The organism is Blautia pseudococcoides (assembly GCF_001689125.2).
GTDB lineage: Bacteria > Bacillota > Clostridia > Lachnospirales > Lachnospiraceae > Blautia > Blautia pseudococcoides.
This window is the reverse complement of sequence record NZ_CP015405.2, coordinates 4415515-4473185: the sequence shown is the minus strand read 5'-3', so window position 1 is coordinate 4473185 and position 57671 is coordinate 4415515. Positions and strand designations below refer to the sequence as shown.

The window sequence follows — 57671 nt, the reverse complement described above, 5'->3', positions numbered from 1 at the left end:
TTATAAATGAAATTGGGGCAGATATTCTTTGTTGGCTTCCAGAAGCTCAGGCACCAGCTTCTCCACATATTCCCATTGGCGGACAAGGGGATGTGCCAGGAGTGCCAGCTTCATCTTTCTCACGTCGCCCTCCACTGCCGCTTCCACGGCAAGCTGCTCATAGTTCTTGACCGCTGCCACCAGGCCCCAGCACATGGATGGAACTTCTGTCACATGCAGCGGCTGCATCCCGGTCTTGTTTACAAGGCACCCCACTTCCACCACTGCGCTGTCAGGCAGGAAGGAGACAGCACCTTTGTTCGGTACATTTACCACCATCTTAGTATCCACATTATTATAGACTGCATTCACGAAGCCCATAGCCACCTCAGAATAACCGCCGCCCCCTCGTTTTGCCAGGGCTTTTGGCTTCTCGCAGTTTGTCTCGTCCGCATATGCGGCGTATACATCCTTTTCCAGTTCCTGCACATACTCCCCGCGGGTCTTTGGGGCGGCTTTAAACATGGCAACCTTTTCATTGGTGTGGTAATACCACTGCAGATATGGGCTTGGGATCACGCCCAGCAGTTTGATCAGCTCCAAATCCACATCGTCATTCTGTGCCGCTATTTTTTCAAACTCCGCCTCTGTGACAGGGCGTCCGTCAATGGTGATATTGCTGATGAAATTCATATGGTTCAGCCCCATGTAATCATACTGTACCTGTTCATAGGGGATGCCCAGGGCCCGCTTTGCCCACATTTTGGGGAAAATGCCGCCGGAACAAAATCCTGCGATATTGGCGTTGGTGTAACGGGTGACAGCCTCTGTCACAAGACCGGTTGGGTTAGTATAATTAATGAGCCAGCCGTTTGGAGACAGCTCCTCCATTTTTTCTGCGATTTCCAGCATAACCGGTATTGTCCGGAACGCTTTCATCATTCCCCCCGCTCCTGTAGTTTCCTGGCCTACCAAATTGTACCGGAGAGGGATCTTCTCATCCTTTACTCTTTGTTTGTTGCCCCCCACTCTGATCTGGGTATCCACAAAATCCGCACCGTACAACGCCTTGTCCAGACTGGTTGTTGCACGGATCTCCACATCCAGTCCCAGCTTTTTTGCAAATCTTTGGCAGAATCCCTCCATAATGCCCAGACGTTTTTCATCAATATCATAGAGCATAATCTCTTTTACCGGAAGCTGTTCCTTTCTCATTCCCATTTCGTCCAGCAGTTCCGGGGTATAGGAGCTTCCCGCTCCCACAATTGTAAATTTCATTCCCTCCATATGATTGACCTCCTTTATTGTTTGTGTAGCGCTCCACATTTCCCGATAGAAAAAACACATCCTTCATATGTGCCTGTTTCTGTTGTGTATCGTTACACATTTATCTGAAAGAACAAACAAGGAATATTCCTTGTTGTCCTAATCATTCATTCTGTTGTCTCACGGATGACCAGTTCCGGTTTTATGATGATCTTCTGTCTCGGTGTCTCCGGGTTCTGTATCTGTCCAAGGAGCACCTGCACTGCTTTTGCGCCCACTTCATACAAGGGCTGGCGGATCGTTGTCAGCTTCTTCAGTCTCTTCTCCACACCCCAGGGCTTGTCATCATCAAACCCTACGATCTTAATCTCTTCCGGTATGCGGATCCCTGCCTCCTCAAGCGCTATCATGCCTCCAAAGGCTGTATTGTCCGCACCAAAGTATATGGCATCCGGCAGTTCCTCCCTGCCGTGCCCCATAAGCCAGGTCTTCACAGCCTCATATCCCTGGTCAACACCAAACTCCTGGCACTCCACAACGGATATGTATTGTGCCAGGCCCTGCTGCTCCATGGCTGCCAGATATCCCTGCCATCTGCGCAGTGCCGCTTTTGTCCCTTTAGCGCCTGTGACATGCATAATGCGCCTGCATCCCTTTTTCACTAAATGGTCAACAGCCAGCTTGGAGCCATAAGTATTGTCCACCAGGACATTGTTTACATTGGCATCCTCCACCTCATTCTCCACTACCACAAAAGGAAATTCCATCTCCGCGCGTTTGCGGATCAGATCCGCATCATCCAGATCACTACCATAGATGATAGCCCCGTCTGTGGCCCCGTTGCTGAAAAAATCTATATAGTTTTCCTTTTCTCCTCTGTCATTTCTCCCACTGCAAAAGATAACCCGGAAATGGTTTTCTTTCACGGTATCTTCCACCCCTCTGATCACATCAAAGAAATACTGTTCTGTCAATGAGTCCAATATAACCCCCACAACATTTGTCCTCTGCAGTACCAGGGACCTGGCCAGTGTATTTGGCTTGTAGTGAAGCTCTTTCATGGCCTCCCGAATGCGGCTCCTTGACTCCGGGCTTACACCTGACTGGTTGTTAAGGACCCTGGATACCAGTGTCTTTGACACACCTGCTCTCTTTGCCACATCATATATTGTCACCATATTGTATCTCCTCTTTTCATGTACAATCCTATCATGTGTATCGTTCCACGTCAATATCTTTTTGTGCATTATATCTAATTCCTACCTATTACACAAAAATATATCTTGATTTTCTGTAATATTTACTGAAAATAAAGACTTTAATCTGCTGCCAATAAAAGAACCTCACCTGGAAAATCGAGTAAATAAATGCCCCGGGAAATGTGCCATGATGCAGCACATACCCGCGGCATTTTCTCTTTATCTTCCGCTCAACAAATCTCGGCACCCGCCGGCATATCCTTATCCGGTGTCATAAGTGCCAGTTCTCCGTCCGGCCCCTCTGCACACAAGATCATTCCTTCAGATAAGATTCCTGCCAGTTTTGCAGGCTTTAGATTCACCAGGACCATTACTTTTTTGCCCACCATATCTTCCGGCTTGTAGTTTGCCTTGATACCGGAGACGATCTGTTTCACCTGACTTCCGATCTTCACCTGGGAGCAAAGAAGTTTTTTTGATTTTTTCACTTCCCCGCAGGCAATGATCTCACCCACCTGGAACTGCATTTTCATAAAATCATCAAATGTCACTTCCGGTTTTGCCTTTATATCCACAACCGGCTCTTCTTCCTTATTCTCTTCTTCCGGTGCGTTTGCTGCCGCCTCGGCTGCACGCATAGCTTCCACTTTTTCTATGATCACTTTCACATCAAGACGTGCAAAGAGAATTTCCGGCCTCTCTGTCACTTTGCTGCCTGACGGATATAAACCAAAGTGATCCAGTTCCTCATAGGATCTCTTTGCCGCGTTTAACTGGGACAGAATTTTCTCTGTCGTCTCCGGCATAAAGGATTCCAGCAGGGATGCGCCCATACAGATGCCTTCAACCAGATTATAAAGCACCTCTGCCAGACGGTCTTTCCTGCTCTCGTCCTTCGCAAGGGCCCAGGGCATTGTCTCATCTATATATTTGTTGCAGCGTTTGAACAGGGAGAATATTTCTGTGATGGCGTCCGCCACACGAAGTTCTTCCATTTTGTCCTCTGCTTTTTTCTTTGTTCCAAGTACAACCGCCTTCAGATCCTGGTCAACCGGCTCGGCCACACCTGTACTGGTCACAATGCCGTCAAAATATTTGTTGGACATGGAGATCGTACGGTTTACCAGGTTTCCAAGGGTGTTGGCCAACTCGGAATTCAGGCGCTCCACCATCAGTTCCCAGGTAATGACACCATCATTCTCAAAGGGCATTTCATGCAGCACGAAGTAACGCACAGCATCTACCCCAAAAAAGTCTACAAGCTGGTCTGCATAGATAACATTTCCTTTGGATTTGCTCATCTTGCCGTCCCCCTGTAAGAGCCAGGGATGTCCGAATACCTGTTTCGGAAGGGGCAGGTCAAGAGCCATCAGGAAAATGGGCCAGTAAATAGTATGGAAACGGATAATGTCTTTACCGATCAAGTGCAGATCAGCAGGCCAGTCCTTCTTAAACTGCTCTGTACTCTCCCCGTCACAGTTGTATCCGATTCCGGTGATGTAGTTTGTCAGGGCATCCAGCCACACATACACCACGTGTTTCGGGTCAAATTCAACCGGGATCCCCCATTTGAATGAAGTCCTGGACACACACAGGTCCTGCAGTCCCGGAAGCAGGAAGTTGTTCATCATCTCATTTTTTCTGGAAACAGGCTGGATAAATTCCGGATGTTCATTGATATGGTCAATCAGGCGCTGGGCATATTTGCTCATCTTGAAGAAATATGCCTCCTCTTTGGCCGGAGTTACCGGACGTCCGCAGTCCGGACATTTGCCGTCCACAAGCTGGGACTCTGTGAAGAAGGATTCACAGGGAGTGCAGTACATCCCCTCATAATGCCCCTTGTAAATATCACCCTGGTCGTACAGTTTTTTGAAAATCTTCTGTACTTGTTTTTCATGATAATCATCTGTGGTGCGGATGAACTTGTCATAGGAGGTGTTCATCATATCCCAGATATTTTTAATTTCCCCTGATACCTGGTCCACAAATTCCTTGCAGGTCACGCCGGCTTCCTCTGCCTTCATCTCGATCTTCTGACCGTGCTCATCTGTTCCTGTCTGGAAGAACACGTCATAACCCTGCTGTCTTTTAAATCTGGCGATACTGTCAGCCAGCACTGCTTCATAAGTGTTGCCAATGTGCGGTTTGCCTGAAGTGTAGGCAATCGCTGTGGTGATATAATATTTTTTCCTGTCCATTTGTATCTCCTTTACTTTGCTGTGGAACAAAAAAAACACCCATCCCCTCATTCTGAGAAGACGAGCATTTCCACCCGTGTTACCACTTCTTTTTATCCGCGCCTCACAGCACAGACCTCATCAGGTACCTGCATACCTTCCCGCTGTAACAGGCGGAACCTGTCGCAGCCTTGCTGCCCCTGCTGCTTATGTCAGGTTACAGTTCGGTGCGCCTCTCAGGAGCCATCTTCCGCACAGTCCTCTTTGTTCCTCTCAGCACCCGGAACTTCTCTGTAAAAGAAAATCTGCACATACTCTCTCCGTCCTCGTGTTTCCACTATAATTTTCATGCTAGCACATTTCCTGTTTTTTGTAAAGCCGGAAATTTTGTCTTTACGGTCAGTGGTTCATACCTATGACCATGCCCAGAATATAAGGTACCAGCCAGACAAGCCAGACAAAAATACTGAATTTGTGAAAGCTCTCCTGTTTCTTCTTATCCTTCTTCACTAGCACCAGGGTTGCCCACAGTGCATGAAAAAGCATCAGAACAATTGCCAATGCACCTGTTATGCCGTGGAGCCCCATACCGTTCTGTGCCCCAGCGCCTTCTTTTGTGATTAAGCTCATAATTGTAGTGCCGGTGGTGTCAAAGACAAGGCCAAGCCAGAAAATAAAAACATGCTGCTTTTTCAGAGTATGTGCCTTTCTCTCTGAAAAAACGCCTATGGTATAGAAAACAAGCGCCAGCGTAATGGTTATAATGGCCATGATCAGTTTGATATCCATAGATATATGCCCCCTTTATTTTTATATATTGGTAACCATCCGGTCCCCTGCAGGTACTAAAGTATTACGCGCATTACACTATTATAGCACGCCTGCCCGGAAGCACAAGAGAAAAGCCGGAAGACAGGGCAATTTCTCCTTGCTCTGTCCTCCGGATGTTATGGCATACCTGTTATCCTCTTTATGGTTATCATATATTTATGTATTATTATAGCTCACCGCGGGACTCACGCTCAATAAGTTCCTGCATGACCGCAGGATATTTTTTATCCAGCTTATAGAGGGTCAGTGTTATAAGGACTGTCACCCAGACAACAAGAGGTCCGAATTTATAGATATTGATGATCATATCCACTGCTGACTGGGGCTGCATGACAGCACCTGCGGAGGAACTGATGTAACCCGCCGCCGATAAAAGCCCTGTGATAATTGCAGAAGACAACCCGGCTCCCAGTTTCATACCCACGGAACTCCCCGCAAAGATCAGGCTTTCCTGACGAATATGTGTCTTCCACTGCCCAAATTCAACCACATCCCCGAGAAATCCAAATACTACCGCGTTCAGCGGCGCAAGTCCAATGGCACGGACAATGCAGCTCATGACCATCCAGGGGAAGCTGGTTGGGTTCAGGAAGAAAACAAGCTGACCCATAAGCGCCAGCCAGATGCCTGCCAGGGACATATTTCTCTTCCCAAACTTTTTCAGCAGAACAGGACAGCAAAAAGTCACTGCTACAATTAATAATGTCTCTGTCAGATACAGGGTACTGTACATCCAGGTATCATTACCAAATATATATTTGCAGTAATATGGGAGGATCGTTCCGGTGATGCAGTAAATTCCGTTCTGCATAGTCCATAATACCACAACTGCCCAAAAATACTGGTTGCATACAAGTGCTTTCAACGCATGTTTCACAGGTACCTTTTTCTGGTTTTTCTTTGCCTCGATCTCTACTTTTTCTTCACATTTGAAAAAGCAGATAAGCAGGAGCACAAGAGCTATGGCTGCCCACATTGCCATGGTTTTCACCCAGGCTGCCTGATCGTCTCCGAACAGTTTCACCACCGGCATGGTACAGGTCACAGCCAAGATCCGGCCAAAGGGGGACAGCCCCATCCTGACAATACTCAGCATATCCCTCTCGGATGAAATCCTTGTCATCATGGCAGAAAGACTGCTGTAGGGAAGGTTGATAGCCGTATAACAGACTGTATTGCAGAAGTTATAAGTGACAAACATATATAAAAATTGAATGCTCACCTTAGACTGGGGAACCGCAAACAGCAGCACTGCCGAAATTGCAAAAGGTACGCACATCCACAGCAGCCAAGGCCTGGATTTTCCCCACCTGGTATTGGTCTTTTCCACAATGATCCCCATTATGGCATCCGAAACACCGTCGAAAATACGGGATAAGAGCATAACTAATCCTACGGTTGCTGCATTGATGCCCACATAATCCGTATAAAACAGTGTGAGCAGCGTACTGATCATACCGAAAACCACATTGCAGGCCGTATCTCCGCATCCGTAAGCTACACGTGTTCCCCAGCCCAGTTTCCCGCCTGACTGCTGTATTTCCGTAGTGTTTTCATTTTTCATACCACATCTCCATTCCTTTCTCTTCTCAGAGAAGTTCTCTCTCGATCCTCTCACGTGCTTCCGGGGCCTGCCGATTCATTTTTTCCGGGAATCCAAACATGGATACACAGGCAATGTTGTCCCCGCCTGTCTTGGGCGCATCCTCACGTAGCTGCTTCTTGGCAAAATCCATCTCCCGCAGGGTCTCAAAAATCCCGTCAAAATCCACATCGCCCTCCCCCATAGCCAGGTGCTGGTGAATGGTCACGTCAGCCTTTCCCCGGCCGTTCAGCCACGGGGGATTGGCAATATAACGGCAGTCCAGGGTCTGGTTAAAGGTATCCGCAAAGAGCACATGGGTCAGTTCATCCCCTGCGTAGTGCAGCATGGAGCGGACATCCCCTTTTCCCTCATCATAGAAAAAGCCGTGAGGGGATGAATACACATATCCCAAATGTTTGGAACGGAAGGATTTGACCATGTCACATGCCTCATTGTTAAGCTCACAGAAATCATAGGGATGAGACTGGATCTCCACCCGGATATCTTCTTTTTCCATTATGGGAAGCAGCTCCTCCATGGACTGAAACCACATACCATTGCAGGTCTCCTGCCTGTTTGGGTCACCGGACAGCTCTGTGTTGATGACTCTCACACCCATATCTCCGGCGATTTGGATCATACGCTTCCAGTTGCGCACTGCAAACTGGCGCTCCTCCTCTGTGGGGCCAGACCAGCGGTATACCACAATGAAAGAAGAGATCTCCACGCCTGTCTCCCTTAGGGCTCTGCGGTATTCGGCCTCACATTCTTTTGAAAAGAGGGGATGTTTGTAAAAAGGATTGATGCGGGGATGGGGGGACTGTTCGATATACTCATATCCCCAGTCCGCCACCTGATGCACCATCCGGTTGATGTCCATCTGCTTTGCCAGGACATCAACGTCAAATGCTATCTTCATGTTAATTCCTCCTGTTTTACTGGCTGATGGTCTGGCGGAGCGCATCAATCGAGGTGTTTACCCCTGCCTCCACAGACATAGTTAAATCTTCCATCTCCAGGGATATATCCCCATGATAACCCATCATGCTGAGAACAGAGAAGAATTCCTTCCACCACTGCAGGTCTTTTCCGCAGCCCACAGCGACGTAATTCCACACCCGGTCAGAGGATTTGGTCACAGGTTTTGGTTCCAGGATACCGTTTGTGTCTGCCAGGCCCCGCTCGATGCGGGCATCTTTGCCGTGCACATGGTAGATACAGCCTTTCAGGGCACGGGCCGCCGCAATGGGGTCTGCTCCCAGTATCATCATGTGGGACGGGTCAAGATTGATGCCGATGATGGGATCTGTGGCCTCTCTCAGCTTCAGCATGGTCTCTGCTGACCATACCATGGTTCCCGGAAATTCCTCAATGGCAATCTGTTCAATCTTATGGTTCTTTGCATACTCTGCGAATTCTTTCCAGAAAGCAATAGTGACTTTCCACTGATATTCATAGGCAGGGGCCATAAAATCCGGCCATGATACGGTTGAAGTGATCCAGTTGGGTGTGGTGTCCGTCTCGTTTCCTGCCGGCAGCCCTGCCATGGCTACGATTTTTGTAACACCCAGTTTCTCTGCCAGGTCCACACAGGCATACATGGATTTTTTATACTCCTCCCCTGTTCCGGATGGCCAGAGAGGGTTGCAGGAGGTATTCAGGGCCGCAATGCGCATGCCCCTCTTCTCCAATTCCTCCTGTAACACTTTAAGCTCTGCCGGGTTCTCCAGAAGTCTGGCTGTGTCACAGTGTTTACGGGCACCCCATCCTCCCGCTGTCATCTCTACTGCGTCGATTCCCAGAGATTTTACTTTGTCCAGCATCTCTGTGTAGGATAAATCTGCAAAAACATCTGTACATATGGCTAACTGCATTTTCTTTCCTCCTCTTTTCCGATTATTTGTAGTCTACCCAAACGCCGCCTTTGTCAGCGGATTCCACACATTTTGTCACCCAGCGGATACCTTCAATACCAGCGTCGATCCCCGGGTAAACAAGATTTTTCAAGGTTTCCTCATCGCCTCTGTTTTTAGCGTCAATGGCTATGGCAAATTTCAGATAAATGTTTGCCCAGCTCTCCGGAAGCCCCTCTGCATGCAGGGCACCCAGGCGCTCGTCAGCATTGCACGCATCGTAAAGGTAGGGCATGGAACGGATCATTTTGCGGATCGGCTCACCCTGAACCTGATAGAGCACTTCGTTGGGCTGGTTGTCGGAAAATTCAACAGAGGCCTTTGATCCCACAATGCGGATCCTGTGTCCGTCCATACAGCCTGCATTCACAGCGGAAGCCCACATACGGCCCACGGCACCGTTTTCATAGCGCATCAGAACGTAAGCATTATCCTCAAGGGGTTCCCGTGATTTTACAAAACTCTGGCGGTCACAGAGAACTTGTTTCAGCTTCAGTTCCGGGCAGATTAATTCTGACATATAAAAGGTATGTGTGGACAGGTCGCCCAGTACAAAGGATGGGCCTGATTTTTCCGGGTCAACACGCCATTTCTGCCCTTCTGAAACTTTATCACCAATCTCATCACAGGCGAAACCGTGTGTGTACTGCAGCTCTACCATGTGAATGTCTCCCAAATCTCCGTTCTGTACCATCTGGCGCATCTGAAGCAGGAGCTGGCTTCCTGAGAATCCGTATGTAACACCCACGATCTTATTCATCTTCTCTGCCAGGGCTTTGATCTCTTCGCCCTGCTCCACTTTGAAGAACAGCGGTTTTTCACAGATCACATGAAGTCCTGCTTTAAGGGCTGCCTTTGTGATCTCATAGTGCGTAAAATTTGGTGTTGCGATGGAAACCACTTCCACACCGTCCGCACGCTTTGCCTCCTCCTCAAACATGGTCTTGTAATCCGGGTATAAACGGTCTTCAGCAACGCCCAGGTTCATACCAAAATCCTTACAGCGTTCAAAGTCAAGGTCAAAAGCTCCTGCCACCAGTTCATATGCCGTGTTATCTCTCAATGCTCCCAGTCTGTGTTTGTAGCCAACATTTCCTGTTCTTCCTCCACCGATCATTCCCCAGCGAAGCGGTCTTTCAATTCTCTTTTCTCCGTTTAACATTTTATTTTCCTCCTGATAAATTCACATTAATTTGCTTTTTTATAAATTGTTTATTCTTTTGATGCTTTTAAACTGCACGCAGTTATTCCACCATGAAAACGGCCATTTTCTTTGATATAACGGTGATTTTTTGAGTTCGATTTTGCTTCGTTTGTTTTGATACTTGTATTATACGCATATACGGCGTGCTTTTAAATATGGGTTTTTGCCAAAAAGTTCATGGATATTGCTTTTATTAGTGGGGGGGATTATAATGAGATAAAAAAGACAGGGAGAAAAGAAAATATGAAAAGTGTGGATACCGGTGTCCTTGCCCGTTCCGTATGCTTCTCTTTTACACCTTCCGATACAGCCAGGCAGCTTTATTTTTATCCTACCTGGTGCGGGCATTATTTTTGTACAGGCAGATATTTTATGAAAAGAGAATATTTCCCGCCGCTTCTTGTGGCCTATATCAGGGAAGGAACTCTGCATGTGGAGTATGAAGGGGAATCCTTTGACGCGAAGAAAGGGGATGTGGTGCTGCTGGACTGTGCCAAACCTCACTATTACCAGGCAATGGATGGGCTGGAGTTCGTGTATATCCATTTTGACGGTTCCAATTCCCATGAGATCTGCGGGCATATCCTCAAATTATTCGGACCGCTGATACGCAATCAGAACAATGCGCTGGTTGGAAATTTAATTTACAATATGGTGAAGTTTTATGAACAGGATGGGGTTGAAAATATGTTTGACAGTTCCATGCGGATTTACAAACTGCTTCAACTGCTGAGTGAGAGGGAACTGCATAACCAGAAAGAAGATACTTCTATAGAAAAGACCATCCGCTATATCAGAGGTCATGTGGGGGAAAAGATCACACTGGAGGAACTGGCGGACATAGCCAATCTGAGCACTTATTATTTCTCGCACCGTTTTAAAGAGGAGACCGGATTGTCCCCCATCGATTATGTGATCAATACACGGCTTGACCAAGCCAAAATACTCCTGGCCCGCACTTTCATGACCGTGGAGGAGATCGCCTATGAGGTGGGGTATCAGAGCAGCAACAGCCTGATCAACCTGTTTAACCAGAAACTAGGGTTTTCCCCAAAGGAATACCGGAAACTGGTACAGCATCGCGTAAGCGTCGGTGAATAGCAGGTGCTTACTACACTGGAACCTATGGAATGCTGTACCAGAGGGCAAAGATACTTTTTGCAAATAGCTGTACAAAAAACCCGTCTGTGCAAATGCCATGGCATCCAAAGACGGGTTTCTTGTTCAACTGGTCATATATTTTTGTAAAACGTTCTCAAACTGGGGGTCCTGCTCTTCATAAACCACACGAAGCTCCTCATCCCAGTTCAGGCTCAGCATACCCAGAATAGATTTGGCGTCAATCACGATTCTGCCGCTGACAACGTCGATGTCAAATTTACATCGGCATGCCGCGCTCACAAACTCCTTAATTTCATTGATCTCACTGAAGCGAACGGTCCTCTCACACATGCCGGTTCCTCCTTTATCCTCTGTCTTTTTCTCCTCCCCTGCAGGGTCATATGCGGCTCTGCCTGGTATCTCCATTTCCGCTTACGACTCTGGAGTGGGTTGTCCTCGGCGGTAATTATAAGAATATAACAAAGTCAAAAAAATAGCAATGTGTATTTTCTTTAGATTTTCTATCCGCTACATACTATCAATATCTAAGTTCAAAAATCCTGGCACTTACCCTTCCCGGCAGTTCAACCGTCAGGCTACCTGCCTCTTTATTCCAATGAAATCCGCACTCCGCATTCTCCGGTACCTGGACAGCATAGCGTAATCCATACGCAGGCCGCCGGAGGAACAGTTTTCAATAATAAGGTCAGGATACTTTTCAAAAATGCCGTCCAGCCATTCCAGATATGCCCGGTTATGCCCCAGAAGTCCGTCCCCATAACTGTCCGCATCTACTTCTGTGCCAATACCCGGTTCAATGTTGTAGTCCATTTTGATATAACCCACACCATACTCATTTACCACCCGGTCTATGACCTCCGTGGCATGGGCACGCACCTGAGGGTTGCGGAAGTCCAGCTGATAACGGCTTCTGTCATAGACACGTTTTGCTCTTTTACGTTTTAAATGGCTGCAAAAGCGGACAGATATTATTTACTGGTAAAGCAGGACAAAAAGTTAAAAGATTCGGTAAACCTTGGTCCCATATGCATTCAGCATTACGCTTCCCTGCACTTCATCTTTTGTATCCATGTCCATTACAGGTACTTTGAGTACGATTTTCTGAGGCTCCTTGTCATAATTCAGGACAAAGAGATATTTTCTGCCCTCTTTCACCCTCATGGCGGTCTCACAGGCTTTTGGTACTTCTGCCAGTTCCTCAAAAGGTTTCAGCACCCCTGTATGATCCAAAAATTCTTTTACATTATCCCGGGTAAAGGTACCGCCAAAATGCAGGACCTTGCCCTTGCCCCAGGCTGTCTCCACCAATGCAGGGCGGCCTTCGTAATAGTTGGAGCTGTATTTTGCCAGTACCCTGGCATCCGGACCTGTGACTGCCAGGATATCATTAAACAGCCCTGTTTCTACCTGTTTATCTTCCCACTCCATGTAAACGGCGTCATCCGCCGGACCCACAAACGTGTATTCTTTCACATCCGTCTGTGTCAGGGGCAGGAGCAGACCCGGCATTGGCTGCATCACACATTTTCCCGTCTCATCCTTCTGCCCTGTTCTGCATCCCAGGATCAGGCATCCGCCTGCCTCCACATACTGTTTCAGGACCTCTGCTCTTCTCTCTGTAAGGATCAGGGGATGAGGGTAAATAAGCACCGGATATGCAAGCAGCTCTTCCACATCTGTCCCTTCCAGGAGATATACCATATCCATAGGCGTATGGTTTATCTGTGATGCCGTAAATATTTCCTTTTCACTCTTCTTGGCAAACCGCATATGCCAGGCATCCAGCTGTGCATCCCAGATATTGTCGTAATCCCGCACAAGTCCAAAAGCTGCCTGATACTTGGCCCCTGCCATCTCATTTATGGCCTCTGTTCGTTTCCATATCCTGTTCAGCTCAGACAGCTTCCGGTTATCCCTGTTGTCATAATCCAGGATTCCATGCCAGTAGATTTCGGTTCCCATGACAGCGGTCCTCCAGCGGAAAAAGCTCACATAATCTGCCCCATGGGCAATACTCTGCATGGCCCAGAGCATCATCTGTCCGGGCTTGGGAGCCGGGGCCTCCATGCGGGTATTCCATCCGTTGGCCCCGGACTGCTGTTCCATAATGCCGAAATGGGGGCAGATAGACCGCACCTCCGCCAGATTTCTGCTCCATTTCCTGTCGTTCAGGTCATCGGAATGTTTCGGATCCTCACACAGACAGTACGCAAAATTGGGATAGGAGTCATAAGTATATACATCCAGGCATTCATCCTGCATCTTATGATTGTCCAGATTCCCAAACATGCCGTTTGTGGTGATAAAATCCTGCGGTTTTTTATATTTCCTGATAATGTCACTCTGCAGTCTGCAGAACCGGACTGCGCTTTCCGATACAAAGCGTGTGTAGTCCAGCACCTGATGGGGATTGGTGGAGTCATGTACCGTAGGCCGCGGCACGTAAATCTCCTCCCACTCTGTATACGTCTGATTCCAGAACACCGTCCCCCAGGCCTGGTTGAGGGCGTCAAGGGTCTGATATTTTTCCTTCAGGAATATCCGGAACGCTGCCGTATCACTCTCTGAATAGAAGACATCCACCTCGCAGTTCATCTCATTGTCGATCTGCCATCCCACAATACAGGGTCGCTGTCCATAATGTTCCGCCGCTTTTTCCACAATAACAGCACACAGCTTCTGATAGACCGGAGAGTTATAATTATAATGTCTTCTCATCCCATGCCTGAAAGGCGTACCGTCCAGACGGCAGTTCAGGACTTCCGGATACTTCCGGGTCAGCCAGGCCGGCGGTGTGGCCGTGGGGGTGCCGAATATGACTTTCATCCCTTCCTCCTCAGCCACATCAAGGAATGAATCAAAAAATCCAAAGGTAAATTCCCCTTCTCTCGGTTCTATTTTACTCCACGCAAACTCCCCGATCCGTATGGTGAAAATACCATTTTCCTTCATTCTTTGAAGGTCTTCCCTCCACAGGTTTTGGTCCCAGTGCTCCGGATAATAACAAGTTCCAAGAGACAGGCCGTCCCATTTGAAATTCTGCGCATTTCTCATTCAGTTTTCCTCCTTGTGCTGCCCCTTGATCATCATGGGCAGAATAAAATTAATTTTCGTTCCCCTGTGCTTCTCACTCTCTATATGAAGCCTGCTGCTTTCACCATAACACAGGATAAGTCTGCGGTAAACATTTTTAAGCCCTATATTTTGATTGGTCTCATTCATCTCACATTTTTCATAGAGTTCCCGGATTTCTTCCCGGCTCATGCCCACGCCGTCATCCGCTATGCAGAACACTACTGTGTCCTTTTCCAGCTTGATCCGCACACGGAGCATCCCTTTTTCCAGCTTTGGTTCCAGCCCGTGAATGATGGCGTTTTCGATCAGCGGCTGAAGAATGAAATTGGGAACCTGACAGGGATAAGCCTGTTCATCCACATCATAAAGGACAGATATTTTATCCCCGAACCGCTGTCCCTGTATCAGAAGATAATCCTTCACGGTCTTCATCTCCTCCTCCACTGTGACAAACCGGTCCTTCTTGATCATGGCTCTGAGTAAATCCGCCAGGGATATGGTCATCTCCGAAATATCCAGGTTTCCCTGCATAATAGCCATCCAGCTAATGGTATCCAGTGTATTATAGAGAAAGTGCGGATTGATCTGCATACATAAAAAATCTATCTCCGCCTGCTTCTGGGTGATCTCCATCTTGTAGACCTTTTCAATCAGAGTCTCTATATTTTCGGCCATACGGTTGTATTCGCTTCCTATCTGACCAATCTCATCCGTGGTCTTTACCTCCACCCTGTGAAAGAGGTTTCCTTTTCCGAACAGCTTCATACTCTCCAGCAGGTCCTGGGTGGGCCTGGCAATATGCTTTGTGGCCATATTGATAGAGAAAAAACTCAGGATCAAAATCCCCAGAAGAAAAATGCCTGTCAGCCCTATGACCCTGTATGTATTTTTATAGAACTCCTTTACCGATACCGCTTCCACCAGGGTCCAGCCATTTGGCATCTCGTTTCCCACATAATAGAAGGAATTTGTATTATTTAATATATCATATCTGGATGTGTCCGTTTCCCTCAGTGCCTCGATGGCCACGGGAAACCGGGTGCCCAGATATTTTTCATGGTTGGTGACAACTATGATCCCATCCCGGTCCACCACATAAGACGCGCCCGAGTATTCTGTGGAATTATCCTTTACAATGTCACCGAAATACTCCCTCTCGTAAACAATATTAATATATCCGATAGGCTTCATAGTGGTCAGGTCCAGAATTGCCTTAGCAATGCAGATATCCTTGTCAGGTCCCACCAGTCCCCAAAGGGTGGTCCCATTGGCCTTATAAATCTCTCCCTCCAAAAAAGCAAGGTCAGTCCCGCGCCCTGTGATCTTTTTAACGGAAAACTCCAGACCGCTTTTTGAGAAAACACTCAGTGATACAACATCTGAACTGAACAAGGCGTTTGTCTCCAGCTCCCGCTCCACGATTTTACTGATATTCCTCATACTGTAAGGCTCCATCTCCTGCCCGTTTACAATCTCCAGCTGCTCCTGAATCACAGCGCTGGAGAGGATCTGAATATTAATGTCCTCTATGGTCTGGATCATATTTTCAAGATTGTTGGTGGTCTGCTGTGTTACATCCTGGAGATACACTCTGGAAATCTTACCGTATCCCTGCCTGAAAACCGCCGCGGAAAAAACAGAGATGCCCGCACCCGTTATTGTAATAAGGACAGCAAATACGAACAGCATCTTTTTTCGGATCCCCGTGATCCTCAGCCTCCGTTTTCTTTTTTCTGTCATCACATGCCCCCGGATACCCCTGCACTTACAAGCTGCGCAGACCTGCCAAAGAGTAACTCATTTCTTCTCCTGAATCAGCTCCAGTATGCTCTTAATACTGTGATTTTTCTGCTGTCCGGCATTTTTTCTAAATTCGCCCGGACTGCATCCAAACGCTTTTTTGAACACCTGGCTGAAATATCTGGCATCCCGAAACCCTGATTTTTCACACAGCAGCCCGATTTTCACATTGTCTTCCCTGAGCAGCCACACTGCCTCTGCAAGACGCATACTGTTTAAGATCTCGCTGAAAGAGTACCCTGTCTCCTTCTTGATCATTCTGGAGAGATACGCAGGTGAAAAATGATAGGTATCCGCAATGGAATTCAATGTGATATCCTGCGTAAAGCTCTGGGCCATATCCTGCAGGATGTCCATACATTGTGTATTGATGCCTCTGAAATGATGCCGTATCTGGTCACCCAGATCCACGCTGTCCGCGTCGGTCTCATACCTGCGCACTACATTTTTCTGATAGCGTCTCTGCTCCAGCCGCTTCATAACACCTGACACGGTTTCCAGAATATCCTTAGGCCGCAGCGGCTTTAGCATATAGTCAAAAACTTCATTTCTGATTGCCTTCTGGGCATAGGAAAAGTCAGAAAATCCTGTCAGAAGTATCACTGCCGCGTCCAGGTCATACTCCTTCACATACTCGGCCAGCTCTAGTCCCGTAAGTCCGGGCATTTTAATATCGCTGATCATAATGTCCACCCGTTTTTGCCGCAGGATATCCTTTGCCTGCAGGCCATTTTCCGCCTCATATACTTCCTCAATGCCAATACTTGTCCATGGAAGGGACAACATCCCCCTCCGAATCGCCATCTCATCATCTGCAACCAGTAAATTCATGTCTCCTCCTCTGGAATGTCTGAAAATTCATTCTATCCCTTGACCGCCCCGGCTACCATGCCCTCCATAATGTGCTTGTGAAGCCATATGTACACAATAATACTTGGTATTATGGTTATGATCACTGCTGCGATCTCCGCCACATAATTCGTTGCATACTGACCCTGGAATTCTGTCAGCCCCACCGGAAGCGTCATCTTGGAAGCATCCGTCAGGAAAATCTGCGGAAGCAGCAAGTCATTCCATATATTAATAAAAGTCACAACCGCCACTGTCACAACCGACGATTTTGAAATAGGCATAATGATCTTAAAAAATATCTGGTAGATATTACACCCATCCATAACCGCTGCCTCCTCCATCTCCTTGGGAAGAGACCCCATAAATCCTGTCATTATAAAAATTGCCATTGGAAAAGCCATGGCAATATGCGGTATGATAACCGCCAAATGTGTATTCAAAAGGCCCATCCTGTTAAACATGGAAAACAAGGGAACCACCATGGCATACACCGGGATCATCATCCCCAGTAAAAATACATTCAGCGTCAGCTTAGACAGCCTCCACTGCATTCTTGTGATGGCGTAAGACACCATGCTGCTTAACACAACTGCCACCAAAACGGCCGATACTGCAATCATAACAGAGTTGCCGAAATATTGCAAAATGTGCCCCTCTGTTATGGCCTGGATATAATTATCCAGCCTGAACTGCTCCGGCAGCCCCCAGGGATTGGCGTACAGTTCCGTATTGGTCTTAAAGGAACTCAAAAACAGCCACAAAAGAGGATAAAGACACAGAACGGTAAAAATCCCCAGCACAACATATTTCAATACAAGAAAAACCTTATCCTTTGCCGATACTTTCATCTTTCCGCCCTCCTCCTAAAATTCAACAGGTTCCGAACGGAACACCAGATTTGACAGCAGCACAGAACACATACATAAGATCAGCAGGATCACACCAATCCCTGCGGAATACCCATACTTCAGCGTCCTGAATCCCTGATAAAACATATAGGTTGACATAAGTTCCGTGGCATGATTTGGCCCGCCTCCGGTCATAACCGCGATCAAATCATAATATTTTAGAGAACCTGTAATGATCAGTACCGCATCCACCTTCAAAATAGGCTTGATCAATGGAAAGGTAATACTCTTAAACTGCACCCATTTACTGGCCCCGTCAATCTCCGCCGCCTCATAATAAGAGGCCGGGATATTTTTCATAGCCGCAAGCTGAATGATCATGTGATACCCGACAAACTGCCACATAACAACCACAATGATACAAAACAGTGCCAGATTTTTATCCGACAGCCACACATGCTGCAGACTCTCCAGACCGATCACTTCCAAAAACTTATTGAGCAGCCCAAACTCCGAGTTATACACAAACGTCCAGGTCAGCCCCACAGCCACCCCGCAGATAACACTCGGCAAAAAAAACACCGTCTGAAAAAAATGGCTCCCCTTAATCTTCTGAAACAAAATATTTCCAAACAACAGCGCCAACGGCAAATGCGCGATCAGCGACCCAATCACCATCAAAATATTATTCCTCAAAGCCCCGGTAAAAGTAGAGTCCCGAAACAGGTTTACATAATTCTTAAACCCCACAAACCTGCTGGGACTCATCAAATCCGTCTGCAGGAAACTAACATACACATTATACCCAATAGGCACCAACACAAAAACCGCATAAATCAAAAAAGCCGGCAGCACAAAAACCGCAATACTCCTCTTATTCCCTAAAACCTTATTCATCTCATCTACCTCGCCAACCCAAACTCAATCCATCCGCGTCCTACCACAGCCAACCTCTATATCCCTTTCCTCCCACTGCATCCTACCGCAGACACCTCCTATATCCCTTTCCTCCCACTGCATCCTACCGCAGCCACCTCCTATATCCCTTTCCTCCCACTGCATCCTACCGCAGCCACCTCCTATATCCCCTTCCTTCCCCGTCCTTTCAGCCGTCCCCTTCAGCCGTCCATCAATTACCTATCCGCATTATCCTCCGCAAACTGCTGCAGCCCATCAAACGCCGTCTTCGCATCCTCCCCCCCAAGCACAGAAACACAAGTATTATTAAACTCAACCCCTTCTCCAGCACCAAACTGTCTATCCCACCAGGGAGTCAGTCCTACCTGCTCATTGGAGATCGTCAGCACCTCCCCCATAAGCGGTGTCAGCTTACTGGTATCCAGTTCAAAATTATCTGCCGGGATCCTGCCGTTTTCATACAACAGCATTTCCTCCATTTCCTGGGAAGTCCAGAATTTCAAAAACGCCACAGCCGCATCCTTATTTTTACAAGTCTCTGAAACGGCAAAGCTGGTATCCACAGACCCCACCGAAATATTATTATACTGCGCATCATAAGCCGGCAACACAAGCGCCCCCGCATCTTCACCTATACCGCTCTTCTGGATCTTATCCGCATCCCACGCTCCCATAAAATACATGGCGGATTTTCCATTGGTAAATAAATCTGTTGACTCCTCCGGCCCCATGCCGATATATCCATCCTGAAAATACCCTGCATCTGCCATTTTCTTCACTTCCTCAGCTGCCTTTACATGCGTTTCATTATTCCACTTTTCACTTCCGTTACAAATATCCTGGAATAGTTTATCCCCCGCCATTCCTCCCGCTATCTGCTGCACAAACTGCGCAGGGATCCAGGCATCTGTCCCGCACATAGCCATAGGAGTCACCCCGTTACTTTTCAGGGTGTCACACACGCTCAGAAACTCATCATATGTAGAGGGCACCCGGACTCCGTTTTCCTCAAATATCTTTTTGTTATAAAACATAACACACAGTGATTTCTGGGTGGGAATTCCATAATTCTTACCGTCATATGACAGCAGATCCAGGGTTCCGTCTGCAAAACTGTCCTTCCACTCTGCATCCTTCTCCAGATATGAGGTGATATCCGTTACCTTACCTCCCTCCACAAACGGCTGCAGATAGGACAATTCCCAGGTAAAAAACACGTCTGGCACTGCGTTTGAGGCCATCAGGGTAGTCAGCTTTGTCTTATACTGTTCATTTTCATAGAAATCAATCTTTACCTTTACGCCATACTCGTTATCCTCTGAAAACTTCTCAGCAATGGAGTTGTAGGCATCAATATAAGTATCTGCCTCTGTCCCCACACACATAACGGTCAAGGTATCGCCGGAAGCCTCTTTACTGCTGTCCCCCTGGCCGCCGCACCCTGCCAGCATGCCGCAGGTCATTGCCGCTGTAAGCAACATAGCTACTGTTTTCTTTCTCATTTTTATTTCCTCCGTGATCTTTTTGATGAAACCATTGTAACTCATGTCATTATGACGGAACAGGTACCTTTCCTACCAAAAATGTTTGATATTTTGACCACCATTAACCCGCAGCGCATAAAACAAAAGGGAATTATCACCAAGCGTCACATCCGCCGCCCGCGATAATTCCCAAATATGATGAACCCTTCCAGCAGTCCCCTACTATCTGCTCTTAATATAGCAGATATTACTGATCAGAAAACTACTGTGTTTCCTCACATAATTGTAATACTCCTGCCTGTTGATATAATATTCCTTTCCCCAGGAGGAAACCCGCATCCAGGTCTCGTCCATACCTGTCACAGTGACAAAATGTGCCTTTATCTGGCAGGAAGGGGAATACTCTCCCCCCGCTGACCGATGGTACATATCCAGCCTATGCTTCCCCCATACGAAAGGAAAATTAGGCCCCACCAAGAGAATCACCGGGATATCATGTGCCAGCATGGCACTGATCCGCACCCATAGATTCCTTGGAAATACCCCGAATGCTGCCCTGAGCCTGATTCGTTCATGCCTGAAATAACGATTCAGCCCCAGCACCAGCATCCACCCCGCCATACCGAAATAAGGGATGACCGGCAGATACCTTTTCCTCATATAGTTTACATAATTCAAATACTCCGGCAGTTCAAGAATACCGTTTTCCAAATAGGCTTCCTGAAATAATTCCGTCCGGCAGATATCTTTATGTAAACTTAAATACAACAATAAATCTGTCCCGCCTATCACACCGCACCCACATTTCCTCATAACAGCAGAATCTGACCAGGCCTGATTGCCGCCAAAGGAAAGGGTGCCGTCCTTTTCAATTACTGGATATGGATTATGTAAACTGCTTCTCTGCATATTTATGTCAACCTTTCTTCTTCCTTTTACATAAACTTCTGTCCCACCGTTTTATTCTGCACGGCACAGAATCTCTGCTTCCAGTTCATCAGAAATGGAAACCTTACCGCCCATTCTGCACTCTGCTGTTTTCCCTTCCCGGCGGATCACGGATGCTTCAATCAGCCCGTCCGGCTGTTTTAAAATATAAATATAAGTCCCGTCTTCCTTTTTATCCGCCAAATAAGCCGCGCATGCCATACTCCCGCTGCCACAGCTTGATTCCCACACCAGAGAATCTGTCTTGTCCACATATACAACCGGTGTCATCCGGTAACATTTCTCCATACCGTCCCCGCTGGGTTCCAGAAACATGATACCGTATGCATCGCATGTTTCCTGTTCCTTAGCCGCCTTCAGCACAGTCTGCACAAACGCATCACTTCTTCTTGGTCCTTTCACAATAATGTGGCTGATACCCTCAAAGCAGACCATAGGACAGCTTCCCTGGCCAGGCACCAAAAGACTCACCATCTTCCGTGGAAGCGGCATGGTGGTGCGGCTGGTGCCCGCCTCCAGATCCACCTCAACCTTCAAGGGGGAATCCGCGCCGCTCACATCCACCTCCACAAGTTTGGGATGATCCGGGCTCAGAAGGCTTTTCAGATATCCGAAACTCCTTGTGGCATTTCCGCAGAATTCTCCGCCCATCATCTGCATCCGGCAGGCGCCGTTCCTCATCTCCTCCATGAACCCCACCTGTTCCGCCTTATATTCCCTCTGTTTTAAAAGCTGATTGGCAGCTTCCGCGTACCGGCTTCTGTCAAGAGGCGTCATGACAAAAATTGTGATATTCCCTGCAGGGTTAGCTACACGTATTTTTACTTTCATAAGTTCCTCCAGTCTTACCCCAAACAAAATTTTTCTGCCTATATCATACCACAAAACGGTTACTGTTCACAGTAAATTTAAAGTGTATTTTTTGTACAGCAATACGCCCTGCAAGGTGCCTTTCTAAACCGTGTGACTGTGAGGTAGGGAACCATTACGATCCATTAAAATATATAAAACTATTTTAACTTATCGACTTTCTCGAAGAACTGTGTTATATATGTATATATAGGGCATAAGGCAGCATATCTTATGTGCTTTTTTTTCGATATGAACACACGATAAACAGGGGGGAACATGATGAGTACAAAGCAATCCGGTCAAAATCAGATCACAGAGGGAGTCATCTGGAAACAGATTCTCCTGTTTTTCTTTCCCATTATGCTGGGCACCTTATTCCAGCAGCTATACAACACAGCCGATGCCATCGTGGTAGGCCGGTTTGTGGGCAAGGAAGCCCTGGCCTGCGTGGGCGGTTCCTCCGGCCAGATCATCAACCTGGTTGTGGGATTTTTTGTGGGGCTTTCCTCCGGTGCCACGGTTATCATTGCCAGATACTTTGGGGCCAGAAACAAAAAAGACCTGAATGCCACCCTGCACACAGCAGCAGCCCTTTCCATCGTGGGAAGTGTCATCATTACTGTCCTCGGACTGCTCCTGACTTCTTTTATGCTGCGGCTGATGCACACACCGGAAAATGTAATGGCCGGTTCTGCCTCTTATCTGCGTATATATTTTGGAGGGATCGTCTTTGTATTTATTTACAATGTAGGCTCTGCGATCCTGAGAGCAGTCGGGGATTCCAAACGCCCCCTTTACTATCTGATCGTATGCTGTTTTATTAATATTTTTCTTGATGTTCTGCTGGTTGTGGGACTTGATCTGGGTGTAGAGGGTGCTGCCATCGCCACCTTGATCGCCCAGGCAGTCAGTGCCATCCTGGTCGTGCGGGCCCTGATGCAGCCCGGAGACATGTATTTGCTGGAAACCAAGAGTATCCGATTCCACAAGTTCCTGCTCAAATCCATTATCACCATCGGTCTTCCTGCCGGTATTCAGTCTGTTATGTATAATATCTCAAATATGATTATACAGACTTCCCTGAACAATCTGGGGACAGATACCATGGCTGCTTACACGGCCTTTGGCAAAATGGACGCCATTTACTGGATGATATCCGGTGCCTTTTCCATTGCTATCACCACATTCGTGGGGCAGAATTACGGGGCCGGAAAATACGCACGTATGAAGAGAAGTGTATTTGTCTGTCTGTTTATGGACTTTATTGCATCCATACTGGTAAGTGCCATGTTTCTGCTGTTTGGCAGTTATATTTTCCGCATGTTCACCCAGGACCCTGAGGTTATCAAGGTGGGCATGAAGATCATCCAGGTGATCGCACCCAGTTATGTGCTGTTTATCTTCATTGAAATCCTCTCCAGTGCCCTCCGCGGCATGGGAGATGTGCTGATTCCAATGATCATGACATGCGGGGGTGTCTGCCTGCTGCGGATATTCTGGATTTTTGCGGTTGTGCCCCATATTCCGGGGATCCAGAGCATACTCATGAGTTACCCCATCTCCTGGGCGCTTACGGCTGTACTGTTTATTATCTATTATTTTATACGGCAGAAGAAGTTTTACCGTTCTCTTCCCAGCGAAGAGAATTAAAAAAGCCGCGGGGCTGTCCTCTGTTTCCTGGCACCCCGCGGTGTTTTGTATTAGGCATGTGCTATGTCTGTAAACTCAGATATTTCCCGGCTGATGGTACATAAATCATCCACCTGCATTTCATGCACGTCTTTATGCCCTGTGATCCTTGCAAAGGTTTTCAGTTCCTCCTTGCTGCAGTTCAGGAAATTGGCAGTCCTTTTTGCTGCTGCATCCACTTTCAAACGTTCCCTCAGCTCCGGATCCTGTGTGGCTGCGCCAACCGGACACTGGCCGGATCCGCAAATGCGGTACTGCTGGCACGCTGCTGCAATCAGAGCTGCCGATGCAACCGCAACCGCATCAGCTCCCATGGCAATGGCCTTGGCAAAGTCCGAAGAGACACGCAGACCCCCTGTGATCACTAGGTCAATCTCTGCTCCCACGCTGTCCAGATATTTTCTGGCTCTGTGGAGGGCATAAATGGATGGTACGCTGGTAGAATCCCGGACCAGTTTGGGGCTGGCTCCTGTGGCGCCGCCCCGCCCGTCAATTGTTATAAAGTCAGGTGCCGCGAACACACAGTACTCTAAATCCTTCTCAATCCTGCCCGCCGCAATTTTTATTCCTATGGGACGACCGCCGGACGCCATCCTTAACTGGTCTACCAGTTCTTTTAAATCTTCCTTTGAATTGACATCAGGAAATTTGGAAGGACTGATCACATCCTGGCCCAGAGGTTTGTTTCTGATGGCCGCGATCTCAGGTGTCACTTTCTCTCCCGGCAGGTGGCCGCCCATTCCCGGTTTTGTGCCCTGTCCGATTTTTATTTCAATAGCATCCGCTGTGGAGAGATTTTCAGGTGTGACACTGTAACGATTTGGAACATATTCAAATATGTACTTGTATGCAGCCGCTTTTTCCTCCGGCAGGATACCTCCCTCACCGCTGCACATGGCAGTCTTCGCCATGGCACTGCCTTTTGCCAGGGCTGTCTTCATTTCCTTTGACATGGCTCCGAATGACATATGGGAGATGTAGACCGGCATGTCCAGAACCATTGGTTTTTCTGCATGTTTTCCAATCACCGTAGTGGTACTCACCGTTTCGTGCTCCATAAGAGGCGGGGGATTCAGCTGGGCCCCCATTATCAGGATATCATCCCAGCACGGCATCTTCCTCTGTGTACCCATGGCCTCAATGATCGGTTTACCTGTGACTGCCATCTGGTGGATTTCTGCCATATAGCGGCAGGCGGAATCACGGCGCACATATTCCGGCGGATAATCAAGGGAGCTTTTATCTTGGGTATCCTCCGGTGCCTGGGCCTCCGTTTCCTCCTCAATACACACAAATACCGACGCCGGATGTTTACATACAGGACACTGCTTTAAATCCTCAAACTTTTCACTTTCTGTCTCTTCAAAAATATACCCGCACACACTGCATTTGTATTTTGCCACACTTATATCCTCCTTTGTATCTGCGGCCCTGCAGGCAGAACCTGCGGCCTGTGGTTTATAACTTCATCTTACCACAGCGGCCTGCAGAATTCTACTCATTCTCTGCATGTACGGCTTTGGGATTATCTATTCCTGCGTTTAACGGCGGAAGTGTAAATTCATCATCATCCTTCATACCGTTATAGATAATCTGCCCGTCAATAATGGTATAGAGCGTTTTGGTGAAAACTTCCATGGGATTTCCTGTGAAAATGGCAATATCTGCATCCTTTCCGGCTTCCAGGGTGCCCACTCTCTGATCCACACGGCAAATTTTTGCTGGATTTATGGTAATAGCTTTCAGTCCCTCCTCCATGGGAAGTCCCTCTTTCACAGCCAGCCCGGCACACAGGGGCAGATATTGGATCAGTGCCACCGGGTGGTCTGTGGTCACTGCAATGAGCACCCCCGCCTCAGCCAGGATCTTATTGGTCTTAAAATTCATGTTCTGTATCTCCAGTTTGGAGCGCGAGGTCAGGTCGGTTCCTACGATCACCGGGAATCCCGATGCTTTTACCTCGTCCACCACCAAATGTGCCTCTGTACCGTGGTCTATGGTTATATCTATATTGAATTCTTTTGCTATACGGATAGCTGTCAGTATATCATCCGCCCGGTGTGCATGTACCTTCATGGGAATCACCCGCTGGAGCACAGGCATCCACGGTTCCTTATCAAAGTCTTCCCTGTCCAGCCTGCCCCTTTCCTTGTCTTTCCGGTATTGTACAGCTTCCAGCAATGTCCTGCGCAGCAATGCTGCCGCCCCCATTCTGGTAGCCGGACATTTTCCCTGGTCCCCGTAAATGGTCTTGGGATTTTCCCCCAATGCGGCCTTCATGGCCGCCGGAAAAAGGACTGTCATATTGTCCACACATCTGCCCTGTGTTTTCATAAATACAAACTGTCCGCCCACTACATTGGCACTACCCGGTCCGGTCATGACGGAGGTGATCCCCGCTTTGATGGCGTCATGAAAGGCCGGGTCCATGGCATTTACGGCATCCACAGCGCGCAGAGCCGGGGTCACGGGGTCTGTCTGCTCATTGCAGTCATCTCCTATAGCACCCCATTTTTCCTCGCAAATCCCAATATGGGCGTGAGCTTCGATCAGCCCGGGCATTACCCAGGCACCGTCTACGTCCAGGACCTCTTCTCCTTTATGTCTTTTATCCAGAGCCGACATGGTTCCCACCTCTGTGATAACTTTCCCTTCTGTTCGTACATATCCGCATTCCACCGGTTTTCCGGTCATTGTCAGTATTTTCCCGTTTATAATAAGCATATTTTGCCTCCTTTGCAGATATCTGATTTTTTTAGTATCCGCAGAGGACGCTTTTCATATTCTTCGTGATAAAAAAAACAGGATGTCTACATATCCACCAAAAAGAGGAATGTACATCCTGTTTCCATTTCCTATCTCATTTGCGCACCTGCTGATACGTTTGCCGGCACATGCTCAAGCTTCCTTAAAATAAAGTGCAGCGGTTTATATAATGCCAGGCATATGATCACATTGGCCACACAGTGCACCACATCAAAGTACATGCCCGATACCCAGTAAGCCATGCCTCCGCCTAAGCCGCCTGACATGAAATACGGCAGGGAACACAAAAAGCCAAATGCCAGCCCATACGCGCCGGATATAATGCTCCATACAACCGGAGACTCACTGCGTACAAACATCACGATCAAAGCCAGGATGCTCCAGATGTACAGATAGTTGAACCACCAGATGCCAAAGCCGTAAAAAACACCTTCCAGCAGTGCAAATGCATAAATAATAAAGAAAACCCTTTTCCTGTACACCTGTGTATACAGGATCACCAGCAATGTGACGATTTCAATATTGGGAAACACAGCCATACACACCTGACCTGCGAACAATATGGCTGTCAGCATTGCCAATATAACCAGAGACCTTGTTTTCATTGGTACCCCGCATCCTTTCAATCAATAACCTTCGGTCAAAGTCAGTTCAAAAGTGTCCCCGTCCTCTATGGGCGTCTGATCTGCCGATGTATTCACCTGCTCCCCGCCTTTTGTAAGACACCACCACTGCTGTTTGGATTCATCTGCTTTCTCGCCGTCCACTGATGTTATGAAAAGCCCGTACTCTCCTTCTTCCCCTTTCACCAGCTTGTTGTCCTGGATCACAGCTCCCAAATATGCCTCGTCAGTTTTATACTCAAAATCTTTTTCACTGCTGTCCCCATGTACTACTTTTACAGTGATCGTTTTTGCACCCTCTGTACCTTTTGGCATAAAGTTCTTGTAAACCAGGAGCAGGGCTACGCATACCAAAACAAGGGCGGCGGCTCCTATGATCACTTTTTTATTGCTGCTTTTCTCCTTCATGTTCTACTCCTTCCTTTGTAAAACAATTCCCGGTTTCAGGATTTCCGCACCGAAGCCAGTTTCACAATAAAAAACAGGCCGGCTTTCCACTGCCGACCTGTTTCCGAATCTATATATGTGCTTATAGAGAGTCCGGAATGCATGGCTTTGTACGGAAGCTTCATTCCATCCGGCGCAAGGTATTCTGGCTTATAGGACTTTGATCCTAATTACAGTGACCACATCGCTCAGGATTCACACCTGATTCCCCTTACGGCAGATTGCGTTATTTTATTTGGCAGCATTCTTTGCATCCTGTCCGCTGCTTACATTAACTTCATATTATCACATGGGGGAAATGGTGTCAAACCGTGTTTCAGGATACAGCTCCGATTCTTTTCATCCATGAATTCCCATGTCTGACTAAAATCATATAGCCCTTTTGATAATACGCAACAGGTATTTATCAAAAAGGCTGTATTTTATACTTATCCTCAAAATGACTTTTATATTTCTTTATTTCCCTTCATACAAAGATGAACCGAAGCCCTCTTAAACGCCAGCGGCAAAGCCAGGATATTCGGCTTATCCCCTACATATTTCTTCATGGCATCCTCCAGTGCCTCCTCAAATGTGGCCCGGGTCTTCAATCCCATTCCCCTTGCGATTCCAGGCTCCTGCGCCCCCACAATATATATGGCAGATGTATTCATCTCTGCTATATGGCCGCAGCTCATCATAGAAAACCCATGATAAGGGTGAAACGCGCCGGCAAAACGGTATTTCCTTATATATTCCTCATCCGTAGCAAAATACTCACCGTACTTATCCATATCAGGAAGTATATTCATATGATCATGCTGGAACATTTCATAGAGCTTCCGCAGATAGGGCCAGCGCTCATCGTGAAAATAGCCGTTGCAGGTGGATGAACATAGGATCACACAGTTGTCGCTCATGACTCTCTTATGACGGACGACCTGTGCCGATAAAGCCTGCATCATCTGAATTGGATTTGTCCCCATGCCATCCCCGTAATGAAAATCCTGAGGCATGCCAAATACCATCACATCATATTTCTTTTCCGCCCAGGGCACATATGTCCTTCTGTCAGCAGTCTGCCAGGAGAGTGGCTGCATTTCTTTTGCATACCCGCTGTTGATTTCTATTTGCCGGGATATGGTATCCAAAACAGCATCGCAGCAGAAAAATTTCTTACCCATACATTTTTCCATATGCATTCCAATCTCATCGAACTTTGTTCTCATGAGCGAATGGTTATTGACAGGTGTAAAATCACTTCCGTGCATCACATCAGGGATATGATGTGACGCAATGCTTCTCCAGTGTGTAATTCCCGTGGCGCAGTGCTTATATCCCCCGGAATATCCGCCATAAGGGTTCCCCTGGGTGTGCCCGATCAATATGGGGATGTCAGAATCATAGACGTATTTATTCATAAGAACTCTGTCGCCCCGTTCCGTGCAGCCCAGATCAACCAGATGTTCGTAGTCCTCGCTGTCATGGCTGATGATCTGATGGGAATAGTAAAATTCATGAAAAAGTTCATCCCCCAGAATCTGCCGCATCTCCTTTTTGTTTGTTCTGGGATGCAGGCCATTGGAAAATATCAAAAGAATATCTTTCTTCTCCACACCAGCCTTATATAATTCTTCCAAAATCAGCTTAACAGACAGTTTTCTATGTGAGGTTGGCTGGCAGCCCCCTTTTACAATATCCGGAATTGTTATTGTCACGGTACTTCCTTTGCCGGCCAGTTCCGAAAGCGGCGGCATTCCTATGGGGTTTAAAATAGATTCCCTTGTCTTATTTACCAGTTGGTTCCTGGAAATGCAGGCAGGATCAGAGACCGTTATGCCCGGAATAAAAACATCCGTCAGTTCATCCGGCAGATCAGCCGGCATGGTGCCGGTGCCATATTCAAAATCCAGTTTCATACCACATCACCTTCCCCCAGATATTTTTCTATGATAGCGGCAAATCCCTCCGGATAAAATCCGATCTCACCGCTGAAATTCGTAAGTCCGATCAGGCCCCCGTCCACGCACGGGATCTCTGCCAGCATACGGGCATTTTCCTCCTTCAGTCCACCCCCATATATTACCGGACAGCCTCCAGTGCGTAATTTAATAAATTCAGCCACCTTAGTAATATAATCAGCATCCGGAACGGGCTTCCCGGGTCCTATTGCCCAAAGAGGTTCATAAGCCACGGCGATCCCTGACAGATTCACTTGATACAGCCCCACATCTAGCTGCTGCCCTATAACCTCCTGCCATCTGTCCTGTTCCTCCTCAGTCTCCCCCACGCAATACAAGACAGAGAGACCTGCCTTTACCGCACAGGAAACTTCTTCGTTTAAAAGCCTGTTCACAGCTTTCGGATCCACCACTCCCGCCTCTGCCAGAATCCCGGCCTTGTCCATGCGCTCCTCACAGTGTCCGATCAAAACGTATTCACATCCCATGGCTTTCACACTTTTAGCTGTCCTGTTAGTGGTAAATGCGCCAAAGTTTCCTTCCTTTTCTGTATCCTTCCGGTAAATACCCTGCACCCCTATCTTCCACTTATCCTCTGCCCCTTTCGCCTCCGCTGCCTGAAGAAGATAGGCTTCCGGATAAAAAATTCCAATTTCTGCCTGGGCAGCATATTGATCCATAGTCTCCCGTATCTGCTCGGTCAGACAGCTTCCCCACTTACTGACCGGGGCTAAACCATTAATCCCATCCAGTTCCTTTGGTATATCGAACCGTTTTAAGTTTGCAAATATATACTTCATTTTTTGAATCCCCCCATTCCTTCTATCTCTGTATCATCCCGTGCCCGTGATCATCTTTTGTGAAAGCTGCATCAGCCCCATGTTTTCTGTTATAATGTCTGTGGGCCACGGCTCGTTTCAGAGGTTGTACGTTTTTATCTATGCACAGCATATGAACCGCCATTTTGCTTATCTCTTCCAGCACAACGGATTTGTGGACAGCGTCCCACACATCCTCTCCCCATGTAAACGGACCGTGCCCAGGTGTTAGGGCGGCCGGAATATCCTCCGGAGAAATATGGTTCTCTTTAAAGTAGTCCACAATTGTCATCCCTGTATTCCATTCGTACCTGTCAAGGATCTCTTTCTCCTCCAGCTCCCTGACGCAGGGAACATCGCCTGCAAAATAGTCTGCATGTGTGGTCCCAAAGCAGGCTAACGGGAGTCTGAGCTGAGCCAGAATTGTTGCATAAGTGGAATGTGTATGGACAATGGCATTGACACCGGGGAAATTCTCATAGATGGCCCTGTGAATATCCAAATCCACAGATGGCGCCCAGGATTCCCCCAGTATTTTTCCATCCTTTGTCACAACACTGATATTTTCCTCTGTCAGATTTTCATAGGGCACTCCAACAGGTTTTATGATGATAATACCCCTTTCCCTGTCCGCTGCACTCACATTCCCCCAGGAATATTTGACCAGTTTACGGCGAGGCAGTTCTTTATTTGCCTCCACCACCATCTGTTTCAACTCTTTTAGTTCCATACTACTCATCCCCCGGTCCGGCATCCTTCTACAGCCCTCTGAAATGCCTCATAATTATCCTCTATTGACTTTCCCTTCTGAAACAGTGTAAAATATCCTCCTACCACAACATCACAGCCCGCATCTATACATTTCTTTGCAATCTCATTATCTATGCCGCCGTCAACCTCGATCAAAAGCTTATGTCCTTTTGCCATTGCCCTTAACGCTCCAATCCTGCGGTATGTAAAATCCATAAAATTCTGTCCTGAGAATCCGGGTTCCACTGACATAAGTGTCACTGCATCCAAATAAGGGATCAAATCCCGCAGAACATGGATCGGCGCAGCCGGATTCAATGCAATGGCCGGTTTCATGCCCTGTACCCTGATTTTTTGGCACAGCCGAAACGGGTTCTTGACCGCCTCATAATGAAAACAATAATATTCCACCCCGGCCTCTGCATATAAATCCACGTATTCCTCCGGTCTGGTGACCATTAGATGTAAATAAAAGGGGCTTTTCCCCACTGCGGTCATCTGTCTAAGGAAATCCGTACCAAAGGCAAAATTCGGCACAAAACTCCCATCCATTACATCTATATGAAACCAGTCGATTCCCATCCGGTCCAGAATATCCATGCTTTCCCTCATTTGAAAAAGGTCTGCGCACAGCAAAGTCGGCGCAATATGATACATTCTCATTCCCCCTCAAAGTCCATGATAGTTTTCATGTTTATCCCTTTATTCTCCATTGCCTGCTCCATCATCTCCTGAACCTGTGAAAAACAGTATCTCTTTGATAGAAAACCATCCAGATAAACTCGGCCTTTCTCTATCAACTCTTTTGCCCTTATAAAATCTTCCTCCCGGTATGTGATACATCCTTTCACTGTAAGTTCATTTCTCTGGATTTTTGCAATGTCTGTTTCCACCAAAACGCTGTAATTCCCAACGATCACAATGGTGGTCGTCTTTCCGGCCAGCTCTAAGATCCCGGAAAAAACTGACGGGACGGCTGCGCAGTCAATGATCACATCCGGAAATCCGCCAAAGCATTTCTGTGATGCCTGTTCCAGGGTGAGTTCTGATGTATTGACGCACAACGCGATCCCCGACCGCTTTGCCATTGTGACTTTATCCTGACTGATATCACAAACTGCAGTTTTCTCTGCGCCGGCCAGCCTGCAGGCCTGAGCCGTAAAATTCCCTATGGTCCCTCCGCCCACAACCAGAACTTTTTTGCCCTGCACCTCCCCCTGATAGGCCGCATGTACCCCTACAGCAAAGGGTTCAATAAAAATAACCTTGTCTAAATCAGCGTCCCTGTCCAGCGGGTACACATATTCCCTGCTGATCACAAAATACTCCGCGCCAAGTCCGTCGGACTGTACGCCCAATGAATTAAAATTCATACAGGCATTTTCCCTTCCCCTCTTACAGGAATAACACGTATTACAGCTCAAAATAGGGCGGATAGTAACCAGACTGCCAGGCTCTATATCACACACGCCCTCTCCTGTCTCTTCCACCACGGCGATTCCCTCGTGGAACGGCACTATAGGAAACTCCATATACCTGTTTTTTCCCGCAAATACCTGGATATCTGTTCCGCACACCCCAATCCGTTTCATCTTGAGCAGCACCTGCCCGCTCCCGCATATAGGTTTTTCGGCCTGTTTGATCACCGCTTTTCGGGGACTTTCAAAAACTATTTTTCTCATGATTTCCCCTCTTTTCTCTTTATTGTCCTTTGTACTGCCTCAATTATATTTTTACTGGTCAGTCCATAATGTACTGCCAGCTCACCAGGCACACCTGAACAGCCAAACACATCCTGCACTCCAACCATTTCCACCGGAACCGGATACTGTTTAGAAAGCACTTCACTGACGGCTCCCCCCAGTCCTCCCAGAACATTATGATCCTCTGCCGTCACTGCACATCCTGTTTTTTTCACGGATTCCAGGAGCATTTCTGCATCTATCGGTTTGACAGACGCCATATCCATCACTTCCGCACAGATGCCGTCCTCCTGCAGCCTTCCTGCAGCCTCCAGTGCCCTGCTCACCATATCCCCCACAGCCACAATCGTCACGTCCTGTCCATCCCGCACCAGGGTCCCCTTTCCGATTCCGGCTCTGCACACTTTTGCACCAGTATATATCTCCGGCGAATCCAGTCTTCCAAACCGGAGATAAACAGGCCCTTTATATTTTATTGCCTCCTCAACACACCTTTTTGTCTCTGTAGTGTCTGCGGGATAGAGAATAGCCATATTGGGAACTGCCCTCATAAGGGCCAGATCCTCCACACACTGGTGAGAGCCGCCGTCCGCCCCAATCAGGACCCCGCCGTGTGTGGCTGCAATCTTTACATTCAGATTTGGATATGCGATACTGTTCCTGATCTGGTCATAAGCCCTGCCCGCCGCAAACGCAGCAAATGTGCTTGCAAATACCACTGCTCCGCTGGCCGCGTATCCTGCCGCATATCCCATCATATTACATTCAGCAATGCCCATATCTGTAAACCGGTCCGGATATTTCTTTGCGAAATGCACTGTCTGGGTAGCCTTTGATAAGTCGGCGTCAAAAACAAAAAACTCATATTTTTCAGCTAATTCTGTCAGCGCAGCACCATATGCCTCTCTTGTTGAACTCATATGCATTCCTCCCCCAGATCTTTCATGGCCTGTTTAAATTGTTCTTCATTGATGGCTGCCCCATGCCATCCTGCCTGGTTCTCCATAAACGATATTCCTTTGCCCTTCACCGTTTTTCCTATAATGAAAGCCGGCTTATCTTTTACCTGCCTGGCATGGTCCAGTGTCTCTATCAACCCTTTCACATGATGTCCGTCCGTCTCCTCCACATTCCATCCAAAAGCCTGTAGTTTTTCTTTCACGGGATATACAGACATGACTTGGTCTACTCTTCCGTCAATCTGTAAATTATTGTTATCCAAAAGCACTACAAGATTATCAAGTTTAAAATGTCCCGCACTCATGAATGCCTCCCACGCCTGTCCTTCCTGCATTTCCCCGTCTCCTATGATGCAGTAAACTCTGTAGTCTGCCCCTGTTCTTTTTGCGTAATGGGCCATTCCACACGCTGCTGATATGCCCTGCCCCAGTGAACCGGTGGACATGTCAACCCCCGGTACCTTTTTCATATCCGGGTGCCCCTGTAGAATACTTCCCATTTTCCTGAGTGTTTTCAGAACACTTTTTTCAAAATAGCCTCTTTCTGCCAAAGCTGCATAATAAGATGGCGCTGCATGACCTTTAGATAGGACAAAGCGGTCACGCATCCTCTCTTCCGGTTTATCCGGACTGACGTTCATCTCATAAAAATACAGAACTGCCAACATCTCAACTATGGACAGAGCGCCCCCCGGATGACCGGAACCTGCGCTGTGCAGACTGATGATCGTATTCTTCCGTATTTCCTGTGCATACTTTGTTATTTCTCTCTCGTTTTTCTGCAGCCTCATCCCTGCACCTCCTCATAATCCCATATCCGGCAGTCCCAGGGCATTCTGTCCCCCGTCCACAAACAAAGTCTGGCCTGTCACATAACTGGCCTCATCGGATGCCAGGTAGACAACAGGCCCGGCGATCTCTCTCACATCAGCCAGCCTTTTCATTGGTACTGCTGCCAATATCTGTTTCTCACTGACGATTCCCATGTTCATCCCATCCAGCAGCAACTGGGTCAGGATCCACCCTGGGGCTACGGCATTTACCCGGATGTTATATTTTGCCCACTCAGCCGCCAGAACAGCCGTCATGCCGTTAATGCCCGCCTTGCTGATGCAGTACGGTGCCCTTCCGGGCAGGGTCTCTGTTGATGTCCCGGAGGAAATGTTTACAATGGCCCCACCTCTGTCCTTCATCATACCCGCTGCTTCCTGGGCACAATAGAAAGCTCCTTTTAAGTTGATATTCATGAGCAGATCCCACTTCTCCTCCTCAAATTCAAGGGAAGGCCTGCGGATCTGGATACCCGCGTTATTGATCAGAATATCCAGGACATGCTGCTCCTCCTTGAACCTTTCAAAACAGGAACGAATCCCTTCCCTGCTGCTCACATCCAACTTGTATGCTTTGCTGGCAGTTCCATACTTCTCCTCCAGTGTTTTTGCTGCTTCCACTGCTTTTTCAACCCGGATATCTCCAATAAAAACATCCGCGCCCTCCCCGGCAAAACACTCTGCCACTGCAAATCCGATTCCCTGCGCACCCCCGGTCACCAGCACTTTTCTGCCTTTCAGATTTTTCATGTATATCCCTCCGCCTCTTCCGGCATCAATCAAACATACCCTACCACCACTTAATCTCTTCTGTTATCTTTTTTCTAATCTCAACAAACTTTTCATCCGCGATATCTCTGGGCCTTGGAAGTTCCACAAATACCTCATCCTTTATCCTGGCAGGTTTATTTGATAAAATCAGTATTTTCTCTGCCAGGTATACTGCCTCCTCCAGATTATGGGTGATAAACAAAACCGTACTGCCTGTTGCCTTCCACAGTTTGATCACCTCATCCTCCAGAAAATACCTCATTTTAATATCCATCTGACCATATGGCTCATCCATCAGCAGCAAGTCGGGATTCATGGCAAATGCCCTGCCGATCACCACTCTCTGTTCCATACTCACTGACATTTCGTGGGGATAAGCTTTGCGGAACTTTTCCAGTCCGAGAAGTCCTATGATCTTGTCAGACTGCGTCTTTATTTCACGGACCGGCCTCTTTTTGATCTTCAGCCCGTATTCGATATTTTCCTCCGCGGTCAGCCACGGAAAGGCCGAAGGCTCCTGAAACACAAAGGATATGTTATGTTTCTGAGGGTCAGCCGGTTCACCGTCTATGTAAATTTCTCCTGAAGTGGGCTCCGTAAGTTTTGTTAAAAGCCTTAAAAATGTAGTCTTACCGCAGCCTGTAGGACCTACTATACATACAAATTCACCCTTTTTAATCCGGAAGGAAACCCGATCAAGAACTTTCAGATCCCCAAAACACTTTGTCAGGTTTTCTACTCTTACCTTTACCTCTTCTCCCATATGTGCATCCTGCCTTCTATGTTATAATGCCAAATCCATATTTTTCTCTATCGTTTCCCTCATTTTAAGAAACTCTGTATCCACATAATCTCTCGGGCGCTGAAGGCCTTTCAGTGGGTAAATCTCTTTTACTGACGCCGGACACTCACTGAGGAGTATGATTCTGTCACCCAGATATACTGCCTCCTCAATATTGTTGGTGACAAAGATCACAGTACGTTTTTCCTTCTCCCAGATTCTGAGCACTTCCTCTTCCATCTGATACCGGGTCTGCGCATCAAGAGCCCCGAAAGGCTCGTCCATCAGTAAAATATCAGGATTGCTGCAGTAAGCTCTGGCAATACCCACCCTCTGCTTCATTCCTCCCGACAGTTGACGGGGATAGGAGTCTTCAAACCCTTTTAATCCAACCAGCCCGATCAAGTACTGGGCCTGTTTTCTTCTCTCCGCTTTATTCACACCCTTCAGCTCCTGAGAAAACTCCACATTCTGCATGACTGTCTTCCAGGGAAACACTGCTGTTTTCTGGAAGACAAAACCCACCTTTTTTTCATCCTTATTTGGAAACTTTATCTCCCCGGCAGTGGGCTCTTCCAGGCCGCTTATCATGTTCAGCAGTACACTTTTCCCGCACTGGCCGGGTCCCAGTATGACAAGGAATTCATTTTCATAGACATCCATGGAAATTTGATTCACTGCTTCGAAGATCTCCTTCCTGGCATAGAAGGATTTTGAAATATTTTTTAATTTCAGTTTTACCCGTTTTTCTTTTCCGTCCACGGACACAACCACCTTTCCATTAATGTGAAGACCGCACTTAAAACTGCCCCGACAAGGCCGATCAGTATCATTCCGCACAACACAAGAGCCACGTCATAGCTCTCATTTCCCCTTGTGATCAAAAAACCGAGGCCTGATTTGCTGGCTATCATCTCTGCTGCCACTACCACCATCCAGCCGCTGCTCAGCGCGATCTTAACTCCCGCCATGATTGCAGGAAGCGCTGCGGGCATTACCACATGGCGCAGCATTTGAAATGTATTGGCATTATAGACACGCCCTGCATTTAAATACATGGGGTCTACCATACCCACACCCGTCGCTGTATTCAATACAACCGGGAAAAAAGCACCTATGAACACCAGTAAAACCTTAGAAAATTCTCCAATTCCAAACCACAGGATCACCAACGGTATCCAGGCAATGGGCGGAATCGGACGCAGTGCTGTCAAAATAGGACTTAACACGGCGTTCATCCGTTTGCTCCATCCCATGATCAGGCCTATGCCGATACCTGAGACCACTGCCAGAATAAGAGCTGACAATACACGCTTTAAGCTGATCAAAATATGTCCCGTTATAGTGGTCCTGCTGATTGGCCTTTCCGCCATCTTTACAAATCTCTCCCAGGTCGCCTGAGGAGTTGGAAAGAAGTCCGGCTTGCTGTTGGAAACAATCACCCAGAGAATAATCAGCGCAGTAAGTGATATACATGTCAGGCAGAGGTCTTTTATCTTGCGTCTCTCCATTATTCGGCCCTCCATCGGATTACCCGGTTCTCCAATTTATTCAGGACCGCTGTGAGAACAGCCCCAATAACTCCGATGGTAAGCATTCCCACAATGATTATGTCTGACCTTCCAAGTGCCCTTCCCTGCTGGATCATATATCCTAATCCCGCGGTTGCAGAAAGCATTTCCGCCGCTACCAGAGTTGACCAGGCATTGCCCAAAGCTACCCTGATCCCCGTAAATGCCAGGGGCATGGCGGAGGGTGTACAAACAGTGATGAAAATTTTCCATCTGCTTGCCCCGCATGTTTTTGCCACGTCAATCAGCACCGGATTGGTCAGCTTCACTCCTGTATAAGAATTGATCACACAAGGGACAAAGGCAGCCAGAAATATAATGAAACACTTTGCCGTTGTCCCTATTCCCAGCCAGATAACTGACAGCGGAATCCAGGCAATAGGCGGAATCGGACGGATAATTTCAAAAATAGGGTTTATCAGTCTGTCGAATGTACGATAATATCCCAACAGCAGCCCCAGAGGGACTCCTATGGCCGCTGCCGCTACATATCCTATAAGTGCCAGCTTCAGGCTTTCCCAGATATGTATACCCAGAACCGCCCCGTCAGGGTTTGGCTGGGTAAGCTTGTCCACAAATGCTGCGAATGCCTCTGACGGGGAGCAGACAAACTGGGGGTTCACCCAGGCCAAACGCACAGCCGTCTCCCAAACACCTAAAAACACCATCACGCTGGCAGCGGAGATCAAAAAAAGCTGTACCTTCTCCCTTGCCCTCTTCCTCTCCTCAATCTGAACAGAACTCACATTTTTTTTCGTTTCGTTCATAATAACTTACCTCATTAAACACCTTAATCCAGTTTAACGTTTGCCATAAAAGTCCCGTCAACTGCTTTATTGTCAATCATGGCCTGTTTGTCGGCCTCCGTTAATTTCCCTTGTGATATCATAAAGTCAGCAAACTTCAGCAAATCCTCCTGGGCACTGATGTTTCCTTCCGCGTCCTCCGCAAAAGCTTTTTGGTTCTCCTCCAGGGACGGGAAGATACGTGTCTCTATATCTCTTCTGGCCGCTGCTTCTGTCATGGAAATCCCTTCTTCCTCCTCAAAGTCAAACAGCAGTTCAGCACTGCCCTCCGGGTCAGCTCTTAATTCTTCCACTGACTGCAGATAGCAGTTCAGCCACTCCTGTACCACTTCGGGTCTGTTCTTAACCGCATCCTCAGTGGCAACGATCAGCGTGGGCATCTTTAGCCCCATACCGCCTGCATCGGCTGCTTTTACCCAGCCCTCATCATCCTCCGCCTGGTATCCAAACGGTGACCACAGGCACACGATATCAGCCTCCCCCGCCTTAAAAGCAGCATATGACTGTGCTACTGCCGTATCAATGATCTCAACGTCATTCATAGTAAGACCCAGGTGTTCCAGGGTAGCGATCAGGGTCATATGACACGTTGTCCCTGTCTGGCAAAGGATTTTTTTGCCTTTCCAGTCCTGGGCAGTCCCTCTGACCCCCATCTCGTCTGCCTCCTTGCCGGCCAGTGCACTATCCTCCCTCACCCAGATATCCAGCGCCTGCGTATCATCGCAGGAGTACCCGATCACTTTCATATTGTACGCCGGACACCCAAGGACAGCCCCGCCGATTCCTGTGGTCCCCACTTCCCAGGCCCCGGATGCAATAGCTTCGTTCTGCACCGGCCCCCCTGCGTACATATCAATCGTATAGTCAAATGCATCGTAAAGCCCATTGTCCTCTGCATAAATACTGGGCAGCGCATGCAGATATGGATGATGACTGATCTTAAGCGGTATTTTATCTTCGCTTTTGCTCTCGTTTCCTGCAGTCTCCAAATCTTCTTTCCGTTCATTTCCGCTGCCGCACGCAGCCATGGTTACACCTAAAATTCCCGTCATTAACAGTACCGCTAATCTTTTCTTCATGTTTTACCTCCCAATATGATTTGATCCACGCTCCATTTGTTACTATCTACAATTTATCTTGAACTTTCTCTCGTTTCAACGCCTATTTACACAAACGTTTTTCCTATTTTTGTTATTTTTACTGTCAATTTGTTTATTATTTTCGTATTGTCTTATACTTTTTTATCCGGTCCCGGACAGCATATATATACGCAAACGTTTGTATTATTTTGCATTTTATTATTTTATTTTTCCAATATAATAAAAACAGGACAGCTTCAGCTGCCCATACCTGATGAATCCTTAAAAATATAAACCGCATATGGGGATTGGTTCCTGCACCTGCAGAATGTATATCAGGCTTTGCAGGAAGATTTGATTTTCAGACATGACCAGGACGAGGAGGGAATTCTATGATCTTGAAAGATATCGCCAAAGAAGCAGGTGTCTCCATCTCAACTGTCTCACGGGTGGTCAATGGAAAGGAACAGGGTGCTGCCAGTAAAGAAACACGTGACAAAATCTGGTCCATTGTGCGCCAAAACGGCTATAGCCCCAACCTTCTGGCCCAAAATCTAAAACGCAGAACATCCCTTACCGACGCAAAAGAGAATCCGTTGTACTATATAGACTGCCTCCAGGCCCGCACCTCTAATCTGAATACCGATCCGTTTTTTTCTGAACTGGAGCGCGCGCTGGAACAGGAAGCATTTAATTATAATTATATTGTAAAGCATACATACCGCCCCATGGATCTCAAATCCCTGGATTCCATTATACGGGCAGATGAGCGGAATATATGCGGCCTTGTCATACTGGGAAGATATATGTTCACAAAAGAACAGTTGAAAATTTTAAAAGAAGTCTACAAGAACATTATCTATGTAGGCCTCAATGCCATACCCCTGAAATGTGACCAGGTCATCTGCGACGGTTATAAGGCAGGTATCAGTGCAGTGGAGCATTTAATAGAGTTGGGGCATAAAAAAATCGCCTATATCGGAGAACAGGCGAATGAATGCCGCTTTCTGGCCTACAAGGATGCTCTCTCCCTGCATAATTTAAACTTTACCATTCATAATACAGCCAATGTGCTCCAATCTACAGACGGCGGATACAGAGGTGCCCAAAAACTTTTGAACAGCAGCTCGGAATTCACAGCCGTTTTCTGCGCAAATGATTTAACCGCCATTGGCGCCATCAAAGCCTTTCACGAAAATAAAAAACAGGTCAGTAAGGATATTTCTGTTATCAGCGTGGATGATATTGACCTGGCCCAATACATAACTCCCATGCTCACCACTGTGCATATCCCCATCGAAGAATTAGGCCGGCAGACTGCACGTATATTAATAGACCGCATAAACGGCAGGCACACCCTTCCAATGAAAGTTGAACTTCCGTTTTTCATGGCCCAGCGTGACAGTTGTGCAAAGTGCCGTTCTGCAAACAGGTAGTTGTAAATTGATTCTTGATCAGTTGCTCCTGTTCTTTTGAGGCTGTCCGTGGTAGTATGAATTTTTCGTATTGGCTCATAATATAAACTACACAGGAGGAAATCAAATGACACTGAAGGATATTGCAAAGGAAGCCGGGGTTTCCATTTCCACAGTCTCAAGGGTTATCAACAATAAGGGATGTAATGCAGCCAGCAAACATACCCAGGACAAAATCTGGTCCATTGTCCGAAAAAATGGATATATTCCAAATGCCGCGGCACGGACATTAAAGAACGGCAGCTCTATTCCGGAAGAATCCGCCCCCACCTACTCCATTGACTGTATATACGCCGAACATTCTAAAACAGATGTCAACCCTCTTTACCAGGAATTAGAGCGGGCAATTGAACAAATAGCTTTTCGTCAAAAATGTATCGTACGCCGCTCTTTTTTTCTGGAAGAATTTTCCTTTCCCCCAAATCCCCCCAAAACACAAAAAAACAAAGTTGACGGCGCTGTCTTATTCGGAAAGCGGAACTTGTCACAGCGGCAGTTTGAACTTCTGGAAACCACCTACAGAAACCTTGTATATGTGGGGATCCATCCATTGGATCTGAAATGCGACCAGGTCATATGTAATGGTTATCTTGCATTCTTACGTGCAGTCAAACACCTGCATGGCCTAAAGCATAAAAAGATTGGATACATTGGGGAACAGAAAGATAATTCCTGCTTTCAGGGCTATAAGCAGGCTCTTAAAGAACTTGGCTTACCGTTTCATATAACAAACACGGTCAATGTCAAGCAAACGTTTGAGGGCGGATATCACGGTGCCAGGCTGCTTTTGGAACGTCAGGCTGACATCACCGCTGTGGTCTGCGCAGATGATTTAACGGCCATAGGCGCCATGCATTGTTACAAGGAATATAAAAAAAAGATCCCAAAAGATATTTCCGTCATTGGGATTGGTGACATTCCCCATGCCCAGCGCACTGCGCCTATGCTTACAACCATTCATGTTCCCATTGAAGAGATGGGTAATATTGCCCTTAAGGTTCTATTAGACCGCATCCAGGGCGGACATAAGCTGGAATTAAAAACAGAACTGCCTTATTATATTGCGGAGAGAAACAGTTGCGCCAGATTCGTCAGATAATTTTATGCCCTCTGTTTCCGGTCCTTAAACTTACAAAAAACAATGGCCACTGCTGTACTGATCAGTGTAGCCACAATTCCCGGACCGACGATACCGGCCGGATTGGTACTGCCATACTGACTTCTGTAAGCGATAATATTGACTGGTATCAACTGCAAAGAGGATATATTCAATATTAAAAAAGTACACATCTCATTACTGGCTGTACCCTGCGGGAAAATATGAAACCGCTTTTTCTCCATTCCATGCCCATCCTCCAACCGCCTTTCATCCTCCAGCTCCGCCAGTTTTTCCATGGCTTTCAGCCCAAACGGAGTTGCCCCCCAGCCCAGTCCCAGGAAATTTGCTATAATATTGGCAGAAATATACTCCATAGCAGGATGGTCCTTTGGCAGATTCGGGAATAAAAAACGCAGCAGCGGCTGCATTTTCTCCGTCATCTTCTCTATCATGCCGGAAGACCTGGCTATCTCCATGACGCCCATCCACATGGCAACAATACCTGCCATGGTAATGCAGAGCACAACTGCCTCCTTGGCAGACGAAAGTGCCGCATCCGTGATCTCCCCCATACGCCCTGTCATGGCGCCGTATGTAATTCCTATGAGCATCATTGCTCCCCAGAGAATATTAAGCATGTTCACGCCTCCGGAAGCTTTTTCTCTACTATATGTTTCTGCAGGATATTTTATTCTAATGAGCCGATTCTGTTATTCAATTAGTTTTTGCGATGGGATTTTCTCCTTCCGTTTCCCCTGGGCTCTTGACTTTCCCTGTACATCTGCTACAATAGCAAAAAACTTCTTCAGGAGGTAATGATTATGCCCCATACCATTGCACTTGCCCAGTGCGGTTCCCTTCCGGACACAGTGGAAAATCTGAAAACAGCAGAATATTTTATTCACCAGGCTGCCAATGCCGGGGCTGCCCTTATCGTGTTCCCGGAATATTTCATGTATCCCTGCATCGGCGATCCAACTCTTTATGTAAACCATTCCCAGAGCATAGAAGGCCCTTTTGTCTCCTGTATGAGCAGGCTTGCACAAAAATCTGGCATCTGGATTCTCTTCGGCATGAATGAAGCTGCCCCTAAGCGCAGCCAAGATAAGTGCTTCAACACCCTGATCCTTCTGGATGACAGGGGTATCCTGCAGGGAACATACAGAAAGACACATCTATTTGATGCCTTCGACTGGCATGAGTCAGATCACACTGCTGCCGGGGACGTTCTTTTTTCCCCGTTGGAAACACCCTTTGGCAAGCTGGGGTTAGGCACCTGCTATGATCTGCGCTTTCCGGAGCTGGCACGCAGTGCCGCATTGCAGGGTGCTGAATTTTTTATTTATCCCTCAGCCTGGGTACAGGGGGATATGAAAGCGGTCCAATGGAAAACCCTTCTGGCGGCAAGAGCTATTGAGAACGGCATGACTGTACTTGGATGCAGCCAGTACATAAAAGACACCTTTATTGGGCAGAGTTTCGCCTGTGACCCCTTCGGCAGAGTACTGGCAGACGGAGATGAATCCTCCCGGCTGATACTCGTCCCTGTCACCCCGGAGGACAGCATCAAGGCCCGGCACTTGGTTCCCTCCCTAAAAAATATGCGGAAGGATCTGTATTAGAATGCAGGATCCCCACCTCTATGCGCCGCCTGCATCCATTTTCCTCTTGCGCATAATGAGTACCTTTATAATGAATATACCCCGGAAGCCGCTGCCTCCGGGGTATCCCTCTACACGCTTATCCCTGCACCCAGGAACTATACTCTTCTATTTTCTGCAATATGTCATCCTTCTGCTCCCCCTCCGCAGGTGTAGGCTGATAATTATTATATCCATCCTCAGAGGAGATCCTGCACGGAATTATATTCTTCACGTTATCCTCCTGCAGTTCCCCGTCCTTTATGGTAAATGTCTGCTGAAATATCATGGTATTCATATCAGACGGATACGCGTTGCCGCCAAAGCAGAAATTACCCAGGCTGTACACAATATTCTTCCCCCGGTACTCCTCAATCCCTTCCAGCACATGAGGATGGTGCCCAAGAACTAAGTCTGCGCCGTTATCTACGGCCGCATGAGCAAGCTCTATCTGTGTGGAGTCCGGTTCATATGCCTTCTCCGAGCCCCAGTGAAAGCTGGAAATAATGATCTGTGCCCCCTGCTCTTTCAAAGACTGCAGATTGGCGATCATAGAATCTTTTATTCCCAGCCCCTCTCTCAGTACATAAGTGCCCAGCAGCCCCACTTTGACACCCTTCACATCCATCACGGCGATCCGGTCATAACCGAATGTGGTGATCCCTTCATCCTCCAGAGCCTTAATGGTATCTGTGTAGCTCTGCTCACCGTAATCATTGCTGTGGTTGTTAGCCATGTTGGCAGCCTCCACGCTTCCGGCGGTAAGTATTTTCGCGTAAGCCGGGTCTGCCTTGAATGCAAACTGCTTGTCCTCACGGTTCTCACTGTTGGTAAGAGTTCCCTCAAAGTTCACGATGGTCAGATCATCCTGCGAAAATATAGGCTGTACATTGCGAAAAAAATAGGCCGGGTCACCCACCTCCTCATATTTGGCAGGAAAACTGTCACTCCAGTTAAAGAATTCATCGGTTCCCAGCGTGCAGTCACCCGCTGCGCTGACGGTGATGGTCACAGGCTCATCTGTCTTCTTCTCCCCGGCATCCGCCCCCTTGTCAGTTTCCGGACTATCCTCCGATTTTCCGGCACTGTCCTTTTTCTTCGATTTATCCCGGGCAGCCTCTGTTTTTGCGGCTTCTGTTTTTTCGTTCTCTGTTTTAGCTGTCTTGGCTTCCGCGCTGGTCTCCTTTTCCGATGATCCGGCTGACATGCCTTTACTCACAGCGAAAATAAGGAGAAGAATCACCACCAGAGCTGCATCCACTCCGAAAATGATTTTGATCCGTCTGACTTTCCGCTCTCTTTCTCTCTTTCTTCTTTCCTGTTCTTTTCTCCTGTAATGGTACGCCATTTATATCCCCTTTTCTTTCGGACAGCAGAACACTGCCCAGTACCTCTATATCCCTCTATTCCTCTTCCAGGAGGGCCTGATAGATATCTCTCTTGCTGACTCCTCTGTCCTTAGCCACTCTCTTCATGGCGTCTTTTCTATCAGCCCCCTGGTTTACATAATAATCCATATGTTCCTTTAAAGGCATTTCACTCCAGCGCTGCTGTTCTTCCTTCTCCATTTCACTGCGGCTTCGTCCCTCCAGGACCAATACACACTCACCCTTAGGTTCATTTATCTCATAATAGGAAACAGCCTCCCTAAGCGTTGTCCTGAATATGGTTTCATGCCTCTTGGTAAGCTCTCTGCAAACTGAAAGCCTGCGTTCGCCCAATGCCTCCAACAGTTCCTGGAGTGTCCTGACAAGCCGGTGGGGTGCCTCATACAACACAATGGTCCTGGTCTCGTTTTTCAGCTCCTCAAGCACTTTTCGTTTCTCTTTTTTATCTGAGGGAAGAAAAGCTTCAAATGCAAACCGTCTTGTGGATAGTCCTGATAAAGTCAGGGCTGTGATACACGCGGCTGCACCGGGGAGCGCTGTCACCGTGACGCCTGCATCCCAGCACATAGCCACCAGTTCCTCACCGGGATCGGAAATTCCGGGTGTGCCGGCATCTGTGACCAGTGCAACATTTTTCCCTGCCAGCATCTGCTCCACCAGATATCTTCCCTTATCAATCTTATTATACTCATGATAGCTGGTCATGGGCGTCTTAATATCAAAATGATTCAGCAGCTTAATACTATTTCGGGTATCCTCCGCCGCGATCATATCCGCCTCTTTTAAAATACGCACCACCCGGTAAGTCATATCCTCAAGATTGCCGATGGGTGTGGCGCACAAATATAATGTTCCGCTCATGTTTCCTCTTCTCTCGCAGCTGTTTCCTGCCGTTCTCGACCATAAATCTCCAAAATTTCGTCTGTATACACTCCCGGTTTTTCGTAGACGATCAGCGGCTTCTCCACGGTTATCCGGGAATTTCCGCCCCTCATCCCCTCAATAAGCACAAGATTTGGCTCCTTATCCACATAAGGATAGACCAGACGCATCCTTTTAGGCTCCAGCTTGTACCTCACCATGGTTGACATAATTTCAGCCAGCCGGAATGGCCTGTGCACCATATAAAATCTCCCTTTCGGCACCAAAACGGATGCCGCCTGGGATATGACATCATCCAGGGTGCATAGGGTTTCATGGCGGGCAATGGTCTTTGCCGTGTTTTCCCCCACCAAACCATGACTCCCGATCATATAAGGAGGGTTGGTAGTAACCGCGTCAAAAGAAGACGGGCTGAAAACCTCAGAAGCCCTCTTGATGTCCCCTGTCTGAATTACAATATCGTCCTCCAGGCTGTTGTAAGCTACGCTTCGTCTGGCCAGCGCAGCGCTCTCTTCCTGGATCTCCAGACCGGTAAAACGGCCTCCGGGATACCTGGCTTTCAGCAAAATAGGGACGATACCAGTCCCCGTCCCCATATCCAGCACCTTCTCACCCGGTTTTACTCTGGCAAACCAGGCAAGAAGCACTGCATCTATTCCAAAACAAAACTGTTTGGGGTTCTGAATCAGCATATAGCCGTTCTGCAGATCATCCAGACGTTCATTTTCCATAATTAGAGATTTCTCTTCCACCTGACCGCCCTTCCTATTTCTCCAGTTCCTTTAATGCCTTCAATTCCTCGTCAGACAATTTTATTTTTTCTTTTTTCTGCCTCGGTTTGAATTTCAGATCCTCCACGGCATATTCTCTGATCTCCTTCTCGTCATCCACATCCACGATGACCTTCACAAGCTGACGCAGCACATTTACACTCTGCACCTCGCCTCTCAGTCCCTCCGGTGTGTTCACTCTGTCTCCGGCCACAGGCAGTTTCCGGTTCAGCTCCTCATAGGTCTCCTCCTCGTTCTTCAGACAGCACATCAGTCTTCCGCACACCCCTGATATCTTGGTAGGATTCAGAGAGAGATTCTGTTCTTTCGCCATTTTTATGGAAACAGGAGCGAATTCTGACAGGTAAGTATGGCAGCACAATGCCCGCCCGCAGATTCCAATGCCTCCCAAGATCTTTGTCTCGTCCCTTACACCAATCTGGCGCAGCTCGATACGTGTCTTGAAGATAGCCGCCAAATCCTTCACCAATTCACGGAAATCAATTCTTCCGTCAGCAGTAAAGTAAAAAAGGACCTTATTGTTGTCAAATGTATATTCCACGTCAATGAGCTTCATTTCCAGCCCGTGCTCTTTGATCTTCTTCAGGCAGATTTGATAGGCTTCTTTTTCCTTCTTTCTGTTGCCCTCCTCTTTTTTGTCATCCTGTGCGCCTGCGATCCGGATGACCTCCTTCAGAGGCTGGACCACCTTCTCATCCTCCACATCCCTGGGGGGCAGAACCACGCTGCCGTACTCTACGCCCCTGGCGGTTTCCACGATCACATGGTCACCCGATTTTATTTCCAGATCCTTAGGGGAAAAATAGTAGATTTTACCCACATTCCGGAATCTGACTCCAATCACTCTTGTCATTTTAGTTCTCCCTGATAGTAAGGAACAGAAGTTCCATTGTTAAGTCAAAATTAACATTTGCCTGCAGACGAGTCTTAGCAGTCTCAATGGCCTGGATGATCTTCTCCAGCCCCTCGTAGGAACTCTTGTCTGCACGATCCTTGATCGCATAATATTCCTGACGGAACACCAGCCCGTCCACCTCTTTTGTGGCTTTGAACATCAGCACATCCCGGAACCACACTAAAAACAGGTCCAGATATTCATACACGGTATGCTTTTCCTCGGAAAGTGTTTTGATGGCATCCACCATCTCATAGACTTCCATGCCGTCCCCCTTTTTCAGGATCTTAAGAGCAGCATCCATCATATCAGCAAAATCCTCTGCGGTAGCGATCTGCTTTGCCTTCCCTACATTGCCCTGGGCAAAGGCCACGCTGACCTCTGCCTGGTAATCCGGCACATGCAGTTCCTCCATCAGGTAGCTCTTGATCAGATCATCCCTGACCGGTTTAAAGTTCAGGGTCACACACCTGGATGTGATGGTGGGAAGCAGACTTGTGTTGTTGTTGGCCAGAAGCAGGATCACCGCATAAGCGGGCGGCTCCTCAATGGTTTTCAAAAGAGCATTCTGCGCCTGGATGGTCATCTTCTCCGCCTCGTCCACAATATATATTTTATAAGGCCCTGTATAGGGTTTGATCTCCACATCTGCAATAAGCTGTTCCCTGATATCCTCAATACCAATGGAATTGGGCTTCAGATGGCTGACATAGATAATGTCCGGATGATTCCTGTTCATGGCCTTTTTACATGAACCGCACTGCAGACACGGCTCTTTTCCGTGCTTCTCGCATTGCAATGTCATGGCAAACAGCTTCGCCAGAAGTTTTTTTCCGCTCCCTTTCTCCCCTGCAAAAATGTAGGAATGGGAAACCTGATCCATGGCAACCGCATTTTGTAAATGGCGGATAACCTCCTCATGTCCTAATACCTTTTCAACTTCCTGCATTGCAATCACCTCTATCCTTCCGCCCTGCAATAAGGGCATTTATGTTCAGAGCTGGTCTGCACCGGCTCGTTTCTATCATTATAGCACAGGTTTTCCGGGTCCTGCAACGTTTGGTACGCTTACTTTTCTATTAAGCTTCTGTTAAATAATCGGATAAAATGTTAAGCGTTCCGACTGCGGATATAATCCCGGATCTCCTTCATACAGCTTTCCAGCTCCACATTTTGAAAGCGCCTTCCAATCCCTGCCCTCTCCAGATTCTCCTCAGAGAAATCCTCCGTATCGGCCAGAAAACGCCTGCACATTTCCGCATAGCGGGGCTTCTCCTGTAATTCTTCCCTTGCAAGGGCACGTTTTAAACGCTCACCGTCCTCAACTTCCACATAAATGGGGCACACATTTTCCTCCCCATAGTATCTCTTCATATTTTCATAGGACTCCAGTGTTCCGATCGCCAGATAGTTATGGGCCTTCAAATCCACCTGCCCGTCATCCGCTGTAAAATAAGTCCATGGTCCGTGCACAGTCTCATAAGTCCTGTACTCGATCACTTTTCCCTCATCTTTAAACTTCCCAAAACGGCTTTGGTCCACAAAATAATACTCCCGCCCATCCGCCTCGCCCTGGCGGATAGGACGCGTAGTATATAACAAAATATGCAAAAGCCCCAGCTCCCTGTCATGGAGGAGCCTGCTGTAAATGGTATCTTTACCGGAAGAGCTTTTGCCCATAATATAAAAAATTCTGCCCATTTTTTGTTCCCCTATCTCTTGAGTACATGAATCTTCTTTAGAGTATAGTCACTTAACCCCTGAATGTCCAGCCCTTGTTGTTTCCAGATACGAAGCTGATCCAAAATATGGCTGCTGATCCTCTCTCCGGGCACCAAAAACGGGATTCCCGGGGGATACAAATACGCGTATTCGGAGGAAATCCTGCCTTCGCTGCCTTCCAGATCAATCTCCTCCTGCACGCCCTCCACAGCTTCCGCTATGGCAGTGCAGGCCTCCCCGGAAATATAACCCCTCATATTCTCAAAGTACAGCCCGGCTCTGCCAGGTGCACTCTCCCTACCGCTTCCCAGGGATTTCCGGGCCTCACCTGATGCACTCTCCCTACCGCTTTCCAGGGATTTCCGGGCCTCACCTGATGCGCTTTCCTTACTGCTTTTCAGGCATTGACAGGCCTCTGTGCCTCCCGCTCCCTCCAGCTCTCTGTCAATTTCCAGAAGGGCCTGCTCCAGCCTGGCAAAGCCTTTCTCTGTATCCATGACACTGGTAAGTGCGATCACGTACCGGCTTGCCGCCATTTCCATCTGCAAATGATACCGTTCCAACAGAATCTCATGAAGCTTCGCCCCGTCTATGGAAGTATTGGCCGTAGATACCACCATTTTGGACTCATCCAGGTCATACACAAAGCCCAGTCCTGTTATCTCACCTTTTCTAAGCAAATGCAGATTTTTAAGACCTGCCAGTCTCTCCCTGCAGCACCCCAGCCGTTTTGTATATGCATCAAAAAGCATCCTACCCTCCCCCTGCATCAGCCTCAAACAAGCGTCCATCCCCGCCATAAACAGATAGGAAGGACTGCTGCTCTGAAAGATCCCCAAAAAACGTCTGAGCTTATCCGCACTCACCCGCTCACTGTTCCTGTGCAGAAGAGCTGTCTGTGTCAGAGATGGCAGTGTTTTATGTAAACTATGGATCACCACATCTGCTCCGCAGGCAAGCGCTGACACAGGAAATGCCCCTGAAAACGGAAAATGAGCCCCATGAGCCTCGTCCACGATCAGAGGAACATGGTATGCATGTGCCGCCTCAGCAATCTTTTTTACATCTGAAACCACTCCGTCATAAGTGGGTGACGTAATAAGAACAGCCTGGATCCCGGAGTGCTTTTCCAGCATGTCTGTCACGTCCTCCGGGGAGATTCCCCCATTCAAACCCACAGCCCTGTCCGCCTGCGGAAAAAGATAATTCGTTTTCAGTCCCCTCAGATAAGCGGCGTGATAGGCCGCCTTATGGCAGTTTCTGGCCATCAGGATTTCTCCGCCCCTGGAAGTACACGCAGAGACCGCAGACAAAATCCCCGCCGTGCTGCCATTTACCAGATACCAGGATTCAAAGGCCCCGTAAAGAGACGCGGCCCTCCTCTGCGATTCCAGCAAAATCCCCTCCGCATGATGCAGATTATCGAACCCGTCAATCTCCGTTATGTCAACCTTATAAGGATTTTTAAGCGTCTCCGGACAAAACTCCCGCTTATGTCCCGGCATATGGAACGGATAATAATCCTTTCCGCTGTATTTATATAACGCTTCATCCAGCCACATCTCTTCTCCCATCCTTCCTCCTATCCCTGTCATTCCTTATCTGCGCATAAGATCATCTTCATAATTTCACTTACAACATCCGTGAGCACAATCTTCTTCTGAACCTGCTTATCCCTGGTAACAATCTCGCAGCACCCTTCCTTCATATTTCTCGGACTTGCGATCACGCGTATGGGCACTCCCATCAGGTCCGCATCTGAGAACATAACCCCGGCGCTCACCTTTCTGTCATCATAAAGCACCTCCACGCCGCGTCCCTGAAGTTCCTCATAAAGCTTATCTGCAAACTCCTTCACTTCCTTATTATCCGGTCTTACACAGCACAAATGCACCTGCCAGGGAGCAATAGCCATAGGCCAGATTGGTCCATACTCATCATGATGCGCCTCACAGACAGAAGCCGCCAGCCTTCCAATACCGATCCCATAACATCCCATGAGAGGATACTTCTCCTTCCCATCCTTATCCAGGTACTGCATCCCCATACTCTCCGTATACTTTGTACCAAGCTGAAAAATATTACCCACTTCAATGCCCCTGGACACCCGGATTGAATGCCTGCCGCATTTGGGGCACACACTGCCCTCTGTGATCTTTGCAAGATCATGATACTCTGCACCCGGGCAGTCCCTCTCCATACAAAGCCCCGTATAATGATGTTCCTCAATATTCCCGCCGCAGGAAAGGTTCATTCCGCTCTTCAGAGAGTTATCATAAAGGACCGTGAAATCCCCCTTCAGACCAAAAGGCCCAATAAATCCTGGATGCAGACCGGACTCCTGTGTGATCTCTGCGGGACGTATTTCACTTTTCAGAAAATTAGTGACCTTCGTCTCATTCACATCCAAATCCCCGCGGATAAACAACACCACAAACCCATCATCCGAATTCTTCTGATAAACCACCGCCTTACAGGACCTTTCCTTTGGCATATCCAAATATCCGCAGACATCCTCAATCGTATGCATATCCGGCGTATACACAAGTTCCAGCTCCTTCTGCACATCATCCTGTACATTTTCAGTGATACTCTCAGCCATCTCCACATTTGCCCTAAACCCACATTCCGGGCATACTGCAATAGAATCCTCCCCGACAGGAGTCAGCAGCATAAATTCATGAGACAGACTGCCGCCCATCATCCCGGAATCCGAAGCCACAGCAATGGTCTCCGGAATCCCGGCCCGTGCAAAAATCCTCTCATAAGCATGATAACACTTCTGATAATATTCCTCCAGGTCCTCCTGGGAAGTATGGAACGAGTAAGCATCCTTCATAGTAAATTCCCTCACCCGGATCAACCCGGCCCTGGGTCTAGCCTCATCCCGAAACTTAGTCTGAATCTGATAGATCATAAACGGATACTTGGCATAACTCTTCCCATACTCCCGCACAAGCTGCACCGAAGCCTCCTCATGTGTCATCCCCAGCACCATCTTACTCCCATTTCTATCTGTAAACCGAAGCAATTCACTCCCCACACTCTCATACCGCCCCGACTCTTCCCAAAGCGAAGCCGGCATAGCCACCGGAAACTGCACTTCCTGTCCCTCGATCCGGTCCATCTCTTCCCTGATGATCCCCTCAATCTTCCTGCAAATCCTCCTAAGCGGCCCAAACTGCGAATAAATCCCATTCCCCACATACTTCATATACCCGCCTCTCACCATCAAAGCATGACTATCAATCACACAATCCGCAGGCCTCTCCCGAAACCTCTCTCCCACAACTTTCTCCATCTTCATTACACATTTCCTCCATTTTCATTTTTTATGCCAGAGCCTTTCACTCCATTTACCTTCTAAAATTTACCATTCAGCTCTTCATAATCGCCACTCATCCACACACACACCAACCATTCCAGCTCACCATGATATACCTTTTACCTCCCCCTCCCACAGCCATCCCGCCATCCCCGATAACCTTCCGCCCTCACACGCACGAAGTGCTTTTTTCTGCCGCTCCCTGTCCCATCGGTCCGGGCAACGTGGTGTGTTGCCCGGACCGATGGGACAGGGAGCGGCAGAAAAAACAAAAACCCTGAACCAGCTTAGCCAGTTCAGGGCGAATAAACAAATATCCGTGTTACCACCTGATTTCAGAATCTTCATTCTGCACTCCACAAGTACGGGACGCCGATCCTCATAAATCATGGCCATCCGATACTCCATCCCCATAACGGAGGATACCCGTCAAAACCTACTCGTCACCTTTCAGCCCGCAGCTCAAAGACCGGTTCAGCGCCCCTAAATAAAGCCTCGCACCACCCGGCTTCTCTCTGGAACATTCGGACACGCTTACTATCTCTTCTCAACGCCTTTCTCATGATTCCGAATCTTATCACAAAATCCCTCCCATGTCAACGGTATGCGGCATTCACAACCGTTTCTGTTTACTCCGTGACCGGCAGGCTCCCTCCTCTTTCTCTCAGTCTTCTATTGAATTTATCAATTTCTCTCTTCTGCCATTCTCCCTTCTCCTGCGTCAGTGTAAAAAGTTCCCCATTCTGCACCTTACCTGCCCCAAACGGCACGAACCACCAATTGAATGCATAATCTTTTCCGAGCTTCTCGCCATGCTGTATTAGAAGCCAGCCACGATCTGCACTGACCGGCAGAACAATATTAGCCGCTTTTGGAATATAAAACGGCCGCCCGTCTACTCCCATGAGCTTTACATAATAAGTGATGTCCCACCCATATGGCCCATAATCGGGAACGGCACTGATCTCTCCATATGCGGTATCACTCTCATATCCGGCATTAAACAGACCATACAGTATGCCGTCCGTATTAAAATAAACGGTAGTAGGCGGACTCCAGAATTTCAGAGGCAGACTGGCAGCATTGTTCATCATATGTATAATACCGTTTGCTGCACTGATGGTCCCATTTAATTCCGCATTTTTAATTATATTGCTTCCATTCAGGACCGCCCCTGTGGCAGAGGACATATATCCTCCCACGCTCAGCCCTGACATTGCCCGCAGATTTCCCTCCACCGTCAATTTGTGCAGAGTGGGGTCCCGGACTGTGACTGTGATCGTATCATAGAGGACCTTATATGCCAGCTTCTTCTCCTCCCCCTCCGTCCGGGCATTCCCGGACAGATCCGCTTCCAGGATAAATGTGGTATCATTCACTACCCCCGCACCATATTCATAAAAAGTATCCCTGCCTGTATAGATGGGCCCTGCCTCCCCCTTCTTATAGATTTTATAGCTGGTCCCACTCCCCTCCCAACTAAAACGTATTGGCTGCCCCGGGGAAAAATCACAGCACGGGACTGTGGGAGCATCTGGTTTTGCAGTCATCAGATTTTTCAGATAAAACGGAACCGGGCCTTTCGTAAATTCATGGATACTCTCCTCCTCCTCCCACGCTTCCTCTTCCGCCGGGGAATATTCATCTGTAAAAACGATTCCCGCAGTACCGGAGGCATTGTTCACTTTGCCTGTCAATGTAAATTGTACCGGCTCTGTAAGCAGCGCCTTCCCTCCTCTATACTGCAGGCCAAGCTCCACATACCCAGTGGCTTCTCCTACTCTCCTGCTCTCTCTTGCTTCCAGTGCAGTCCAGCCCTTTGTGTGGGAAGTGATCGTCACCGAAGTACCCTTCAAAAACAGATCGTCCGCTCCGTTTCCAACAGGTATATCCAGGAAAACGGACCTGCAATAATATTTTCCACCGCCTGTGTCTGTCATCCTCCCGCCGATTGCTGCCGTGCTGCCGTAAGCCAGAACCGCCGTCTCCGCTGCCATCTCATGTAAAAACTTTAATTCTTCCATTCACCCTTCCTCCTATACATTATTTATTTTGAAAATATTTTAAAATGCCTTCCCGGACAGATACCCTGTCCTCTCCCTGGTCTCCCTTGTTTTCAGGTACCGTCAGTCCGTATTCCTCCTCCTGTTCTCCATAACTCCAGGTCCCGTGACTGTGCGGAAAAGCTGGAAGCCCTATCTCCGGCACCGCATGGGTGCCATCCGTTCCCGGAATGATCCTTGTGACAAATGGCCCTGCCTGGAACTGTACCTCCATCCTGCGAAGAGGTCCTGTGATCTCCTCCTGTGGAACTCTCACTTCTTTTACCGGAAAAATACCTGTATAAGCGTGGATGGTTCCTCTGGGATCTGCCAGTATAGTCATCACTGCTGCTCCTTTCTTTCCATAACCTGCCTCCGCGTAATTGCCGTCAGGTGTTCCAACGGGACCAATCTGCCGTATGTTTCCGCTCTTTCCCTCCGGCATGGCGATACTGTGATACTCATCATATCTGTCCTCCAGGAAATATCCCACCACTCCGTCATCCCGTATACTCTGATCCCCGATGCGTACAGGAAATTTCCGGCCGCAAAGCGCCTCCTGCTCTGCCTGGAAACCGCCTTTCCACCCGGCATCCTGCCTTGGCGTCCCATCCAGTTCAATGAAGCTTTCTGCCCTCAGAAGTGCCAGTGGACGTCCAAAGCTCAATGCAATATCCTCATCTGAATCACTCCCGAACTGCCCGATCGTCCAGATAGCTCTGTCGATGGTGTCCAGGAATTCCCAAAACGCCTCCGGTGTCCCCTCTTTTCTGGCCTGCGCCACAGAGCCCAGTACCGGGTATTTCTCTATTAACTCTTCTGTTGTTTTTACTCCGCTTCTCCCGGCCGGGCGGAACATGACTTTTCTCCGGGCAGAAGTCGTATAAATTCCAATCAGCTCCCCTGCCAGACTTCCATCCGGAGCGTAGAGAAGAAGACTGCGGTTCATATGGTTCACAATGATATATCCATGGACCATCTCCTTTTCTTTTGTCCTCAGGAATTCAAAATGCAGTCTACCGTATTGAAGAAGCCTGGGTTTCATCCAAAACTCATTTCTGTTCTCTGTCCTTGAAAATCCTCCTGTCCTCCCTGCTGCCATGTACTCCGGGCGGATCAAAGGAAAATTCTTCTCCTGGAACAGCCCCTTTTCCTCACCGGAAAGAATCAGGGGCATGACACGGCCAAACGCATCATACAAGAATAATTCTGCAATCTTCCCCCGCCCCGCCTGGAATGGCGTAAACGGAGGATAGCTGTCACCGCTTATAAGGGGAACACTCTCCAGCCTGCCTCCTGAAGCCTCCCAGAACCCTTCCTCATTCCCGGAAAATCCCAAAATCTCATCCAGCGTGTATCCGCTGTCGCCTACAGGTTCCCGGTACGGACGCCTGAATGTTCTGTAATCCTGCTGTGCCATACCGTCTTTCAGGCTGACCAGTTCCTGGCTCAATAACTTCCACCCGGAGATTTCCTTAAGAGCCTGTCCGATGCTGATGCCTGTCTGCTCTGATAACTGGCTGATCCTCTGCGCAAACACAGATTTATGGTGGGCGTCCAAATGAGAGATTCCCCCAAACTGCCAGAGTTCCCCTGTCCCGCTTTCACTTCCTCTGTATTGATAATCTGTCCCATCAAAGAAAAAGCTCTCCAAATTGACAGGCTGATATTCTATTATCCATTCCATAAATACCGGCTTCCACGGCTGATACCAGTCTGACTGTTCCTTTTTTATCTCCCCCTGCCCGTCTGCTGCTTCACTGCGTACAATTTCCAATATGGACTGCAGTTCCTCCGGAAGCTCCGGACACTTTGGTACCTGGCTGCAGTTATATTGCGGAAGAAGCTCATACTCCCCGGTCTTCAAATCTTCTGCCGGTTCCGTGCCGTTGATCAGGATCACAGGGTTTCCCTCTCTCCAATATCTTGGCTTTGGCAGTGCTTTTAATATATGACCGTCTTTTACTCCGTGGTCTCTTCCGTATTGTTCAAGCTTCTCCCCCTCTTTTGGCAGGTATTCATACAACATTCTCACCTCATGCATCTTTGCCATGACAGAAGATACCAGGCTGTCCTTTTGGGTCACATCAAAAAACATATCATAGTCTTCCGGCTTACGGGGATTTTTATGGCGGTGCAGCGTTTTCAGGTATCCCTTCTTCCACCACATCTCCAAAAGCCGCTGACGCATGGCTGTGAGTAGTTCCAGTTCATCGTCAAAACGATTGAGCCTGTCAAGAAGATCCTGTTCCTTCTGTGTAAGTTCTGCCCGCCCCTCCGTCTCGGATAAGATGACATACTTTGTTCCCCCTGACCTGCTTTCAAACTTATTATCGTGGATGATATTTTCCAGACGGTTCCTTCCGGCGGGGCTGGTCTTATGATCCATCACATTATAATAGAGGGCTGCCAGCAGCGCATCCAGTTCCCCGGACCTCTCCTCCGGGATTTTTCCATCCATAGTGAAACGTCTGTTAAGATACGCCCGGAATGCTTCCTCCGTGCTTGCTCCGACTGCCACGTTCAGCTTCTGGCCCTGTACAATTTCTGCAAGCTCGTCCCTGTAAATATCCTGCTCTTTTGTGACCGCCACGCCTCCTTTATTCCAATGGATACCGCTTATCCGGCCTGCATACACGTCCGGCAGCTGAAAATTGGAATACCAGCCCACAACGAAATAATCCAGTTCCCCCTTATCCATACCTTCCATCTCATCAAAAAATGAAAGTATGTTCCTGTTATGTGCAGCATACGCACTGAATATGGGGTTTCCCGGTGCGCATGCTGTCAGGAACAGCGGACTGTCGTCCCTCTCCCCCCAGT

52 protein-coding genes and 1 other annotated feature (1 of these 53 running past the window's edge) are annotated in these 57671 nt (G+C 47.9%); of the genes, 5 read left to right on the top strand and 47 right to left on the bottom strand.

The window, feature by feature from the left end; translation table 11 throughout:
• The 8 genes from A4V09_RS21025 to A4V09_RS20985 form a co-directional block, all read right to left on the bottom strand.
• Entirely contained in the window at nucleotides 1-1266 is a 1266-nt protein-coding gene (locus A4V09_RS21025) for a 6-phospho-beta-glucosidase (RefSeq protein WP_065544042.1), read from the bottom strand.
• A 146-nt stretch (nucleotides 1267-1412) separates the two neighbouring features.
• On the bottom strand, nucleotides 1413-2423 hold the full coding sequence (locus A4V09_RS21020; protein WP_065544041.1) for a LacI family DNA-binding transcriptional regulator: 1011 nt from the start codon (nucleotides 2421-2423) through the stop codon (nucleotides 1413-1415).
• Nucleotides 2424-2674: 251 nt separating this feature from the next.
• On the bottom strand, nucleotides 2675-4645 hold the full coding sequence (gene metG / locus A4V09_RS21010; protein WP_065544039.1) for a methionine--tRNA ligase: 1971 nt from the start codon (nucleotides 4643-4645) through the stop codon (nucleotides 2675-2677).
• Between the two features lie 378 nt (nucleotides 4646-5023).
• Complete coding sequence (locus A4V09_RS21005) at nucleotides 5024-5413, bottom strand: HsmA family protein (protein ID WP_065544038.1); 390 nt, start codon at nucleotides 5411-5413, stop codon at nucleotides 5024-5026.
• Between the two features lie 208 nt (nucleotides 5414-5621).
• A complete protein-coding gene (locus A4V09_RS21000) occupies nucleotides 5622-7019 on the bottom strand; it encodes an MFS transporter (RefSeq protein WP_065544037.1) in 1398 nt (465 codons plus the stop codon).
• A gap of 25 nt (nucleotides 7020-7044) precedes the next feature.
• Complete coding sequence (locus tag A4V09_RS20995) at nucleotides 7045-7959, bottom strand: sugar phosphate isomerase/epimerase family protein (protein WP_065544036.1); 915 nt, start codon at nucleotides 7957-7959, stop codon at nucleotides 7045-7047.
• A 16-nt stretch (nucleotides 7960-7975) separates the two neighbouring features.
• Nucleotides 7976-8914, bottom strand: a complete 939-nt coding sequence (locus A4V09_RS20990) for a sugar phosphate isomerase/epimerase family protein (protein WP_065544035.1) — start codon at nucleotides 8912-8914, stop codon at nucleotides 7976-7978.
• Between the two features lie 22 nt (nucleotides 8915-8936).
• Nucleotides 8937-10115, bottom strand: coding sequence for a Gfo/Idh/MocA family protein (locus A4V09_RS20985; RefSeq protein ID WP_065544034.1), 1179 nt, complete (start codon nucleotides 10113-10115; stop codon nucleotides 8937-8939).
• Between the two features lie 285 nt (nucleotides 10116-10400).
• Here A4V09_RS20985 and A4V09_RS20980 point away from each other — a divergent pair, with 285 nt between their 5' ends.
• Entirely contained in the window at nucleotides 10401-11258 is an 858-nt protein-coding gene (locus A4V09_RS20980; protein WP_162291123.1) for a helix-turn-helix domain-containing protein, read from the top strand.
• Between the two features lie 123 nt (nucleotides 11259-11381).
• Here A4V09_RS20980 and A4V09_RS20975 read toward each other — a convergent pair whose 3' ends face one another.
• From A4V09_RS20975 to A4V09_RS20930, 11 genes are all read right to left on the bottom strand, one after another.
• On the bottom strand, nucleotides 11382-11684 hold the full coding sequence (locus A4V09_RS20975) for an HPr family phosphocarrier protein (protein ID WP_242963882.1): 303 nt from the start codon (nucleotides 11682-11684) through the stop codon (nucleotides 11382-11384).
• A gap of 165 nt (nucleotides 11685-11849) precedes the next feature.
• The gene (locus A4V09_RS20970; protein ID WP_330396586.1) at nucleotides 11850-12248 is read right to left on the bottom strand and encodes an alpha-galactosidase; all 399 of its coding nucleotides are present in this window, start codon (nucleotides 12246-12248) and stop codon (nucleotides 11850-11852) included.
• Between the two features lie 27 nt (nucleotides 12249-12275).
• Nucleotides 12276-14333: a beta-galactosidase gene (locus A4V09_RS20965; protein WP_065544031.1), complete on the bottom strand. Its 2058-nt coding sequence runs from the start codon at nucleotides 14331-14333 to the stop codon at nucleotides 12276-12278.
• On the bottom strand, nucleotides 14334-16094 hold the full coding sequence (locus tag A4V09_RS20960; RefSeq protein WP_065544030.1) for a cache domain-containing sensor histidine kinase: 1761 nt from the start codon (nucleotides 16092-16094) through the stop codon (nucleotides 14334-14336). It lies immediately after the preceding gene.
• 57 nt (nucleotides 16095-16151) lie between these two features.
• On the bottom strand, nucleotides 16152-16985 hold the full coding sequence (locus A4V09_RS20955) for a response regulator transcription factor (protein WP_065544029.1): 834 nt from the start codon (nucleotides 16983-16985) through the stop codon (nucleotides 16152-16154).
• A gap of 32 nt (nucleotides 16986-17017) precedes the next feature.
• A complete protein-coding gene (locus A4V09_RS20950) occupies nucleotides 17018-17854 on the bottom strand; it encodes a carbohydrate ABC transporter permease (protein ID WP_065544028.1) in 837 nt (278 codons plus the stop codon).
• A gap of 15 nt (nucleotides 17855-17869) precedes the next feature.
• Entirely contained in the window at nucleotides 17870-18751 is an 882-nt protein-coding gene (locus A4V09_RS20945) for a carbohydrate ABC transporter permease (protein ID WP_065544027.1), read from the bottom strand.
• A 24-nt stretch (nucleotides 18752-18775) separates the two neighbouring features.
• The gene (locus A4V09_RS24695; RefSeq protein WP_157123537.1) at nucleotides 18776-18916 is read right to left on the bottom strand and encodes a hypothetical protein; all 141 of its coding nucleotides are present in this window, start codon (nucleotides 18914-18916) and stop codon (nucleotides 18776-18778) included.
• 71 nt (nucleotides 18917-18987) lie between these two features.
• Nucleotides 18988-20274, bottom strand: a complete 1287-nt coding sequence (locus A4V09_RS20940; protein ID WP_157766990.1) for an ABC transporter substrate-binding protein — start codon at nucleotides 20272-20274, stop codon at nucleotides 18988-18990.
• Between the two features lie 204 nt (nucleotides 20275-20478).
• Entirely contained in the window at nucleotides 20479-21165 is a 687-nt protein-coding gene (locus A4V09_RS20935; protein ID WP_065544025.1) for a hypothetical protein, read from the bottom strand.
• 51 nt (nucleotides 21166-21216) lie between these two features.
• Nucleotides 21217-22035 (bottom strand): histidine racemase CntK family protein, encoded by an 819-nt coding sequence (locus tag A4V09_RS20930; RefSeq protein WP_065544024.1) that lies wholly within the window; start codon nucleotides 22033-22035, stop codon nucleotides 21217-21219.
• A gap of 300 nt (nucleotides 22036-22335) precedes the next feature.
• Here A4V09_RS20930 and A4V09_RS20925 point away from each other — a divergent pair, with 300 nt between their 5' ends.
• Nucleotides 22336-23706 (top strand): MATE family efflux transporter, encoded by a 1371-nt coding sequence (locus A4V09_RS20925; RefSeq protein ID WP_065544023.1) that lies wholly within the window; start codon nucleotides 22336-22338, stop codon nucleotides 23704-23706.
• 50 nt (nucleotides 23707-23756) lie between these two features.
• Here the strand turns inward: A4V09_RS20925 and A4V09_RS20920 are convergent, their stop codons facing one another.
• The 17 genes from A4V09_RS20920 to A4V09_RS20840 all read right to left on the bottom strand — a co-directional run bounded on the left by A4V09_RS20920 (nucleotide 23757) and on the right by A4V09_RS20840 (nucleotide 39589).
• Nucleotides 23757-25148 (bottom strand): glutamate synthase-related protein, encoded by a 1392-nt coding sequence (locus A4V09_RS20920; protein WP_065544022.1) that lies wholly within the window; start codon nucleotides 25146-25148, stop codon nucleotides 23757-23759.
• A gap of 91 nt (nucleotides 25149-25239) precedes the next feature.
• Nucleotides 25240-26469, bottom strand: a complete 1230-nt coding sequence (locus A4V09_RS20915; RefSeq protein WP_065544021.1) for an amidohydrolase — start codon at nucleotides 26467-26469, stop codon at nucleotides 25240-25242.
• A 131-nt stretch (nucleotides 26470-26600) separates the two neighbouring features.
• Nucleotides 26601-27116 carry a hypothetical protein gene (locus A4V09_RS20910; RefSeq protein ID WP_065544020.1) on the bottom strand — a complete coding sequence of 172 codons (516 nt, stop codon included), beginning with the start codon at nucleotides 27114-27116 and terminating at the stop codon, nucleotides 26601-26603.
• A 21-nt stretch (nucleotides 27117-27137) separates the two neighbouring features.
• A complete protein-coding gene (locus tag A4V09_RS20905) occupies nucleotides 27138-27542 on the bottom strand; it encodes a DUF4430 domain-containing protein (protein WP_065544019.1) in 405 nt (134 codons plus the stop codon).
• Nucleotides 27543-28027: 485 nt separating this feature from the next.
• Entirely contained in the window at nucleotides 28028-29479 is a 1452-nt protein-coding gene (locus A4V09_RS20900) for a lactate racemase domain-containing protein (RefSeq protein ID WP_065544018.1), read from the bottom strand.
• On the bottom strand, nucleotides 29476-30321 hold the full coding sequence (locus A4V09_RS20895; protein WP_065544017.1) for a triose-phosphate isomerase: 846 nt from the start codon (nucleotides 30319-30321) through the stop codon (nucleotides 29476-29478). The genes A4V09_RS20900 and A4V09_RS20895 overlap by 4 nt, the downstream gene beginning before the upstream one ends.
• A gap of 22 nt (nucleotides 30322-30343) precedes the next feature.
• Complete coding sequence (araD, locus tag A4V09_RS20890; protein WP_157766989.1) at nucleotides 30344-31069, bottom strand: L-ribulose-5-phosphate 4-epimerase AraD; 726 nt, start codon at nucleotides 31067-31069, stop codon at nucleotides 30344-30346.
• A gap of 5 nt (nucleotides 31070-31074) precedes the next feature.
• Entirely contained in the window at nucleotides 31075-31746 is a 672-nt protein-coding gene (locus A4V09_RS20885) for a ribulose-phosphate 3-epimerase (RefSeq protein WP_065544015.1), read from the bottom strand.
• 2 nt (nucleotides 31747-31748) lie between these two features.
• Nucleotides 31749-32771: a zinc-dependent alcohol dehydrogenase gene (locus tag A4V09_RS20880; RefSeq protein ID WP_065544014.1), complete on the bottom strand. Its 1023-nt coding sequence runs from the start codon at nucleotides 32769-32771 to the stop codon at nucleotides 31749-31751.
• Nucleotides 32768-33712: a transketolase family protein gene (locus tag A4V09_RS20875; RefSeq protein WP_089280645.1), complete on the bottom strand. Its 945-nt coding sequence runs from the start codon at nucleotides 33710-33712 to the stop codon at nucleotides 32768-32770. The genes A4V09_RS20880 and A4V09_RS20875 overlap by 4 nt, the downstream gene beginning before the upstream one ends.
• Nucleotides 33709-34542 carry a transketolase gene (locus A4V09_RS20870; RefSeq protein WP_171286508.1) on the bottom strand — a complete coding sequence of 278 codons (834 nt, stop codon included), beginning with the start codon at nucleotides 34540-34542 and terminating at the stop codon, nucleotides 33709-33711. The genes A4V09_RS20875 and A4V09_RS20870 overlap by 4 nt, the downstream gene beginning before the upstream one ends.
• A gap of 12 nt (nucleotides 34543-34554) precedes the next feature.
• The gene (locus tag A4V09_RS20865) at nucleotides 34555-35331 is read right to left on the bottom strand and encodes an SDR family NAD(P)-dependent oxidoreductase (RefSeq protein ID WP_065544012.1); all 777 of its coding nucleotides are present in this window, start codon (nucleotides 35329-35331) and stop codon (nucleotides 34555-34557) included.
• Between the two features lie 40 nt (nucleotides 35332-35371).
• The gene (locus tag A4V09_RS20860) at nucleotides 35372-36115 is read right to left on the bottom strand and encodes an ABC transporter ATP-binding protein (protein WP_065544011.1); all 744 of its coding nucleotides are present in this window, start codon (nucleotides 36113-36115) and stop codon (nucleotides 35372-35374) included.
• A gap of 21 nt (nucleotides 36116-36136) precedes the next feature.
• The gene (locus A4V09_RS20855) at nucleotides 36137-36901 is read right to left on the bottom strand and encodes an ABC transporter ATP-binding protein (protein WP_198168560.1); all 765 of its coding nucleotides are present in this window, start codon (nucleotides 36899-36901) and stop codon (nucleotides 36137-36139) included.
• Entirely contained in the window at nucleotides 36871-37644 is a 774-nt protein-coding gene (locus tag A4V09_RS20850; protein WP_084043706.1) for an ABC transporter permease, read from the bottom strand. Before A4V09_RS20850 ends, A4V09_RS20855 begins: the two co-directional genes overlap by 31 nt.
• On the bottom strand, nucleotides 37644-38471 hold the full coding sequence (locus A4V09_RS20845; RefSeq protein ID WP_065544008.1) for an ABC transporter permease: 828 nt from the start codon (nucleotides 38469-38471) through the stop codon (nucleotides 37644-37646). Before A4V09_RS20845 ends, A4V09_RS20850 begins: the two co-directional genes overlap by 1 nt.
• A gap of 23 nt (nucleotides 38472-38494) precedes the next feature.
• Nucleotides 38495-39589, bottom strand: a complete 1095-nt coding sequence (locus A4V09_RS20840) for an ABC transporter substrate-binding protein (RefSeq protein ID WP_065544007.1) — start codon at nucleotides 39587-39589, stop codon at nucleotides 38495-38497.
• 392 nt (nucleotides 39590-39981) lie between these two features.
• On the opposite strand from A4V09_RS20840, the gene A4V09_RS20835 reads away from it, so the two are divergent.
• Both A4V09_RS20835 and A4V09_RS20830 read left to right on the top strand, forming a co-directional pair.
• The gene (locus A4V09_RS20835) at nucleotides 39982-41025 is read left to right on the top strand and encodes a LacI family DNA-binding transcriptional regulator (protein ID WP_065544006.1); all 1044 of its coding nucleotides are present in this window, start codon (nucleotides 39982-39984) and stop codon (nucleotides 41023-41025) included.
• Between the two features lie 106 nt (nucleotides 41026-41131).
• Entirely contained in the window at nucleotides 41132-42163 is a 1032-nt protein-coding gene (locus tag A4V09_RS20830) for a LacI family DNA-binding transcriptional regulator (RefSeq protein WP_065544005.1), read from the top strand.
• A gap of 2 nt (nucleotides 42164-42165) precedes the next feature.
• On the opposite strand, the gene A4V09_RS20825 is transcribed toward A4V09_RS20830, so the two are convergent.
• Complete coding sequence (locus A4V09_RS20825) at nucleotides 42166-42801, bottom strand: nucleoside recognition protein (protein WP_065544004.1); 636 nt, start codon at nucleotides 42799-42801, stop codon at nucleotides 42166-42168.
• A 183-nt stretch (nucleotides 42802-42984) separates the two neighbouring features.
• Between A4V09_RS20825 and A4V09_RS20820 the strand changes: the two genes are divergently transcribed.
• Nucleotides 42985-43785, top strand: coding sequence for a carbon-nitrogen hydrolase family protein (locus A4V09_RS20820; RefSeq protein WP_065544003.1), 801 nt, complete (start codon nucleotides 42985-42987; stop codon nucleotides 43783-43785).
• 118 nt (nucleotides 43786-43903) lie between these two features.
• Here the strand turns inward: A4V09_RS20820 and A4V09_RS20815 are convergent, their stop codons facing one another.
• From A4V09_RS20815 to A4V09_RS20765, 10 genes are all read right to left on the bottom strand, one after another.
• Complete coding sequence (locus A4V09_RS20815; RefSeq protein ID WP_065544002.1) at nucleotides 43904-45151, bottom strand: CapA family protein; 1248 nt, start codon at nucleotides 45149-45151, stop codon at nucleotides 43904-43906.
• 55 nt (nucleotides 45152-45206) lie between these two features.
• Complete coding sequence (gene rsmI / locus A4V09_RS20810; protein ID WP_065544001.1) at nucleotides 45207-46052, bottom strand: 16S rRNA (cytidine(1402)-2'-O)-methyltransferase; 846 nt, start codon at nucleotides 46050-46052, stop codon at nucleotides 45207-45209.
• Nucleotides 46049-46804, bottom strand: coding sequence for a tRNA1(Val) (adenine(37)-N6)-methyltransferase (locus A4V09_RS20805; protein ID WP_065544000.1), 756 nt, complete (start codon nucleotides 46802-46804; stop codon nucleotides 46049-46051). Before A4V09_RS20805 ends, rsmI begins: the two co-directional genes overlap by 4 nt.
• A 34-nt stretch (nucleotides 46805-46838) precedes the next feature.
• A complete protein-coding gene (locus A4V09_RS20800) occupies nucleotides 46839-47717 on the bottom strand; it encodes a PSP1 domain-containing protein (RefSeq protein WP_065543999.1) in 879 nt (292 codons plus the stop codon).
• Between the two features lies 1 nt (nucleotide 47718).
• A complete protein-coding gene (gene holB, locus A4V09_RS20795) occupies nucleotides 47719-48708 on the bottom strand; it encodes a DNA polymerase III subunit delta' (protein ID WP_065543998.1) in 990 nt (329 codons plus the stop codon).
• 161 nt (nucleotides 48709-48869) lie between these two features.
• Complete coding sequence (locus A4V09_RS20790; protein ID WP_065543997.1) at nucleotides 48870-49460, bottom strand: nucleoside/nucleotide kinase family protein; 591 nt, start codon at nucleotides 49458-49460, stop codon at nucleotides 48870-48872.
• An 11-nt stretch (nucleotides 49461-49471) separates the two neighbouring features.
• Nucleotides 49472-51055, bottom strand: a complete 1584-nt coding sequence (locus tag A4V09_RS20785; RefSeq protein ID WP_084043705.1) for an aminotransferase class I/II-fold pyridoxal phosphate-dependent enzyme — start codon at nucleotides 51053-51055, stop codon at nucleotides 49472-49474.
• 17 nt (nucleotides 51056-51072) lie between these two features.
• Nucleotides 51073-52788, bottom strand: coding sequence for a proline--tRNA ligase (locus A4V09_RS20780; protein ID WP_065543996.1), 1716 nt, complete (start codon nucleotides 52786-52788; stop codon nucleotides 51073-51075).
• 312 nt (nucleotides 52789-53100) lie between these two features.
• Nucleotides 53101-53366: a binding site (T-box leader), on the bottom strand.
• 69 nt (nucleotides 53367-53435) lie between these two features.
• Nucleotides 53436-54830: a hypothetical protein gene (locus tag A4V09_RS20770; protein WP_065543994.1), complete on the bottom strand. Its 1395-nt coding sequence runs from the start codon at nucleotides 54828-54830 to the stop codon at nucleotides 53436-53438.
• A gap of 19 nt (nucleotides 54831-54849) precedes the next feature.
• On the bottom strand, nucleotides 54850-57671 hold the 3' portion of the coding sequence (locus A4V09_RS20765; RefSeq protein ID WP_065543993.1) for a hypothetical protein. The gene runs 508 nt beyond the window's last position; the window shows 2822 of its 3330 coding nt (coding positions 509-3330); the start codon falls outside the window, past its right edge; it ends in the stop codon at nucleotides 54850-54852.

Bases quoted from the DNA above. Each gene is read 5' to 3' on its own strand.
- A4V09_RS21025 (WP_065544042.1), bottom strand. From the start codon at position 1,266: ATGGAGGGAATGAAATTTACAATTGTGGGAGCGGGAAGCTCCTATACC.
- A4V09_RS21020 (WP_065544041.1), bottom strand. From the start codon at position 2,423: ATGGTGACAATATATGATGTGGCAAAGAGAGCAGGTGTGTCAAAGACA.
- metG (WP_065544039.1), bottom strand. From the start codon at position 4,645: ATGGACAGGAAAAAATATTATATCACCACAGCGATTGCCTACACTTCA.
- A4V09_RS21005 (WP_065544038.1), bottom strand. From the start codon at position 5,413: ATGGATATCAAACTGATCATGGCCATTATAACCATTACGCTGGCGCTT.
- A4V09_RS21000 (WP_065544037.1), bottom strand. From the start codon at position 7,019: ATGAAAAATGAAAACACTACGGAAATACAGCAGTCAGGCGGGAAACTG.
- A4V09_RS20995 (WP_065544036.1), bottom strand. From the start codon at position 7,959: ATGAAGATAGCATTTGACGTTGATGTCCTGGCAAAGCAGATGGACATC.
- A4V09_RS20990 (WP_065544035.1), bottom strand. From the start codon at position 8,914: ATGCAGTTAGCCATATGTACAGATGTTTTTGCAGATTTATCCTACACA.
- A4V09_RS20985 (WP_065544034.1), bottom strand. From the start codon at position 10,115: ATGTTAAACGGAGAAAAGAGAATTGAAAGACCGCTTCGCTGGGGAATG.
- A4V09_RS20980 (WP_162291123.1), top strand. From the start codon at position 10,401: ATGAAAAGTGTGGATACCGGTGTCCTTGCCCGTTCCGTATGCTTCTCT.
- A4V09_RS20975 (WP_242963882.1), bottom strand. From the start codon at position 11,684: ATGGAGATACCAGGCAGAGCCGCATATGACCCTGCAGGGGAGGAGAAA.
- A4V09_RS20965 (WP_065544031.1), bottom strand. From the start codon at position 14,333: ATGAGAAATGCGCAGAATTTCAAATGGGACGGCCTGTCTCTTGGAACT.
- A4V09_RS20960 (WP_065544030.1), bottom strand. From the start codon at position 16,094: ATGACAGAAAAAAGAAAACGGAGGCTGAGGATCACGGGGATCCGAAAA.
- A4V09_RS20955 (WP_065544029.1), bottom strand. From the start codon at position 16,985: ATGAATTTACTGGTTGCAGATGATGAGATGGCGATTCGGAGGGGGATG.
- A4V09_RS20950 (WP_065544028.1), bottom strand. From the start codon at position 17,854: ATGAAAGTATCGGCAAAGGATAAGGTTTTTCTTGTATTGAAATATGTT.
- A4V09_RS20945 (WP_065544027.1), bottom strand. From the start codon at position 18,751: ATGAATAAGGTTTTAGGGAATAAGAGGAGTATTGCGGTTTTTGTGCTG.
- A4V09_RS24695 (WP_157123537.1), bottom strand. From the start codon at position 18,916: ATGCAGTGGGAGGAAAGGGATATAGGAGGTGGCTGCGGTAGGATGCAG.
- A4V09_RS20940 (WP_157766990.1), bottom strand. From the start codon at position 20,274: ATGAGAAAGAAAACAGTAGCTATGTTGCTTACAGCGGCAATGACCTGC.
- A4V09_RS20935 (WP_065544025.1), bottom strand. From the start codon at position 21,165: ATGCAGAGAAGCAGTTTACATAATCCATATCCAGTAATTGAAAAGGAC.
- A4V09_RS20930 (WP_065544024.1), bottom strand. From the start codon at position 22,035: ATGAAAGTAAAAATACGTGTAGCTAACCCTGCAGGGAATATCACAATT.
- A4V09_RS20925 (WP_065544023.1), top strand. From the start codon at position 22,336: ATGAGTACAAAGCAATCCGGTCAAAATCAGATCACAGAGGGAGTCATC.
- A4V09_RS20915 (WP_065544021.1), bottom strand. From the start codon at position 26,469: ATGCTTATTATAAACGGGAAAATACTGACAATGACCGGAAAACCGGTG.
- A4V09_RS20910 (WP_065544020.1), bottom strand. From the start codon at position 27,116: ATGAAAACAAGGTCTCTGGTTATATTGGCAATGCTGACAGCCATATTG.
- A4V09_RS20905 (WP_065544019.1), bottom strand. From the start codon at position 27,542: ATGAAGGAGAAAAGCAGCAATAAAAAAGTGATCATAGGAGCCGCCGCC.
- A4V09_RS20900 (WP_065544018.1), bottom strand. From the start codon at position 29,479: ATGAAACTGGATTTTGAATATGGCACCGGCACCATGCCGGCTGATCTG.
- A4V09_RS20895 (WP_065544017.1), bottom strand. From the start codon at position 30,321: ATGAAGTATATATTTGCAAACTTAAAACGGTTCGATATACCAAAGGAA.
- araD (WP_157766989.1), bottom strand. From the start codon at position 31,069: ATGGAACTAAAAGAGTTGAAACAGATGGTGGTGGAGGCAAATAAAGAA.
- A4V09_RS20885 (WP_065544015.1), bottom strand. From the start codon at position 31,746: ATGTATCATATTGCGCCGACTTTGCTGTGCGCAGACCTTTTTCAAATG.
- A4V09_RS20880 (WP_065544014.1), bottom strand. From the start codon at position 32,771: ATGAGAAAAATAGTTTTTGAAAGTCCCCGAAAAGCGGTGATCAAACAG.
- A4V09_RS20875 (WP_089280645.1), bottom strand. From the start codon at position 33,712: ATGAGTTCAACAAGAGAGGCATATGGTGCTGCGCTGACAGAATTAGCT.
- A4V09_RS20870 (WP_171286508.1), bottom strand. From the start codon at position 34,542: ATGAGGCTGCAGAAAAACGAGAGAGAAATAACAAAGTATGCACAGGAA.
- A4V09_RS20865 (WP_065544012.1), bottom strand. From the start codon at position 35,331: ATGAAAAATCTGAAAGGCAGAAAAGTGCTGGTGACCGGGGGTGCGCAG.
- A4V09_RS20860 (WP_065544011.1), bottom strand. From the start codon at position 36,115: ATGGGAGAAGAGGTAAAGGTAAGAGTAGAAAACCTGACAAAGTGTTTT.
- A4V09_RS20850 (WP_084043706.1), bottom strand. From the start codon at position 37,644: ATGGAGAGACGCAAGATAAAAGACCTCTGCCTGACATGTATATCACTT.
- A4V09_RS20845 (WP_065544008.1), bottom strand. From the start codon at position 38,471: ATGAACGAAACGAAAAAAAATGTGAGTTCTGTTCAGATTGAGGAGAGG.
- A4V09_RS20840 (WP_065544007.1), bottom strand. From the start codon at position 39,589: ATGAAGAAAAGATTAGCGGTACTGTTAATGACGGGAATTTTAGGTGTA.
- A4V09_RS20835 (WP_065544006.1), top strand. From the start codon at position 39,982: ATGATCTTGAAAGATATCGCCAAAGAAGCAGGTGTCTCCATCTCAACT.
- A4V09_RS20830 (WP_065544005.1), top strand. From the start codon at position 41,132: ATGACACTGAAGGATATTGCAAAGGAAGCCGGGGTTTCCATTTCCACA.
- A4V09_RS20825 (WP_065544004.1), bottom strand. From the start codon at position 42,801: ATGCTTAATATTCTCTGGGGAGCAATGATGCTCATAGGAATTACATAC.
- A4V09_RS20820 (WP_065544003.1), top strand. From the start codon at position 42,985: ATGCCCCATACCATTGCACTTGCCCAGTGCGGTTCCCTTCCGGACACA.
- A4V09_RS20815 (WP_065544002.1), bottom strand. From the start codon at position 45,151: ATGGCGTACCATTACAGGAGAAAAGAACAGGAAAGAAGAAAGAGAGAA.
- rsmI (WP_065544001.1), bottom strand. From the start codon at position 46,052: ATGAGCGGAACATTATATTTGTGCGCCACACCCATCGGCAATCTTGAG.
- A4V09_RS20805 (WP_065544000.1), bottom strand. From the start codon at position 46,804: ATGGAAAATGAACGTCTGGATGATCTGCAGAACGGCTATATGCTGATT.
- A4V09_RS20800 (WP_065543999.1), bottom strand. From the start codon at position 47,717: ATGACAAGAGTGATTGGAGTCAGATTCCGGAATGTGGGTAAAATCTAC.
- holB (WP_065543998.1), bottom strand. From the start codon at position 48,708: ATGCAGGAAGTTGAAAAGGTATTAGGACATGAGGAGGTTATCCGCCAT.
- A4V09_RS20790 (WP_065543997.1), bottom strand. From the start codon at position 49,460: ATGGGCAGAATTTTTTATATTATGGGCAAAAGCTCTTCCGGTAAAGAT.
- A4V09_RS20785 (WP_084043705.1), bottom strand. From the start codon at position 51,055: ATGGGAGAAGAGATGTGGCTGGATGAAGCGTTATATAAATACAGCGGA.
- A4V09_RS20780 (WP_065543996.1), bottom strand. From the start codon at position 52,788: ATGAAGATGGAGAAAGTTGTGGGAGAGAGGTTTCGGGAGAGGCCTGCG.
- A4V09_RS20770 (WP_065543994.1), bottom strand. From the start codon at position 54,830: ATGGAAGAATTAAAGTTTTTACATGAGATGGCAGCGGAGACGGCGGTT.